The following is a 57,671-nucleotide window of genomic DNA, read 5'->3' on the forward strand; positions in this document are numbered from 1 at the left end:
TACCAATTCTCTAAAATATGGCTACAGATGAGAGAATAAGATTTAATGAGATGAAGGATGAACAATGTCAGGGGTATATAAACTAGAAATTAAAGAAACTCAAGAAGAACTCAAAGAGTTACTGGCAATACAAAAAACTGCAACTGGTAAAGAACGAGTGCAGTTACTCTATCTACTCAAAACAGGGCATGGTCAAACAATTTCTCAAACCGCAGAAATGATTGGTCGCAACCGAGTCACACTACACAAATGGATTCGACAGTACAAAGCGGATGGAATTGAAGGACTATTAAAACAAAAATCTTCACCAGGAAGACCAAGAACCATTCCAACATGGGCAGAAAAAGCACTAGATAAAAGATTGCACGAAGTACAAGGGTTTAATGGTTATCAAGAAATTGTCGAATGGCTAGAACAAAACTTGGGAGTAAATACTTGCTACAAGACAGTTTACAAACTTGTGTATTACCGTTTGGAGTCATGTCCGAAAGTTCCTCGCCCCAAAAGCTCTAAACAATCACAAGCTAAAGTAGAGGCATTTAAAAAAACCTTGCAGACAACTTATTAATGCTCCATTGGTTTTGTTTAACAGTTAGTTTTATGCACAACTAAAACGATTCGTTTTTGCTGTGAGGAGGAAACTCGAATTGGATTGAAAACAATTACAGGTAGGAAAATCACTGCTGCGGGTATTAAACCAGTTGGTGTACATCAATGGCAGTTCAAAGCAACATATTTATATGGAATTATTGAACCACTCACTGGAGAAAGCTTTTTTTGGGAATTCTCACACCTTAATACTGACTGTTTTCAGATATTCCTCAATCTAGTTTCTCAACATTTTGCTGATTCAGTACTAATTATTCAACTCGATAATGGTGCTTTTCATAAAGCCAAACGTCTTCAAGTACCAGATAACATCATTTTATTATTTCAGCCTGCACATTCTCCAGAGTTAAATCCCATTGAGCAGGTTTGGCAATATATTAAGCGCCGACTTCGTTGGTTATTACCTGAGAAACTTGATGATTTACGTGCTGCTCTCTACGCTCTTATTAGAAAATTAACCAAACCAATTATTGCATCTATTGCCCGAAGGCAATATATTTTGGTGGCTTTATCTGTAGCTGGCTTTTAGAGAATTGGTATTAAAGCCTCGAAAGGCTTTCAGCGATTGGGTTCTCCCAAAGTGATAAAAGAGGGTTATATTCTGTAGCTGTGAGTGGAATTATCTGCTCGTTACAAGTTACTTTGCCAGGGATTTGGTCTAAACAAAGATTTCCCCAAGTTAACTTGGATAATGCAATTGTTCCACTACGGCGTAACAAAGACCGAATTTTTGCCAACAATGCTTCTGAATCGTAGGGCTTGATGACATAATCATCTGCTCCAGCATCTAATCCTTCTATAATATTTGCATTGCAATTTTTGGCAGTTAGTAGCAAAATTGGTTTGCTGTAGCCTTGCGATCGCAGTTGCCGACACAAGGTAATACCATCCAGTTTCGGAATGATCCAGTCCAGTAAAATTAAATCATATTCAGCCGACATCACTAGGTCTAACCCAGTTTCGCCATCGTTGGCTAAGTCAATACTATAATGATTTGCTCTCAGTAACTCTGCCAGTGCCGTACTGAGTACTATGTCATCTTCTACCAACAAAATTTTCATGAGCGATACCCTGGAAGATGCTTATGACAACTTCACTACATCTCGCATTATCTTCCGCCCAATTATGATCGTGTCTTACCTACATACATCATTACATGCTAAACAGTAAATCAAGGGTTTTAGTTAGTGTCTAAAAATTTTTGTAGTATTCATGTAATGCTGCTGCTCTCGGTTTCTGTGCGGATGCTACTAATACCCCAAGCTCTACTGGTGTAATACCATTTCACGAAAAATCTGATACAGATTTAACCATTGAAAACTTTGCTGCATCTAAGTTTTTTAATTGCGAATTGCGAATTGCGAATTGGTATAAGTCACCAAGCTGGGAAATCGCCTGCCGTAGGATGCCCGTTCGCGTAGCGTCTCCTTTAGGAGAAGGGCTGTAGGGAGAAGACTGCACTGTCTCCAGAGAGCAGAGGGCAGAAGGTTTGTTCAAAAGAGGATTCTGACCCCTACTGAGGTAAAATCTCCTCTGCCTCCTACTTTCTTCAATTAATCTCCCTTGCTAGCGAATTTCAGCGACAGTAATAATTTTTTCATCACGGTTAAGTTGGAGGATGCTTTCACCCTTACCATCTCTACCTAAGATAGGCACTGTTTCCACAGGTATTCTCACTACTCGCTCTTTATTAGTAACTAGTGCCACCTCAGCAGAGGCGATCGCCTTAACCATACCAGCTAGATTGTCAGTTTTGTTACCAAATTTAAATGCTTGCGTGCCTAAATCGCCCCGATTAGCTGCTCTTAACTGACTTGCAGCCATCCGCTTGGCATATCCCTCTTGAGTAACTAGCAGTAGTTGGTCATCTTTACCTACAGTGACACAGCCAACCATCAGCTGATTTCTCAACAGCCTAAATGCTTGTAAACCCATTGCTGTGCGACCCATGACAGGTAGTTGTTCATCATTGACTGCAAACCGCAACACTCGCCCACTGGAACTAGCTAAAACTAAATGTTCCCCCGAAATAGTGAATTGAGTATAAGACAATTCATCATCATCTTTGAGCTTCAAAATTGTAATTCCGCGACGAGTTAGATTAGTCAATTCTCCTAAAGACAGGCGTTTAATTCGCCCGTGCTTTGTTAGTAGAATCAGCTGTTTAGTGTCTAAATTTTCTGGTAGCAACAGACGGCTTACCACAGCTTCTTGAGCGCTTTGAGCAGTGTTAGTAAGTGTAGTAATTAATGGTGTTCCCCTTGAAGAACGTCCAGTAGTTAAAGGAATTTCTCCTACCTTCACTGGGTAGACTTTGCCACTACTGGTTAATACCAGTAATTCTTTTTCTGTATCAGTCAACTCGGTTTGGATGATGAAGTCATGATCATGCAGACCGTTTTCGGCTTTCGACTTTCTTCCTGATGGTTGAGTGTGGCGTACATAACCCCGTTGGGTAAATTCTAAAATTGCTTCTTCTGCTGACTGTTCTAATTGTGAATTGAGAATTTGGGATTTGGGATTGTCCTGATCTGAATCTGCTCCTTTTTTCCTTGTCCCCTTGCTCTCTTGTATTCTTGTCTCACTAATATTAGGTAAGAGCTTGGTTCGTCGGGGATTGCCGTACTTGCGTTTGAGCGATCGCAAGTCTTTTTTCATTGACTTCAATAATTCTCGGCGATCGCTAAGTAATCTTTGCAATAAAGTAATTTGCTCGCTGAGTTGGTCAAATTCTTGCTGCAAATTCTGCTGTTCTAAACTGGTAAGGCGGCGCAACGGCATAGACAAAATTGCATCACCCTGCACCTCACTCAAATCTAGTTGACTACAAAGGTTCATTTTTGCTGTGCTACCATCGGCAGCTTGGCGCAAAATTTCAATGACTGCATCTAGATTAGACAAAGCTTTGAGTAACCCTGCTACTACATGCAACCTGCTCTCCGCCTTACCCAACTCGTAACCGTAGCGACGATTTAGCGTCTCTTCGCGGAAGTTTAAAAACTCCTGCAACATCTGCCGCAAGCTCAACTGGCGGGGTTGTCCATCTACTATTGCTAAAAGAATTGCGCCAAAAGTCGTTTGTAAAGCGGTTTGGTGATACAAATGCTGGAGAACTTCTTGGGGGTTGGTATCACGTTTGAGTTCAATTACTACCCGCATTCCTTCGCGATCGCTCTCGTCGCGAAGATCAGAAATTCCATGCAGGCGGCTTTGATTAACTAAATCTGCTACTTTCTCGATCCAGCCTGCTTTATTCACTTGATAAGGCAGTTCCGTGATGATAATTGCTGTCCGCCGTTTGCTGCCTCTAACAGGTGCAATTTCTTCCAGCGTTGCGACTCCTCGCAATACAATTCCACCTTTACCAGTGCTGTATGCTTCTTGAATTCCTGTATCACCTACTATTTCTCCACCAGTGGGAAAGTCTGGGCCAGGAATTAATTTTAATAATTTTTCGTCTGGCAAATCCGGTTGGTCGATTAAAGCAATTAAACCATCGACCACTTCTTCTAAGTTGTGCGGAGGAATATTCGTTGCCATACCCACAGCAATACCAGCACAGCCATTCAACAATAAAAACGGCAACTGAGCAGGTAACACTGTTGGTTCTTGCTGGGAATTATCGAAGTTACCAACAAATTCCACAGTTTCTTCACCAATTTCTGCCAGCATTCCCTCGTGGCTAATAGGTGACAGCCGCGTTTCTGTGTAACGCATCGCCGCTGGTGGATCATTATCAACGCTGCCAAAGTTACCATGTCCTGCCAGTAAGGGATAACGACTAGAAAAGTCCTGTACTAACCTCACTAAGGCATCGTAAACTGCTTGATCCCCGTGGGGGTGGTATTTACCCAGCACATCTCCCACTACACGAGCGCATTTACGATAGGGTCTATCGGGTGTCAGTCCCAGTTCGTGCATGGCATACAAAATCCGCCGATGCACAGGTTTTAAACCATCACGCACGTCTGGTAACGCCCGCCCAACAATCACACTCATGGCATATTCCAAGTAAGACCGTTGCATCTCGGTATGCAGGGCTGTTGTGATGACCTGTCCCGTTGAGAGAAGGTTTAACTGTTTGGCCATGAGTTTTTTCCCTGAATTTTAACTACACAAAAGTCGCTATAACTGAACACTGCAGCAAACACAGCATAACGGATGAAATGGGATTACTAACACAATCTTGATAGTCAAAAGATAAACAGCAGTAGTATCATCCTTGATGACGGGGATGCACTTTGATTACTAAAAAGGAGCTAGACAAATGTTTTGCTCAGGTTGTAATCTTCCTCACCTCTATAAATAAAATTCTCATGAAAACCGTTCTAATTGTTGAAGACGATCTAATTAATGCTCGTGTTTTTTCTAAAATATTGACCAAGCGAGGCGGTTTAGATGTGAAGCACACTGAAAATGTAGAAGAAGTAATAAACATTGCCCAATCAGGAGAAGCAGATCTGATTTTAATGGATGTTTCTCTTTCAAGAAGTGTTTATCAAGGTAAATCTGTTGATGGAATTAAAATCACACAAATGTTGAAATCTGACCCAAAAACAGCAAACTTGCCTGTTATTTTGGTGACAGCACACGCAATGGAAGGCGATCGCGAGAACTTTCTGAAGCAAAGCGGTGCTGATGGTTACATCTCTAAGCCGGTTGTAGACCATCAACAGTTTGTTGATCAAATCTTGGCACTTCTCCCATAGACAACCACTAAAAGCTGACGACATTTTTTCAGAAAGATTCGCCCAAAAGTTTTAGGCGAATCTTTCTCTTTGTATAGTATATATGTACTATGAGAAGGTGGTATTCGGCAAGTAATTTAATTGAAATAGGGGAATGGGGTATGGGGCATAGGGCATGGGTAAGAAGGACAAAGGGTAATTGGTAAGGAAGGGATTTCTTCATCCTTTACCTTTAACCTTTTCCTCTCTGCGCCCCGCACCCTGCCCCTCTGCCTCTTTCCCATGCCCTATTTTCTATTGAGTAGGTTGTTGTCTTTCGCTTTGTTGTAGGGCAGCTTGGATACTGGGTAATTCTAAGAATTTTTTCGTATCAGACAGTAAGCGTTCACCCCAAAGATTTTGCTTGAGGAAGTCCAAATCACCATAGCGTCCATCGATGCGGAGTGCAGATTCTCCCATCTTCAGAGCTTGTTGCCGTAAGCGTAGCTCGCCGGAGGCATCGCCTTTGTTATAAAGGGCTACTGCCAGTGCTAACAATGGTTCTGCGGCTTGCTTATCAATACTAACAGCACTTTGCCATTGCTTAATTGCTGCTTCAGTGTCGCCCTGCTCATATTTGATTAAACCAATATTGTTAATCGCTGGCCAGAATTTTTTATCTTGAGATACGGCTTTATTGTACTGAGCGATCGCATCGGGCAATCGATTCAGCATATAGTAAGCATTACCCAAATCAAACAACCCATCTGGGTCATTAGGTTTTAGCTGCAAACCCGCTTGGTAATTGCTAATAGCTGCTTGATATTTTTCTTGTTGAAAATTAGCTGAACCCAAAGCAAATAAAACGTCGGGATTTTTAGGATTGAGTGATTGTGCCTTTTTCAAGGCTGCGATCGCCGCATCAAAATCTTTGGTTTGCAACTGCAAACCACCCAACAAAAACCATACCTTATCATTTTGAGGAGCTAGTTGACTAGCCAGTCTTGCCCTTGGCAAAGCCAACTCAAACTGTTGAAATTGACCTAGTTGAGCCGCTTCTTGTGCTAAACTCAACCCCTGCTTCTCCAACTTTGCTGGATCTAGTTGCAGTGTATGTGGTACGAGTGCCTGCGCGTGAGCTGCCTTGGGCATACTCCACAAACTACAGGCAACTAGAAAAGAAATTAAACGAATATGTTTAGGCACACTACCGCCTCTTAACCACAACTCAAAGAATCTTTCAGCTAGCTTAAACGATCTCCACTCTGCAAGGACAGCAAAGTTGACAGTCGTTAACGCTGGCTGCATCAATCACCTTAACCTACTTCCCTTATTGATATCACCATTGGCAAGAAATAAAATTTATCATTTGAAACTGTGACAATCCGCTGACATCCGGGCTAAAAACAGCAAATACAACTATATTTTGATGCGGTATTTCAACTAATTATTTACCTGAAATATCCCAAATAATTACCCTATTGTCTGGGGAAGTAGTAATAATTAGTTTTCCATCTGAACTCTTGTAGGGTTATATGTATCTTGATTCGCTTTAAATTTTGATAATTACTGACTTGTACTGAGCTTTGTCGAAGTAGCGATCGCCGAACTTCCTTGAGCCTCAACCGTTCTGTGAAAGCGTTCCCGAACCTCTAAGCTTAAGTAATAAGCTAAGGGATCACAATTGTGATTGTGACTCATAAACCAGATATTGCTGCCCAAACTATAAAGAATTATTCGAGTTCAAGATGGTTTGATTGTTGGCTGATAAAGGCGTAATTGCATATTCATCTTTCTTAAGTTCAAAGTAATTACTTTTACTTTTGAAATATTGACTCATGACTAAAGTCACCCAATCAGGTGAAGCATACGGAAATGCTAAAGGCTAATATAAAGGGGCATTGAGCAAGTATTGAGCTAACTTTTGTTGATTTATTGATAAATATTTAGGCTACCAGCAGCTTTTCACATTCCCGCACTTGCCATCCCACTAAACGCTACTAAGCATTAGCACAGCAATCACCGTAGGCTAGTATTTATGATTACAAATATAGAAATTCCCGGTATTGGCAAACTTAAGCATCCGCGACGTTGGTTGATTGGGCTGATAGCGGCGGGTTCTTTGGTTGTTGGCACAGCAACAACTTATACCCTGGTCAATAGGGGAGCAAGCCAACAAGATATTACTGAATTAACCGTGCCTGTAGAAGCAAAAAATGTCACTCTGCGGATTTCTGCCAGTGGTAAGGTAGTGCCAGTTCAAAGTGTGAATATCAGTCCCAAAAATCCTGGTGTGCTAGCACAGTTATATGTGGAACAAGGCGATCGCGTCCAGCAAGGACAAATTATTGCCAAAATGGATGTAGGTGAAACTCAAGCCCAAATCCAGCAATACAAAGCTAACTTAGCCCAAGCTCAAGCCCAATTAGATGAAGCTCGTGCAGGAAATCGTCCCCAAGAAATTGCTCAAGCAAGAGCGCGTTTGGCCCAAGCTCAAGCCCAGTTAGCCCAAGCCCAAGCCGGGAATCGTTCTCAGGAAATTGCCCAAGCAAGAGCACAAGTAGAATCAGCAAAAGCCCAAGTTAACCTAACACAAGTACGGGTAAACCGATATCGGGAATTAACAAGGCAAGGAGCAACTTCTCAAGATCAGTTAGATCAGTATCTTAGTGAAGATAGTAGAGCTAAAGCTAGTTTAGAAGAAGCGCAAAAACGACTATCACTGTTAGAAAGTGGAACTCGGAGTGAAGAAATAGCTGCAAGAGAAGCAGCTGTGACTGAAGCACAAGCAGCACTGGTTTTGTTAGAAAATGGTAGTCGTCCCGAAGAAATTGCCCAACGCCAAGCAGCAGTTAAATCTGCCCAAGCCCAATTAGTAGCAGCTCAAGTGAGGCTGGAAGATACTATTATCCGCGCTCCCTTCAGCGGAATCGTGACGCAGAAATATGCCAATATCGGTTCATTTGTGACACCTACAACTTCGGCTTCTACTAGCGCATCGGCAACTTCTAGTTCAATTGTTGCTGTAGCACGCGGTTTAGAAGTTCTGGCTCAAGTTCCAGAAGCTGATATAGGCAGAATTAAACAGGGACAGCAGGTAGAAATTGTTGCTGATGCTTATCCCGATCAAGTTTTTAAAGGTCATGTCCGCCTGATAGCACCAGAAGCAGTAGTAGAACAAGGCGTGACATCCTTCCAAGTACGGGTTGCTCTGGATACTGGTACAGATCAATTGCGTTCTGGCTTAAATGTGGATTTGACTTTTTTAGGCGATCGCGTCAGTGATGCTTTGGTGTTACCTACTGTGGCAATTGTTACCGAGAAAGGACAAACTGGAGTACTCGTCCCCGATGAAAAAAATCAACCCCAGTTCCGCGAAGTTACCATTGGGGCACAAATCCAAGACCAAACCCAGATTTTAGGGGGAATTAATTCAGGCGATCGCGTGTTTATCAACCCACCTAAAGATTACAAATTCCAAAAGGCTAAAGAAGAGAATAATTTATAATTCATAATTCGTAATTCGTAATTTTTAAGACATGAATATTGTAGAAAGCGTGCAAATGGCGGGGAAAACTCTGCTGTCGAATAAGTTGCGTAGCGCCCTCACCATGTTGGGTATTGTCATTGGTAACGCCTCGGTGATTGCCATGATTGGTATTGGCGAAGGTGGGCAAAAGTTCGTTAACAAACAGCTGGAGTCACTAGGGCCAAATGTACTGTTTATATTGCCAGGTAATCAAGAAACTCAGCGTATCTCCTTTGAAGTACCAAAAACTCTGGTGTTGCAAGATGCCGAAGCGATCGCTTCTCAAGTACCAACAGTTGTAGGAGTTGCGCCAGAATTAAACAGAAGACAGGTAGTTACATACCGCAACAGAAACACAGATGTCAATATCATTGGTACAACTCCCAGTTTTCTATCAGTGCGGGATTTTGAAACTGATAAAGGCAGGTTTTTCTCTGAGGTAGACATCAAGCGAAGTAACCAAGTCGTTGTGTTAGGTGGAGACTTAGCAGAAAAACTATTCGGTAGTACTAATGCTATAGGTCAGCAATTGCGAGTTGGAAATACCAGTTTTCAAGTGATTGGCACATTAACATCCAAAGGTTCCAGCGTCGGAGCAGACTATGATGATGCTGCCTTGATACCAATTACGACTTCAGCAAACCGACTTGTAGGAAAAAATTCTCCTTATGGTATTGCCTTAGATTACCTTGTCGCTGCGGCTCGTGATTCAGAGAGCGTAGATGCAGCAGAGTTTCAAATTGCTAATTTGTTGCGTCTAAGGCACAAAATTAATGGTGAAGATGACTTTACTGTTCGTTCCCAAAAGGATGCTTTGCAAACAGTTGGTCAAATTACAAGTGCATTGACAATTATGCTAGCAGCGATCGCCGGGATATCGTTGTTTGTGGGTGGTATTGGGATCATGAATATCATGTTGGTTTCCGTCACTGAACGTACCCAAGAAATTGGACTTAGAAAAGCGATCGGAGCAACTGAACAAGATATTTTATTACAGTTCATCATTGAAGCTGTGATTGTTTCTGCTGTTGGTGGCTTAGTTGGAACAGCGGTTGGTGTTAGTGGCATCCTATTAGTGGGAGCCTTGACTCCTTTAGAAGCGAGTCTTTCTCCTGTAGCGATCGCAATGGCAGTTGGTGTTTCTGGCGGTATCGGTTTATTCTTTGGTGTTGTCCCTGCACGTCGCGCTGCTAAACTTGATCCCATTGTGGCTTTGAGAAGTGCTTAGTGATGGAATAGCGAAACTTAATCTTCCTGATTAGATTGAGGTAAAGAGATATTTCCTAAGTAATTCACTAAATCACTTTGATTATTGAAATCTAACAGCGCCTCAGCTAACTCTTCTAGTTGAGTTATAGATAAAGTGCGAATCTGCTGTTCTATCTCCGGCTCAATTGCACCAAACCGACGTGTTAACTGACGCATAATCAGTTGTAGCGCCTCCTGCTTCTTTCCTCGTTCTTCTCCTTGTTGCAATCCCTTTTGGAGGATGTCTTGGTAAATCACAGATTCTTGCATAATCTCCTCTCTAAATAGCTGTTTAATTAAACTTTTATCAAACCGTAAACCAGCCAAAACTTGTACACAAGCTGATATATTCTGTCTTTCGCCCGTTTCCTCAATCATATCGACACTAGCAGCGACTTGCTCTAATAAGTCTGCGGGTGAGTCGGTTCTCGCCAATGTCGCCAGTGGTAAGAGTGCAGGGTTAGCTAACAGTGGTGTGGGATCTTCTTCCCATAAACGAATCACTCGATATCTATGTGTGGTGTTGGTGTCTATATACTGTGTATTCAATACAATTTCTGAGGAGGTAGCTTGCAAGAAAATCAACACCTGCTCAATGTCACACCAGTATTCTCGCTTTAATCTGGTGTAGTAATCCAGCATTCTAAAGTCAAGGGGAGGTGTTGATTTGGGTGTAGTTTGAAACTCCAAATGCAGAATTTGGCTGGAGATTTGCAGGAATGTCACCGAATCAGCGCGAATTGGTTCGAGGTTCAGTTCTGTTTTCAGTACTTGGATATCTGAGGTGTCATTTGAGAGTAACCAGCTGGCAAACTCGGCTGGGTAGTTTTCGGCAAGGTATTTGCAGGTGTTGTCGTAGGCCAAGAGGGATGTGTAATTAGTAGTGTATTATACTACTTTACTAATGAAGCGATGCTTACGACACGCGTAGATGCAGCAAGTTTATTTTGTCGTGACCAACATTACAACATTAAAGACAAACATTACAAGATTGGTCATTAACATTACGACATTAAGGACAAACATTACAACGTTGGTCATTAACATTACGACATTAAAGACAAACATTACAAGATTGGTCACTAACATTGCGCTAATCGCCAACAAGCCATAATAAAAAAGGTGTTACATGATACTTGCACCTGACTATGAATGAACAGCGCCTACAAGTTTATTACCAGCTAATCGAAAGTCTGCTAAATTGCCCTAATGGAGAAGAACCAAAAATTTTAGTAGCTAATACAGAATTGCTTGATGCTGGTTTTTTGCAAGTGTTGGCAGCAGTAGCAGATAATTTTGCACAGCAGGGTAATGAAAATACTGCAAACTGGTTGAGAAACCTAGCGACACAACTCACCTCGGAAGCTACCCCCATCACCCCAGAAGATATAGAGATTTACGGGCAATTTTTACAAGAGGTACTGTTAAAAACATTAGAAAGCAACGGCGATGCTCAAGTAATTTACCAATTGCTGGCAACAAATACCGATAAACTCAATGATATTTTTGCAGAATTATTGCACCGTTGGGCAACAAATACCCTAGCAGCAGCGGAACCAGATGCAGCAGCAGACATCGCCGCAGTGATTTTTGATCTGAGTAATCTGATTCAGCAGTTCACCTTAGGTAGCAAAGCCAGCAACATGAAAATTGCCATCGCTGGCTACGAAATTGCTCTAACTGTTTATACCCGCAGCGGCTTTCCTGTTGATTGGGCAATGACACAAAATAATCTGGGGAATGCTTACAGTCACAGAATACTAAAAGAGCAAGCTGAGAATATTGAAATGGCGATCGCTGCTTATACCGCTGCACTGGAAGTATACACCCGCAGCGCCTTTCCCCAAGATCATGCGAAAACTTTATTCAATCTTGATTTTGTCTACCAAGATACAAAACAATTTGACTTAGCTTACACGACCTTTGCCTCTGCTATTGCAACAGTTGAAGCTTTGCGAGGAGACATTATTTCTGGCGAAGAAGCCAAACGCAAACAAGCAGAAGAATGGAATCAGCTTTATAGACGCATGGTCGAAGTCTGCCTAGCCTTGGGCAGAGACACCGAAGCGATAGAATATATTGAACGCAGCAAAACCCGCAATTTAGTAGAACTTATTCTCAATTTTAGTTAAATAAATAACAACAGGAGTCGCAATAGCCTGTGGAATTTGACCTGTAGCCGTTAAACTACTGACAGCAACAGTTAATAATCCAGTCATTAAATCATCAATAAATGTTTCATCACAAATAATATCACGAAATTTTTGCGCTAATTCCTCTAAAAGAGAGTGTGATTTATTAATAGAAATATTATATTTAGGAGCAAGTAAATTTACAGCTTTAGTTGAATTTCCACCAGATACTTCTATGATTTTAATGGCATAGAGAGCGTCATCTAACCCTGCAAATTTGTCACGATATTCGGCAATTTATTCTGAAGTAAGGATAATAGAATCAGTAATCATATTTTTTTAAATGATATTCACCGTGTTCCAAAATTACCATAATGTAGGTATGAGTGCAATCTTAGTAATTTACTTATTAGATTGGTTCATTATCAAGCATACTCTAAAATAGGTTACTAATTATTTCCCAATTGTTATAATGATGTGTATATTTCATTAAACGGAGAAACTATAGCAAATAAAAGATATGACAACAGAACAGTTACAAAACTTGAGCCGTAATACAGTAGATGAAATTTTAGATGAATACTTCGGTGATCCTGATGAGGGAAACAAAATTAAAGAGTCGTTCAAGCAGAGTTTATTAGAAATACGGCAAAAACGGCTAGAAGGAAGACCTACTATTCTAGTATCGGAGGTGTATAAAAAGTACGGAATACAGCATTAAATGAGTTATTCTGTGAGTTTTGAACCAGAATCTATAACTGCTACCGATAATCTGGCTCAGGTGGTGCGACTACGGATTATTAATAAGATTAAATGATTGAGTCTCAATTTTGAAATTATAAAACTCTTGTAAAGGCGCGATTAATAACTAAATCCTTATGGCAAACACTCTTTCAATTACCGATTCTCCAGTTCCCAATCCTGTACCGAAATCAGCAATTATTCGTTTAGAGAATATCTTTAAAATTTATGGCAGTGGCGAAACTGAAGTCAAAGCCCTTAATGATGTCAACTTAACTGTGCAAGAAGGTGAATATTGTTCAATTATGGGGCCTTCTGGTTCTGGTAAATCCACAGCCATGAATATCATTGGTTGTTTAGATCGCCCCACCTCTGGACATTATTATTTAGATAACCTTGATGTTGCACAGATGGATGATAAAGAGTTAGCACATATCCGTAATAAGAAATTAGGGTTTGTATTTCAACAATTCCACCTCTTACCCCAATTGACAGCATTAGAAAATGTCATATTGCCAATGGTATATGCCAGTATAGACTCTAGCGAAAGACGCGATCGCGCTGCTGAAGCTTTGACACGAGTAGGTTTAGCCAATCGCCTCAACAATAAACCAACGCAACTATCTGGTGGACAACAACAAAGAGTAGCGATCGCGCGTGCCATTGTCAACCGTCCGGTTGTTCTCTTAGCCGATGAACCTACTGGCGCACTCGATTCGCACACCACCCAAGAAGTATTGGATATCTTTGGCGAACTGAATAACAGCGGAATCACTGTTGTCATGGTTACTCATGAACCAGAAGTAGCTCGTCAAACCCAGCGTATTGTGTGGTTTCGTGATGGTGAAGTGTTGCACTCCGACCTCACACCAGCCGACTTGGGTCATTTAGCAATGTCTTGAATAAAAACTCCTGTGATAGAGTTTTGTCAGTGGTTAGTAGTCAGTAGTCAGTAGCAAAGCGAAAAGTGAGTGCATCCGGGTTTCCCGGCGCTCAACTTTTCAAGAAAGCGATAAGTCAAGCCAATTGCTGAGAAAATGCTCTCCCCAGAGAACTTTTCTTTTAAGATCTTTTTAAGACTACTCATACCAATTCGCAATTCGCAATGACGCTCCTTCGTCGCTCTAAGCGTTCGCGTTAGCGTCTCGTAGAGAAGCTATGCCGCAGGCTTTACGAGACGCTCCGCAAACGACAAACTCAGTGCATCGCTGACACCTGACCACTGACCACTAACAACTAACAACCGACAATTAACAACTGACCCGCGTAGCGTAAATAAATTAGCAGTAAGCTGTTTGAGTGCGTTTTTTCAAAATTTATTATGGCTACTGTTAACGACAACTACCTGAAGCTAAAAGCAGGTTATCTGTTTCCAGAAATTGCGCGACGGGTTAACGCCTTCGCCCAAGCAAATCCTGATGCTAAAATCATCCGGCTGGGTATTGGTGATGTCACAGAACCTTTACCGGAAGCTTGCCGTACAGCGATGATTCAAGCTGTGGAAGAAATGGGCGATCGCACTACTTTTAGAGGCTATGGCCCAGAACAAGGTTATGCTTGGTTAAGAGAGAAAATTGCCGCCCAAGATTTTCAAGCACGAGGCGCTGAGATAGATGCCTCAGAAATTTTTATATCTGATGGTTCTAAATGTGACACGGGCAATATTCTAGAAATTTTCGGTCATAACAACACTATCGCCGTAACTGACCCAGTTTATCCCGTATATGTAGATACAAACGTTATGGCGGGTAACACTGGGGTTGCCAATGATCAGGGCGAATTTGAAGGTTTAGTATATCTGCCAATTTCTGCGGAGAATAATTTTACCGCTGAAATTCCCTCACAGAAAGTCGATTTAATTTATCTCTGCTTTCCCAATAATCCCACTGGTGCGACTGCTACTAAGGAATACCTTAAGGCATGGGTAGATTATGCTAAAGCCAATAACTCGATTATTTTCTTTGATGCAGCTTATGAAGCCTACATCACAGACCCAGCACTTCCCCATTCTATCTATGAAATTGCAGGTGCAAGAGAATGTGCGATCGAGTTTCGTTCTTTCTCTAAAAATGCAGGCTTTACCGGCACTCGTTGTGCGTTAACCGTCGTACCAAAATCTTTGACAGCCAAAGCCGCAGATAATTCTGATGTAGAACTATGGAAACTTTGGAATCGTCGCCAATCTACTAAGTTCAATGGTGTATCCTACATTGTACAACGGGGAGCCGAAGCAGTTTACTCACCAGAAGGACAAACACAAATTAAAGCATTAGTTGGTTTTTATCTGGACAACGCCAAAATAATTCGAGAAAAACTGTCAGCAGCCGGATTAGCTGTTTACGGTGGCGTAAATGCGCCTTACGTTTGGGTGAAAACTCCTAATGGTCTCTCTAGTTGGGAATTCTTTGATAAATTGCTGCAAACTGTGAATGTGGTGGGAACACCAGGCTCTGGATTTGGTGCTGCTGGCGAAGGCTATTTCCGGATTTCGGCATTTAATAGCCGGGAAAATGTGGAAGAAGCAATGCAGCGGATTACAAAAATGTAGGCTAAAAATTAGCTTTCATTTGGTAGGGTGCGTTATGGAAGTTAGTCCTAACGTACCAAAAATCTTTTAGTCTTATTTGCCTTTATTTTGATTAAGCTCGGTTCATTTAGAACCGAGCTTATCCTATCTATTGGTAATCATCGCGCTTGGACATTGGACAAGCGCGGCTTTCCTGGGAATTAAGAAGTGCTACTCCAAATCACGAGCGAACAAATTTTACCCGCGAGTTAAATTGAGCAGTTCTTTAGGAGAAGCAAGCAAATCAATCGCCACGAAGTAAATTTGACCCTGGGGATCGAGTAAAAATCGCCAAGCAATATTCATCCCCACATTACCCCCAAACCAAGGAGTTTCGACCGTACCAGTAATTTTGTGCTGTGTATAACCATCTTCTATAGTTTCCGAGATGCCTTTTGTTGGCTTCATTACCAATCCTTGTCCTTCATCCCGCAAGTATGCACTGATAGCTGGCCGACCAACAATCGGTTTCTGGAAGGGCGGTTGCAACGCACCGTTGCTAGCAAATAAAGCAACAGCAGCTTCAACATTATCTGCATTCATTGCTTCAATGTATTTTATTACTGTCGGCTCTGTTACCCCTTCAATAGTGAATTGGGGACTTTGAGATGTGCGTGGAAATGTGAAATTGATCACTTCTGCCTCTTTTTTGGAAGCCGAAGCCGGATCAAACCCCATATCCACTACAGTATTACGTAGTACAGTAATTTGCTGACCTGGATCGAGTTTTTGGACTGCTTCTAGTACTGCTTTAACTTGAGATGACATTTGATAGCCAGCCGGCATGGGAGCAACAATACCTTCTTTCATCCACTCTCCCAATTGCCACCAAAAACCTAGCTTAGCGTTGACACCAAAATATGCATAAGAACGGCTGATAGGAGTATCAGCGTTAGTAGCCAGATCCCTCATTAATTGAGTTTGTTCTTCATGAGACATCTGCTTAATTTGGTTGAATATACCTTCCATTAGTTGGAGATTGGCTTTTCCTGGAGCAGCCGGAGTAATTGTGCGACCAAGCTCGGTGTAGGCATACCAGAGAAATGCTAGTTGATCATCAATATTAAGTTGATCAAACATTGCTGTGGTGGCTGGAACAGCATCAGCAACCTGAGTATTAGAGAAAATGCTGCGAGCAGACTCGATAGTATAACTCATGGTTGTAACCTCAGATTTACCTGATAATTGTTTACTTTTGGCTCTATTTTGGAACTCGATGAATAAATCTAGGAGATTTTTAAAATATCCACACAAGTAATCCTAGATATCTAAATCCAAAATCTTAAACACTCTGGTATCGTAACTTATAAAGATTAACAAAAGACTAAGATTTATCTGATGGATATCATTAAAAAAAATCATATCAATTATGTTTTAAATTAAATTTATTCTTTAATTGAAGTAAATTTTTTGCCTCTATTTTGACTAAAAGAAACACATATTAATAAATAACATCTATCTAAATGAATAAATAAACAAATAAACAAAAATAAATGTACTAGCGTTGCATGAATGGGGCATGATTCAGGCAAATATAGGTACTTCTCTATACTCCAAATAATGTAGTGGCAATTAGATTGAGTATTTAAGCGTATTAACTAGTTTGGAATAACAGAGCGTTGTTTGATGTAAGTAGAACAGCTGGAAAAACCAAACTAAGTAGAACGGCGTGAAAAATTCAATGTTTGTAGTGAGTTGCGCGGTCTTCTCCCAAAGGGAGAGGCTAGCGCCAAGGGGGTTTCCACGCCACTTGCTTTATGCCGGCGGCACTTCCTTCAAGTCGGCATAGCCGCCCAACGGAGTGCCTTGGGAACCCGTCTACCGCAGTGGCTCCCTATGACCGACTAACGAACCCGTAGGGTAAGGACTTTAGTCCTAAGAAAAGGGCTAAAGCCTTTACTACGAGATAAATTTAACTAACTTTATATTAGTTAACATAGTTTGATTTATTTTCACCGACTTACTTATGTTAGTAAAGGTAAAGTGAACTAAAACCCTTTTCCTTCCTGCCTCCTGCCTGAATATGATGATAAATATTCACACCGACCTACTTAGGTGTGCTAAATAATGAGTAATTGCTACAGCGGAACTATAGTGTTAAACTCCAACGAAACTCCAAATTGTCAGTTATTTAATTCACCTTTCTAAGCCAAAATCCCTTTTTATAATGATTAGTTTTGCATCATAAAAATTTCTCCGTGGGCGGTGGTGTGGCAACTTTACTACCACGGAGGAATGGCTGCTGGTAGATGTTTTTTCAATTTACCTATAAACAACATCAATTAGACAGCTAGGGGTTTCAATTCAGTGATACTACAAAACAAAAATCCTAAAGCTTAACTGGCTGCTTCTTTTCTGGAGTCTGGTAAGTGCTGCTATTGTTAATACTTTTTGCTTCTACAAAAGCTTCTCGGCCTGTAATTAATCTAGAGCGACGATTACGAGTGATATAATTCCACGCCCACTGAAATACTACTAGTAATTTAGTGTCAAACTCGATTAAGAAGTATATGTGAACTAATAGCCAAAATGCCCAAGCCAGGAAACCTGTGAGTTTGATTAAACTTAAATCTACAACAGCTAAATTTTGCCCAATCATCGCCAAACTACCCACATCGTTGTAATGAAATTGTGGCAAAGTCTTACCTTGAAGCCGTCGTTGAATTAGTTTACCTACATACTCTCCTTGTTGTTTAGCTACGGGTGCAACACCAGGTAAAGGTTTAGCATCTTGATGGGAGAAGTTAGCTAAATCTCCAATTACGAAAATGTTGTCATAACCCTCGATAGACAAGTCAGGTTCTACAATTACACGGCCAGAGTAATCGCGCTCTACACCTGTAGTTTCTGCTAAGACTTTCCCCATTGGGGAACCTTGAACACCTGCTGCCCACAATATAGTTTTTGAGGCAATTTCTGTAAATTCATTGTCTTGCTTGAAAGTAACAATATCACCTTCAATATTTGTCACCCTGGTGTGAGTGTGGAGTTCTACACCCAACGTTTGCAAAGATACTGCTGCTGATGCCGATAACTCTGGCGCCATGTGTGGGAGGATGCGAGGGCCCCCTTGTAATAGTAAAATTTTTGTTTCTGAAGTATCGATGCTGCGGAAATCTTCTTTGAGAGTTTTGTATGCCAACTCGGCGATCGCACCTGCTAATTCTACACCAGTCGGGCCACCCCCTACAATCACAAAACTCAACCAAGCACGGCGTTTTTCAGGATCAGTTTCTTTTTCTGCGGCTTCAAATGCGCCAAATATCCGGCGACGCATTTCTATCGCATCTTCCACAGTTTTTAAGCCAGGAGCAACTTTTTCCCAGTTATCCTTACCAAAATAGGAATGGTTCGCACCTGTGGCAACAATTAATGTATCATAAGGTACTACTTCATCACCCAAAATAACTTGTTGTGTTTTCGGATCAATATCATTTACTTCTCCCAACAACACCTTTGTATTCTTGCTTTTGCTGAATACAGATCGCAATGGCGCGGAAATATCAGAAGGTGATAGCGTACCTGTGGCAACTTGATATAAAAGCGGCTGAAATAGGTGAAAGTTACGTTTATCAATGAGAGTAACATTTACACTCGCTTTCGCAAGAGCCTTTGCCGCATACAGTCCACCAAAACCACCACCAATGATAACAACCTGATGTGGTGTATTATTCTCAAGTGAGACTGCCATAAGAAATATTCCCTTGTGTTAAGAAGTTGTAACTATTCTTAACAAAGATGTAACAGCATTACGATAGAGGTTGCTGCTTATTTAGAACAATTGAAGAAAGAATGAAAGTAACCAAAGTTAGTAATGAGTCATTATTCAGAGGAAACAGTGTATCTTAATGATGATTTACGCAAAGTATCTCTAAAACTTTTATTCTTCCCTAACTTGTGCGTAAATCCTATTAATTTCTCCTTACTGTTTGGACTAGGAAAAATAGAATACCTAAGCCAAGAAGAATTGCCAGTACTGTCACAATCGTTCCTAAGCTAGTATTTATACTTTGTGTAGGTGCATTATTAACATCTTGTACAAGTTGTGAGTTTGCTGTTGTCCCAGATGCTACAGTGACTTCAAACTTGAATTTAAACGGTTTGAAACTAGCTCCATTGGCTGGGCTACCACTTAGCTGTAGTTGATAAGCCCCTGGCTTGGGGAAGATAATATCTGCACCAGGAATGCCTTGATAACGTTCGGCTGTCACAGGTGTTAAAGATGGCTCTAGTAGTGCTGGCTCTTTGGGGCTATGAGGTTCGGCATAAACAGCTAACTGACAGTTGCATTGTTTCAGAGGAATTACTTTTCCGCCTTTGCGAGTCAGGGCAAACCAAGCTTGTGTGGATTCCCCAGCACGCGGATTATCATTTGGTTCAATATGGAGAGTAGCACCGACATCTGATGATATTTCCACCTTATGGGCAGAAGCGGGGTGAACATTCGTTATGCTGATGACTAAGCAACTCAAAAAAAATAAATACTTGATGCTTCCTGACATCTGCCTAAAAACATTGTTGGTTAGGTAATGCCTCTGTTTGAAACTTGTTGAATGTTCACTCATGGAACTAGAAAACAGGAATAATTTACCGCGATTTGGTTGGGGGGACATAAAACTTTTCTACGCTTAACTTTGACCAAAAAAAACGCGAACGCACTAGCAACACACCGAGAGTAACAATTCCCAGCAGCACTGTTGCTAATTTATTCCCCCAAGTTGATTGCCAAGAACCCAGATAATGGGAACCAATCAACACCGCATGAATTGCACTCAAGAGCAAAGCTGGCACACTCAACAAATGAATCTGTCGCCAACGCTTGCCCAAGGATTTCTGCAATGATTCCCAACTTGTAAAAGCAGCGGGGGTCATTAATATCAATGCTACAGCACCCGCAGCCATGCCCCACTGAAACTCTAATGGCAAGAACAAGAAAGCGGCAAAATTCCATTGCAGTGAGTGTTCAATCATGTGGGTGGTGTGAACTATGGAAAGCACAAAAGCTCCCACTCCCAAAGCACGGCGGTAACGTAGAGGCGAAGCCCACAAACTGCTAATAGGACGAGCAATTAGCGCTAATATCAAACAGATCAATGCAGCATGTCCGGTGTAATCTACCATTGTGTCACCAGTCCGCAGCAAGGTGATCGCGCCAATGATGAGTGTAACCCAACCACCTAATCGAAATAACTGACTACGCCTGTCTTTACTTACCAAGGATGTGGAGACACCCACACCTAGCATTGTGGGTAAGGTTCCCAAGCCAAAAGCCAGCATGGTTGCTGTACCCATCCATAAATTGCCTGTCTCGGCGGCTTTGATTTGAGCAGCATACAAAAAACCACAAGGCATCAAACCCCAAGTCATCCCCAAAAGTATTGGTGTCCACCATTTGGTTTTTAAAGAAAGTTTAATCATGCCTGCACTCAGGCGATCGTGTAAACTTTTTTGTAATAGAGGATGTAATACAGGAATCCGAGGCAACCAGTTGGGTTTTACTTGCTCTAACCCAAACCAAATCAGCATCACACCAGTAACAATAGCCATGACGCGGCGGAAGTCACTACCAACACCTGCTAATTGTCCACCTTCTACCAAAACTGAACCCAGGGCTCCAATACCAGCACCAACCAAGGCATAGCTTAACATCCGCCCTAGGTTTAGCAGGGTGTGAAATTTTAATTGCTGTTGCCAAGAGATGAAATCGTCTAAGGAAGCTTTTTGTGGAGTCTTCTGCTGATGAGACAAAGAAAACGCCACTGTTAAAGGGCCACACATCCCAAAGCAATGCCCAAAACTACCCAGGAACCCTAGTATTGTGATCAGCAACAAATCTAGCATAAGTAAATTTCTGAGTCAGGGATTATACCAATTCGTAATTCGTAATTCATAATTCGTAATTATGAAAGTCTTACAGTATGTAAGCTTCTAGATTTGAATCTGTTACCTAATTTTAGAGAATTGGTATTAGGGGTTTGGAGCCAAAAGTTTTAGATAAACAACTCAGCACTCTTCTAGTGCGGAACTGTAAGTTAAATTGCGATCGCTGTCAAAAGACAAACCGTCAAACTTCAATGTTTACGTTACCCTAAGTTTTGGAGGCCAAGGATAAATTTGCATGAAAAAGTGGATTTGGCTAGTGCTGTTTGTACTGGTGGTAGTTGCCGTGGTGGGTAGCAGGGGTACTGTCAAGAGTGCATTTTTTGAACAGCGTCCCTCGCCAGAAATTGTAGAAAGTATTCCAGTGAGGAAGCCTCAACCACAGCCACAAGCAGTAAAAAGTACACCACAAGTGTCTGCTGACCAGCTATTAGCTCACATCCAAAAATTAAACTTTCAGCGCTACACAACAACGGAGCGATCGCTTACTCGCACTTATATCACAACTGAACTCCAAAAATTAGGCTGGAAACCCCAGTTAGAAAAATTTACCAATGGTGTTAATGTCTTTGCCGAACGACAGGGAACTGACAAAGCAGCCGGAGCAATTCTCGTAGCTGCACATTACGATACTGTAGCTTTTTCTCCAGGTGCAGATGATAATGCCAGTGGTGTAGCCGTAGTGCTAGAAGTTGCCCGACTTCTTGGTTCTCTATCAACACCAAGGACTTTGCAGTTAGCTTTTTTTGACCAAGAAGAAACAGGACTTTTAGGTAGTAAGGCTTTTGTTACCCAGACAGCACGTTTGCAAAATTTGCGTGGGGTGATAGTTATGGATATGGTGGGTTATGCTTGCTACACTGCGGGATGTCAGCAGTATCCCCCAGGATTACCCATTACTCCACCTAGCGATAAGGGCGACTTTTTGGCAGTAGTTGGAGATATAGAACATTTACCTTTACTGAATGCTTTTCAGAACTCACAGACTCTACCACCAGTTTTAAAATTGCCTATTCCTCTCAAAGGTTTGCTGACACCCGACACCCTACGCAGTGACCATGCCCCTTTTTGGTATCAAGGCGTGGGTGCAGTGCTGGTAACAGATACAGCTAATCTGCGTACTCCCCATTATCATCAACCTAGTGATGTGCCTGCAACTATCGAGCGATCGTTTTTCACAGGAGCAGCGCAGATTGTAGTAAATGCTACTACTAATTTGTTAGAAAGTAACGTTATCTTAAAAACTCAACCATCAAACTAACTAAACTGGTTCTGGCAATTTCATTTGATGCTTAGCTTATCAGGTAGAGGGCGGGGATACTGATGCAAAATATCAACGGGAGTTACAGAATCCAAGTATTAATAGCGAGTATTGATGCAATTTGATAAACCCTGTTAGTGCAGCAACAACAATTAGACGATTTGCACTATTAAAAACAGAATGTCAACAAATGTAAAGTTTGTGTTGGCTTGCGTAAAACTGAAAAACTGGACTGATTGATATTTGAAGGTTCAATGAGCAACATTGGTTTCAACTAAGAACTCTAGCAAAACAATTCATTGCAATATTTTTAGGAGATAGAAAGTAATGATTATCGTCATGAAAGCAGGTACACCATCAGTAGAAATTGAGCGCGTCACTGAAGAAGTTTGCCGCTATGAAATCATACCAGAAATATGTCAAGGTCAGCATAAAGCCGTAATTGGTTTAGTGGGCGAAACCGCAGAAATCGACACTAGACAAGTTCAAAATATTAGTCCTTTCATTGAGCAAGTTATACGAGTGAAAAAGCCTTTTAAACGTGCTTCTTTAGAATTTCGCTATGGAGAACATAGCGAAGTAGCCGTACCAACACCCAACGGAGTCATCACTTTCGGACAGAACCATCCTTTAGTAGTAGTTGCTGGGCCATGTTCTGTAGAAAACGAAGAAATGATTGTAGAAACAGCCCATGTAGTCAAAGCAGCCGGCGCACAATTTCTTCGCGGCGGAGCATACAAACCCCGGACTTCACCTTACGCTTTTCAAGGTCATGGTGAGAGTGCTTTAGACTTGTTAGCAAAAGCTAAAGAAGCTACCGGTTTAGGGATTATTACAGAAGTCATGGATGCTGCTGACTTAGACAAGATTGTTGAAGTCGCAGATGTGGTTCAAATTGGTGCGCGCAACATGCAGAATTTCTCCTTGCTGAAGAAAGTAGGCGCTATTGGTAAGGCAGTGCTATTGAAGCGGGGATTGTCAGCCACAATTGAAGATTGGTTGATGTCAGCGGAGTATATCTTAGCAGCAGGCAATCCGAATGTGATTTTGTGTGAGCGAGGAATTCGCACCTTTGACAAACAATATACACGTAATACTTTAGATATCTCTGCAATCCCAGTCTTGCGATCGCTGACTCATCTACCAATTATGATTGATCCTAGTCACGCTACTGGTAAATCGGAATTTGTCCAACCTATGGTCATGGCTTCTATTGCAGCTGGTGCAGATTCTTTAATGATTGAAGTTCACCCCAACCCAGCAAAGGCACTCTCAGATGGCCCTCAATCTCTAACATTAGAAGGATTTGAGGAACTAATGCAAGAAATGGCTCCTTTAGGCAAATTCTTTGGTCGTTGGTCTAAGAAAAATAGCACAACAATTCCTATGTTTGCTTCCCAAACTTACGCTACGGTTAGATTTTAAACAGATGGTATTACTACTGTAAATTGAATTTTTTGTAGCTGCGTAAAACTCTAATTTATCTCCGCGAAGTAGATAAAAATTCTAATTAGGGTCAGCTGATTAATTAAGTATTTAGATGTATAAATAGCATCTATCGTAGCTTAAAGTAGGGTGTAAGTTTTTGACCGCCTACACCCTTTGTCCAAATCCTTAACATGCCCAAGTCTGAAGTAACTGGCTATCCATTTAATTGAAAAATTTATTTCGGAGGAACTTATATGGAGTGGAAAGTTCGAGCAATTAGGGGTGCTACAACTGTAACAGAAAATTCTGTGGCAGCAATTAGAGAGGCTGTAACTGAGATGCTAGATGAACTGGAAGCCTACAATGATTTAGATCTTCGTGAAATTGTCAGTGTAACTTTTTCTGTGACTCAAGATCTAGATGCAATTTTCCCAGCTGCGATCGCTCGCCAACGTCCTCATTGGAGTAATGTACCTTTATTAGATGTGCAGCAAATGTATGTGAAGGGTAGCCTAAAACGTTGTATTCGGCTATTGATTCACTTTAATACCAAAGATCCTCTAGTCAAGATTTATCATCCCTATCTGCGTCAAGCCAGACATTTAAGACCTGATTTAAGTTTATCTTCTACAACTATGCCATTAAAAACAATGGTGCAGGCAAAATGAGCAAAGATTAAATTTATGATTAGGTGCATATCTCACTCTGCATAAAAATAAAACAGTAAAGTTTCGCAAATACTTTATAGCGGTTTTCAATTGCATAAAATACAGACCATTCGTAGGGGCACAGCATTGCTGTGCCCTATTTTGTATTACTAAAGTTGCAGTTGTTTTTCGCGGTCTGAGTTTTGAGTAATCAATAAAAAAGAGTGGGAGGAGGCATACCAATCGCCTCTAATCTCCCACTCTGGCATTTGCCGCTGTAGAGTTCAGGAATATATGTGAACGTTGCCCGTTATTTAGGGGGCTAATGTGTACGTCAACGACAACGTCCATACACATTTATGATTCCCGTTGCGACAAATGTCAAGCCTAATTATTAATGTTTATTTGTTCACAAAAATAGTTTTATTCCATATAAAAATTTTCAGAAAATCGCTAATCAAGTAGTTTGCTATTTTTGGTAGCCCCTGATAACAATAAACCTTGAAGTCGCTTATCTCTCTATAATTTAACTTAGGTAATTTCCACCTAGTTGCCAATTTGGCAGTTTTTTAAATTTTCTCGTAGCTCATTCATAACCTTTTAAAAGCTACTTATTTACAAGATAAATTAATAAGGGTACGGCATGACCGTACCCTTATCAACCGGCTGTTATATAAAAACTTTTCCGTTACCCTGATATTAAGAACTACGTAAAATTGCAGACAAGGAATTCTGTTTCCGAATATCCATTAAGTCCGCTAAAGATTCTTTGCTTTTTTTATCCAGTGGGTGTTTATGTTCTGCTGGCAAAACAGTCACTAAAGGCTTTGTTTTAGCTGGCATTGAAACAATAGGCTTTAGTGGTTGCATAGGCACAAAAACTGGCGGAGTACTGAGAGTCTTTGGTTCCCAGTTGCGGTGAGGTTTGGGTGTCAAAGGCGTAGGATAGCGGTTGATACGTTTCCGGCTGTTTTGCCGTGGCTGTATTGGACGGTTAAGTAGTCGCAAAAGAATAAAACAACCACTACCACAGCTGAGAGCGATCGCAACTACCATCCATAAAGGTGTAGGATTGCTATTCTCAGAGGGTGTTTTGATTGGTCTTTCAACTACAGCAGGGATTTCTTCTGGTTCTACTTGTTCTGCACCTCCAACATGGCCAAGGCTGTACAAAGCCAAGGCAGCACTTCCTAGAAACATTGTTAATAACCCAGTTAACAATAGCCAAGGATGATGTGTAACCAGGTATATAAAAATGTTCGAGCTGTTTGTTAGTCCCGACTTACTGTTTTTCCATTTTGGCGTTAGCCCTGTTACTTGGATTAGCTCATGCTGTACGCTCTGACTATTTTCCATGATTACTTTCAGATTTGTACCCCTCTATCTAGTCCCTGATTGTACTGGAGGAGGCAGCTATGAGGTATCCGTAGTCAAATTTCGGATTCAAGTAGCTTTTTTGTGACACTTATGCTACTAAATCCGATTTTTTTGGCAGAAACAGTGGTTTTAGCTAATTTGTCGTACATCATTGAGTTGAGCTATTGCTTCACTTCAGCAGCAGGATGCCTTTCCATAGCTAATTGAATTAAGCGATCTACTAATTCGCAAAAGGAGATTCCACTATAAGCCCAGAGTTGGGGATACATACTGGTAGCCGTAAAGCCAGGTAGAGTGTTGATTTCATTAATCAATACTTCTCCTGTAGCTTCCACGTAGAAAAAGTCTACTCTTGCTAACCCCGCAGCGTCAACAGCTGCAAAGGCTTGCAGCGCCATATCCTGAATTTGAAGGCTGACAGCATCCGTTAGCTGGGCAGGGATCAGTAAATCTGCTTTACCTTGGGTATATTTAGTTTCGTAATCATAAAAATCACTATTAAAAGAAATCTCACCAACGACAGAGGCTTGGGTTTGATCGTTACCTAAAACGGCACACTCTACTTCTCTAGCGACTACTCCCGCTTCTACAATTAATCTTCTGTCATAACCAGCAGCATTATCTAAAGCATTTTCTAATTCTTGTCTTGAACGCACTTTGGCAATACCTACAGATGAACCTAGATTAGCCGGTTTGACAAAACAGGGATAGCCTAATGTCGCCTCAATTTCATCACACAATTTAGGAAACACACAAGGATTTGACCATACTTGTGCTCTGGTTAAAGCCATATATTTCACCTGTGGCAATCCTGCTTGGGCAAAAGCCATTTTCATGGCAATCTTATCCATACCCATTGCCGAACCTAAGACCCCAGAACCAACAAAAGGAACTTGCATTAAGGTGAGTACACCCTGAATTGTCCCGTCTTCACCATTGGGCCCGTGCAGAACAGGAAACCAAACATCGACTTCCGTCACTTGGGGTGGTGATTGCCAACGCTTCAATAAAGCTTGGGTTTTAGAGTTAGAAATTAGTTGATTTTGTGCTTCAGATGCAGAATCTGAAGATTCCAAGTAGGGAATACCAGACTCTAAAACTTTTTGGGGTATTTCTCCTGCTAACCAACATCCATCTTTTTGAATGTAAAAAGGCAAGATTTCATACTTACTAGCATTTTGCTGGGCACTTAAAGCAAGCGCGATCGCTCTTGCTGAGCTAATCGAAACCTCATGTTCTCCAGAACGACCACCAAACAGCAACCCTACCCGCAGCTTAGACATCTTCAGTACCTTTACACTCCTAAAGCAGATAGCGTATCACAACCTGCTGAAGTTGCTATATTTTTACCTGAACTCAAGGATATAGCAGTTCTCGGTTGGGTACAGTACAGTTTTGATCTCTCTCGTTGTAAGAGAGAGACTTTGAATCTTACTCCTCTTCCCTTGTAGGGAAGGGATTGGGGGTTAGGTCTGTATTCGACTCAACTGCAAATCGCCATATTAGGTAAAATAAAAGACATAGGAAGAAAGTAGTAGACCATCAAAAATCCTGTAAAGATGCCTGGATGTTACAAAAGCAATACAAGCAGAATATAAAACCCGGCTGGTCTTTGGATGAGCGAGATCCAAAGTTTATTCAATCTCTAATGCCTTTAATGGGCTTTTTTTATCACTACTATTTTCGAGTTAAAACTAGTGGTTGGCATCATGTCCCACCTCAGGAAAAAGTTTTATTTGTTGGCTCCCATAATGGAGGACTAGCAGCTCCTGATATGGTGATGATGATGTATGACTGGTTCCAAAGATTTGGTGTTGAGCGACCCGTCTACGGTCTGATGCATCCCAAAGCCTGGCTAGTTAGTCCGCAATTAGCGCAAGTGGCTGCCAAGGCTGGAGCCATCATGGCTCATCCTAAAATGGCTTACGCCGCTTTACGCTCTGGAGCTAGCGTTTTGGTCTATCCAGGTGGCGCGGAAGATGTTTTCCGACCACATTATTTACGGAACAAAATTTATTTTGCCGGACGACAAGGATTTATCAAGCTAGCACTACGGGAAAATGTGCCGATTATACCTGTGATTTCTCATGGTGCCCACGATACACTGTTTGTACTAGCTGACTTCTACAAGATTGTGAAGCAATTACATGAGTGGGGAATGCCTTGGTTATTTGGGATTGATCCAGAAGTTTTTCCTGTTTATCTAGGATTACCTTGGGGATTAGCACTGGGGCCGTTACCTAACATACCATTGCCCGTACCTATGCAGACACGGGTTTGTCCACCAATTGTATTTGAACGTTATGGTCGCGAAGCAGCTTGCGATCGCCACTATGTTGCAGAATGTTATGAACTCGTTGTTAGCCTGATGCAGCAAGAGTTAGATTGCCTCTCTAGCCAAGTTGTGAGACATAGTTAACAAATTGACGTGCCACGCCATTAGGCGTGGCACAGCTACTAAAGACTTAATACATCTTCAGTTTCAAAATTAATTGCTAGGGCAGGTGCGATATTTAAGGTGATAAACCAAACCTCGGTGTGCAAGATCGAAAGAGTCAACAGTAGCCATCCCTTGACCTCTTGCAGCCATCGCAGCATTGACTCGCATGTTCAAACTGTCGCCACAGCGTGACCAGACATCAGCTACGGTCGCTAAACTATCTCGGACATTATAGTTAGTTTCACCATCGAATTGCCGAGAAAAAATAGGCCCGCGCTGACCAGCGAAAAAGTACTCTGCCCTTAAATTTCCAATAGTTTGAGGAGCGACATAGCCCCGATAATCGGCATCATAGAGGGAAATTTGGAAGCCTTGGGGTACTTTAATTGGAATGGTCAAATTACAGCTTTTGCGGCTTTCTCTAGGGTTGTTTGCCAGGGCTATAAACTTATCAAAGAGAATGCTTAACTCTTGACCATCGGGGCTAACATTCACACTAGCAGTTCCGCCAGGGCAACCACTACCGCCGTAACCTGCACCTATAATTTCCACTTTTGGTTCCGCAAAGGCGGGACTAACGAAAGCAGTCATTAGTGCAGCCGCAGCAAAAAAAGCTTGCAAAAGTGTAATAGATGTAGTTCTAAAAAATTTATTATTCATATTCACCTTCCTTCCTTAGAAGACAGTGTTTAGTTTCTAAGATAAATATTTGAAAATTTGCATTTTTTATTGAAGATTTTCCAGTATCGAAGAGGAAAACTCAATTTATGAGGATAATTTTGGTAAATAATGATTAAACAATTTTGAGATCAAATACAAGAGTCTCAAATCGTACAACAAATTAAGAGAATTTTTTTTAATGCATCCTCTTTGATGTCAATCTGCTTCTTCATTAATCTCCACTTTAAGAAGCAAAATATCACGAAACAAGTAAATATTTGTAACAGCATTAAGCGGAACTTTTAATCCTAATGCTGTACATTAAGTTTCCTTTTTTTCATATTTATATTCTAAAGCTTGGTTTAGCATAAATGGGATTTTTAGCAAATAAACTTAGCATTTTTAGTTTTATCGCTCCTTTTATCATGTTTGACTGCAAACAACTCCTTCATCCTTCATCTTTCTACTTTCTTACCCATGAGTGATATTTGCTTGATCACACCCTAAACGTAAATGTTCAGAGGCATGATCAATCTATAATGGTGCTAATACCAATTCACAAAAATCTTGATACATATAGATTTCTCGTAGAGAACATTGTTCCCTACCAACGTATTTGTATCATCATTAAAGTTAAATGATGTAAAAGTGCAGCATAATACGCCACTACTAGACTTACCCAGCTAAAATAATGCCAAAGTCTGTATTATTGGCACAGTAGTTGCTACCCTGCGGGAATGCTAAGAGCGAACCAGTCGGCAAAGCCGATTTTATAACTCAATTAAGATTGCTATATGCTAATTCTCCTCACTTTTTCTCATAATCATCTAGAGTTATTTACTAGTAGAGAGGTCGATGCAGTCTTAAAAAAGATTGATGGTTCTCATAATATATGGTTACGCTGTCTTAACTTTCGCGATCGCACTGGAACGGCCAGAATTATCAAGCACTTTGGACTCAATCCATCTCGTGTTAATATGATTTTTAATCATTCTCCTATAGGAATTGATGAAGACATAGAAGATTGTTTATTTGATAATTATGAAATTTTGACACCTCAAATCAAAAATCGAGAGTTTGAAGTTGCCCGTGGCAGTATTGTAATAGGAAAAAATTTTATCATCACTTTTGAAATTAATGAATTGAGAATATTTAGTATATTAAGCAACAATTTACAAAAGCGAACTCTAGATATTCAAAAGTGGGGAGTTGACTACATTTTATATCTTATTTTTAAAGAAATTTTGAATAGTTACCATACTGTATTTGACTATATTTCTAGACAACTTGATGATTTAGAAGATGAAGTATTAGGAAATTCTGGTGATGAATCAACTTACCAAAAAATTGCCACGATGAGGCAATCTACTCGTGTGGGACGACGTAATTTTCAAAGCATCAAAGCACTGCTGGTTATTATAGATTACGAAGATTTTCAATGGATATCCCAGCCAGTCAAGGCACTATTCAATCAAGAATTAGTTCATCACGTCGATAATCTCTGGCAAGAATATCTGGCTGTAAGAGCCTGGATGTCAGAATTAATGGAAATTCAACGTGATAATATTGCTAGCAAAACTAGTGAATTAATTAATCGTCTAACTATCCTATCGACTGTATTTTTACCAATCACTTTCATTACTGGTCTCTATGGTATGAACTTTAAATATATGCCGGAATTAGATCAGCCTTGGGCTTATCCTATTACTATCGCTGTGATAGCCTTAATTGTGATTGGTAGTATTATGTATGCTAAGCAACAACGTTGGTTGTAGGAGCTAGACTATATTTTAAATTTTAGGTGCCGCACTCCATAATTTATTAATAATGAACAAAAAAAATGAGGAAATGACTACATTCAATTCCCCACATCTTGTAGATTGTCAAAATATTCATTGTAACTAGCAAATTTTTAACCTTGGAAACTATGCTTAAGTCAGCAAACTAGGAGAAGTTAGCACAAACACATCCCTGATTCCTTGACCTTCAGTTTGCGGTTTTATGGGAGTAGTAAAGTGGAAAAATTCATGGTCGTTGACTAATAAAAGTTCTCCCGGATGGAGAATTTTACTAAATACGGGCTTTTCTTTCTTCGCGGTGTATAAATGTGTTTCTCCACCTTGAATATTTTCTCTAGTTACAGAGAATATACCGATAAAATCAGTACCATCTCTATGGATACCTTCAGGTGCTGGATTACCCAAATTATCGGGTGAACAGGTAGTTCTGATTTGATGAACTCCGATTTCGGCTTCTGGGTGAAGCTTACAAGAATCAATAAATGCTAGAACAAGATTTTTAAAGATATCAAGTTCTACGAGTGCATCATCTAATTCTGCAAACTCTCTTTTAATGTCTCCTAACAATGGATTGTAGTCTTTACTTTGGAAGAGGTAGCCATGAGGCAGTTTAGTCAAATTATCCCCAGAAACAGTAAACCGAGATAATCGTCTAGAGCGATAGTTCCCTTTGATATAAGGATCAACAGGTAAATTGTTAAAAAATTGCTTAAAACCTTCTGTATTGATCGAATTTACTTTTCTTAGGGTAAACAGAAAAGCATATTCTAATTCCGTTGATTCCCATACTTTTTGCATAGGATTTACCTCGTTAAAAGTTTAAATTCTCCCACGTTTTTATAGGAGGCTTATACTACTAAGTATATGCTACCTTTTATTAAATTGTCGTCAAAATGACTACAAAAGTTGACAAGTTATGATATGAAAACTTTTTATTTATTACATCAGTGAGCTTATTTGGCTCGTTTTTGTTGAGTTAGTGCGTTAGCGTAGCTTATCGTAGGTATCGCCTATAGCTTCAATGAAAGTCTTTATTAAAAGGTTTTACATGGCATAGGCTAGCGTTATGACAAGGTAAACTATTAAAATTGACTGATAAATAAGATTATTGTGAAACGTATAGTAGAATTTCCTCTAGAAAACGGCGAATCCATACTTATAGAAGTTGATGAACCGGCACCAATTGATGATCGCATTGGTTTGCGAGATCAAGTTGTGGAAAAAGCTACGCAGACATTCGAGTCAGCTTTATCAACCGTCAAGCCTGTAGCTAATGCAATCATTGCTAAAATGAGCAGCCTCCACCAACCAGCAGATGAAGTGGAAGTCAAGTTTGGCATTAAAATCAGCGCTCAATTAGGTGCTGTTGTGGCTTCTGGAAATGGTGAAGTCAATTATGAAATTACTCTAAAGTGGAAACGGGAGTCAGCAGATGAGCGTACCGCTTGAGCTATCTGTTGTTAGGATTTATGCCAATAGTGGCAGAGTCATAGGTGCTGGCTTTTTAGTTTCTCAAAAGTACATTCTTACCTGCGCCCATGTGATTGCTGATGCTTTGGGGCTTTCTAGAACAACTACCCAAATGCCAGATGCAGAAATCACTTTGGATTTTCCTTTAGTGGCGGCTAAACAACTGCTCAAAGCTCAGGTTGTTTTCTGGCTACCTGTGAATGCTGAGATGGAAGTAGAAGATATTGCAGGATTGGAATTAAAACATTCTTTCCTAAATAAAGCTCCACTCGCACCATTAATTACATCTGATGATTGGGCGGGACATCCTTTGCGAGTATTGGGTTTTCCAGCGGGACAACCAGATGGTGTTTGGGCTACTGGCGTTTTACGCGGACGCACAGCCAAAGGTTGGGTGCAACTGGAAGATGTAAAACAACCAGGTTATAGATTAGAGCCTGGTTTCAGTGGTGCGCCGATATGGGATAGCGAGCTTCAGGGGATAGCAGGAATAGCAGTAGCAGTAGACATCAACCGACCAGAAGCCAAGGTTGGGTTTATGATTCCTACACAGGTGTTGGTGAGTGCATGGTCTGTGCTGCATGAGCAGGTGATCGCCTCTTGTCCCTATCGTGGTTTATTTCCTTTCCGAGAAGAAGATACAAAATTTTTCTTTGGGCGAGATATTGTCACTCACCAACTGGTAGATACAGTTCACACACAATCATTAGTAGCGGTAATTGGGGCTTCTGGTAGTGGTAAATCTAGCGTAGTGTTTGCGGGTTTGATTCCTAATTTACGCCAGCAAGGAAATTGGCTAATTGAGTCATTTCGCCCAAAAACGCATCCTGTAGATGAACTCGCAGCAGTAATTGTGCGTTTGCGTGAACCAGAGAAGGGAAAGACGCAACAAGATATTGATGCAGGAGACTTAGCTCGTGGGTTGCGATCGCAACAAGTTGCAGCACATACTGTTTTATCTCGAATTTTGTCAGAGAACGAAAATAAACGCCTGTTACTGGTGGTTGATCAATTTGAAGAACTTTACGCTTCTTGCTCAGATGTTAAAGAGCGTCAATTATTTTTAAATCAATTACTAGAAGCCGCTGAACTGTTACAGGATTTTACCCTTTTGCTGACTTTGCGGGCTGATTTTTTGGGGTATGCGCTTTCTGATCGTCGCTTTGCTGATGCTTTGCAAAATGCTGATTTAAAACTTGCTCCGATGAACCCTAAAGAATTGCAGCAAGCGATCGCTCAACCTACAAATAAGCAAGGGGTAAGATTAGAAGAAGGTCTTGCCGAGCGCATTCTCCAAGCTGTAGCAGATTCACCAGGAAATTTGCCATTACTAGAATTTACTTTGACGCAACTGTGGGCAGAACAGCAAAACCGCCAGATGACTCATGCTGCTTATGAAGCCATCGGTGGTGTAGAAAAGTCGTTAGCAAATCATGCAGAAGCTGAATTTGCCAAGCTCAAACCAGAATCACAACAACAAGCACAGCAAATATTTGTTCAATTGGTGCGTCCTGGGGAAGGAACAGAAGACACCCGTCGAATAGCTACCAGAAATGAGGTAGGAGACGGTAACTGGGATTTGGTTAAGCGTCTAGCTGATGCACGGCTAGTAGTGACTGGACTTGATGAAACTGTTGGTAAAGAAACAGTAGAGATTGTCCATGAAACCTTAATTCGAGAATGGGGACGACTGCACGGATGGATGGAAAGCGATCGCTCTTTTCGCACTTGGCAAGAATTACTGCGATCAAGAATGCGTCAGTGGGAAAATACTGGCAAAGATGAAGGGCCATTGCTGCGGGGTGTCCCCCTAGGACAAGCTGAAAATTGGCTTAAGCAACGCCGAGATGAATTGAGCCAAGCAGAGCAAGATTTTATTCAGCAAAGTTTAGCATTGCGCGATCGCGATCGTAAGCAAAAAGAACGCCGCCGCAAACTAACTTTACTTGGGCTGACCAGCGGTTTAGTGATAGTCTCAATCCTGGCTATGGGTGCATTTTGGCTACGATGGATAGATGAAGTTGAAGCCTCTGGAGTCACTGCTTTAAGAAATTTTGAGTCTGGCACTGGAGAAATTGAGGCCTTAGTGTCAGCAATGGAAGCCGGACAAGAGGTCAAAAAGATGGCTTTTTGGAATAGTCAATGTTTGCAAGACTGTCCAGCCACGAGTCCGCTGCTAGCTTTGCAAAAAATTCTAGACAATATTCATCAAACAAATCAAATTAATACTTACCAAAGAGGTATAAACAGTATTCGTTTTATTAAAAAAGAGCAACAAGACGAAGAGTTAATTGTTGCTGGCGGAGAAGACGGCACGGTTACATGGCGGGATTTCCAAACAAAGCCATTGAAAACATTGAAAAATTCCAAATTGCACAATAATAGTATTAAAAGTGTTGATTTTAGCCAAGATCAAAAAATATTGGCTACAGGTGCAAGTAATGGTTGGGTAAAGCTTTGGGATGTTTCACAGATGTGGGATTTCTTATTAGCCGATCAAAATTGGTCGCCACCTTCCATAACATCTATACGTCACCAATGTGACATCAAAGAATACGATTTAGCACAAAAAGATGCTAAATGTAGTGTCAACAATGTCCGTTTTCTTCCGAGTCAACAACTGTTGGCAACAACTGGAGATGATGGCTATGTCAGACTGTGGACTTTTAAAGGAAAACTTTTTCAAACAATACCTGCTCACAAAGGTAGTATCAAAAGCCTTAATCCTAATCCTTATAATAATCAACAATTAGCCACGGCTGGAGAGGATGGTTTAGCAAAGCTTTGGGATATCAATAAGACAGAAGCAATCGCAACATTTAAGGGTCATCAATGCAATGTCAAGGATACTAACAAATGTAGTGTTAACAGTGTTTGGTTTCATCCAAAACAAAAGCAACTTGCCACAGCCGGAGATGATGGCTACGTCAGGCTGTGGGATTTTTCAGGAAAAGAACTGACAGAAAAAAAAATTGAGGCTGATCCTGAAGGCGTTGAGGCAGTTCGCATTAGCAATGATGATCTAATTGCTACAGCAGGTAAGGATGGTAAAGTCAGACTGTGGAATAACTTCAATAGAACACTACAAGCAGAATTAAAGGGTCATCAAGGCAGTGTTGTCAGCATCCGGTTTAATAAACAAGGAGATACTCTTGCCACCGCTGGAAAAGATGATGGTACGGTAAGATTTTGGGCAGTTCCAGAAAAATCATTAATCAAACCCAAAAATCCCTTAATTCAACTCAAGGGGCATGAAAAAGCTGTTGGTAGTGTGCGCTTTAGCCCAGATGGCAAGTTACTAATTACAGCTTCAGATGATGACATCATTAGGCTTTGGGATCTTAAAGGGAAATTGATAAGACAATTTAAAGCCAATCAAGGCGGTGTCAATAGTGTGCGTTTTAGCCCAAAAGAAACAAAAAACCTGATTGTTACAGGTGGGAAAGATGGCACAATCAAGCTCTGGACGCGCACCGGAGAATCTTTAAAGCCTTTGAAACCTTTCGAGGGGCATTCTCAAGCAGTACGGAGTATCAATTTTGACAGCAAAGGAGATAGACTTGTGACTGCGGGAGATGATGGCATGGCTAAACTGTGGGATCTTGAAGGAACCAAGTTGCAAGAGTTTCCGCATACAAGTAAAATCGAGACTACCAGGTTTAGTCCAGATGGCAAACTGCTAGCTACAGTTGGAGAAAATGGGACGGCGTTACTGTGGAATATTATTAGTGGCAAGCTGTCTAAACAATTAACAGGTCATAAGGGCTACGTTAATACTGTCGGTTTTAGCCCTACAGAAAACAAATTGGCTACTGCTGGAGATGATGCTACGGTTAGGTTATGGGATTATGCAGGAAATCAGTTAAAAGAATTTCAGACTTATGAAGGCAGAGTCACACAAATAACTTTCAGTCGGGATGGCAAGCTGCTAACTACATCTTCAGCAACCTATACAACTAGGCTGTGGAATTTATCGGGGCAACAGGTAGCAGAATTTACGGGTCATCAAGGCAGTGTGAGAAGCGCAGATTTTAGCCCGGATAGCAAACTACTAGCTACAGCCAATGAGGATAAGACGTCGATTGTATGGCGTGTCAGAGGATTAGATGAACTTTTGAAAGAAGGATGCGATCGCCTCAAAGATTACCTTATAACTAATCCCGATGCCGAAGAACAGAAAAAACTCAATGTGTGTCGTTGAAGTACTTGTCTAATCAACTTTCAATATCTAACAGATATATAATTTTGGTGGTACAAAAGTTTGTGTAGCTTTTAAGTAATATTTACTACTTAAAAACCTATCACTTAACTAGTCTAATATTGTCTATCTTTTGTGTAATATTCTGATGACAAAGGTTAAGAGCGTTGATATATCAGGAAATTTAGCATTTTTATTAGAAGTTGGTACAGAAGAACTACCTGCAAGTTTTCTCAGTGATGCCATAGCGCAATGGCAAAAGCACATTCCTCAAAGTCTAGAAGCCAACAGCCTGACAAGTGCATCTGTAGAAGTTTACGGTACTCCTAGGCGTTTAGCGGTACTCATCAAAGGTCTACCATCCCAGCAACCAGACCGCGAAGAAGAAATTCAAGGGCCTCCCGCCCAAGCCGCCTTTAAAGATGGTCAACCGACACCAGCAGCAATAGGCTTTGCCAGAAGGCAAGGAGTGGAACTGGAAGCTTTAGAAGTTCGCTCCACACACAGAGGCGATTTTGTCTTTGTGCAAAAAAGAATTTACGGCCGTCCTGTCGCAGAAATTTTGACAGAACTCGTTCCACAGTGGATTTCGAGTTTAGAAGGTAAGCGGTTGATGCGCTGGGGCGATGGGGATATGAGATTTTCTCGTCCCATTCGCTGGCTGGTAGCTTTATTAGATGAAACAGTTTTGCCGATTGAATTGATTAATGGTTCGGAAACAATAAACAGCGATCGCATTTCTCAAGGACATCGGGTTTTGCATCCCAAACCAGTAACCATTGCCCAAGCTACCGATTATATTACTACGCTAAGTTCTGCCTATGTTGCAGTTGATGCACAAGAACGAGCAAATTTGATTAAAAAACAAGTGCAAGCAGCAGCACAAAATTTAGGCGGACATACAGTACTTTATCCTGATTTGTTAGAGGAAGTTACTAATCTTGTAGAATATCCTTCAGCTGTTGTGGGCAAATTTGAACCAGAGTTTTTACAGTTACCAACTGAGGTAGTTACTGAAGTTATGGTGACTCACCAACGTTATTTTCCTGTATTTCAAAAAGGTAATTCCCAAGAAGAATTGTTGCCAAATTTCATCACTGTTTCTAATGGTGATCCAACAAAATCAGACATTATTGCCGTTGGCAATGAAAGAGTTATCCGTGCCAGATTAGCAGATGGCCAATTTTTCTATCAAGCTGATTTAGACAAGCCTTTAGAGAACTTTTTACCACAATTAGAAAAAGTCACTTTCCAAGAAGATTTGGGATCTCTGCGGCTCAAGGTAGATAGAATAGTCAAGATTACTAAGCAAATTAATACCCAATTACAGCTAGAGGAAAATCAAAGCCAAAAAAATCAACGGGCGGCTTTATTATGTAAAGCTGATTTAGTTACTCAAATGGTCTATGAATTTCCTGAATTACAAGGAATAATGGGCCAAAAATATGCTCTCGCCAGTGGTGAAGATGCCGAAGTCGCAAACGCAATTTTTCAGCATTATCTTCCAACGGGAGCAGGCGATAAATTACCTGAAACCCTAACTGGTCAAGTTGTCGGTTTAGCAGATAGATTAGACACATTAGTTAGTATTTTTGGACTAGGTTTAATACCTACAGGTTCTTCTGATCCTTTTGCTTTGCGGCGGGCGGCAAATGCTGTAATTAACATTACGTGGGCGGCTAATTTGCCAATTAATTTAGAAAATTTATTGCAGCAAATAACAGCAGACTTTGCAGCAGTTTACAACAAAAATCAGGCGCAATTAACTACAGCATTGCAAGAATTTTTCCTGCAACGTATTCGTACCCTACTGCAAGAAGAAAAACAAATTGATTATGACCTCGTGAATGCAGTTTTAGGAGAAAATGACCCAGAATATACAGAACGCGCCTTACAGGATTTATTAGATGTCCGCGATCGCGCCTTATATCTGCAACAAATTCGCAACGATGGTACTTTAGATAAAATCTACGAAACTGTGAATCGTTCCACACGCCTAGCAGCTCAAGGTGATTTGGATACCAAACAGCTAGAACCGACAACTGTAGTTAATCAAGAACTATTCCAAAAACCTTCTGAATCAGCTTTCTACCATGCCATAGTCGATTTAGTACCTCAAACTCAAGCAGCCCAAGAGTCACGCAACTATCAACTATTAGTAACAGGGTTAGAAAAAATTGCTCCTACTGTGAGTAGCTTTTTTGACGGCCCGGATAGCGTTTTAGTGATGGATTCCAATCCAGAGATTAAGCGCAATCGGTTACATCTACTGGGATTACTCAGAAATCATGCCCGTATACTGGCTGATTTTGGGGCGATCGTCAAAAATCTGTAGCCTAAAGCAACAAAAACTGGTGTAATTTTTGCCAATAAACGCTAGTATAAGGATTGCTTAACCAGGGTACTCTGCTACATACAGTCTATGCCAAGAGCTTCTGTAATTGGATTGGGAAAGTCCGGTGTTGCTGCGGCGAGATTGTTGAAACGAGAAGGTTGGGAGGTGGAGCTAAACGATAGTAACACCTCCGCAAGCCTTCTCGAACAACAACAAGAACTTGCTGCTGAACACATAACTGTAAAGCTGGGGTATTCCCTAGATTTGAGTGGTGTTGATTTACCCAATTTAATTGTTGTTAGTCCTGGTGTGCCTTGGGATATTCCTCTGTTAGTCAAGGCGCGAGAGTTAGGCATTGAAACCATTGGAGAAATGGAACTTGCTTGGCGACACTTGCAATCTTTACCTTGGGTAGGAATTACAGGCACAAATGGCAAAACTACCACCACTGCATTAATTGCTGCCATATTTCAAACAGCAGGATTAGATGCCCCCGCTTGCGGTAACATTGGCTATGCCGCTTGTGAAGTTGCTTTAGCCGAAAAACTCCCTGATTGGGTGATTGGGGAAATAAGTAGCTATCAAATAGAATCTTCTGTATCCCTCGCTCCCCAGATTGGCGTTTGGACAACTTTCACCCCAGATCACCTCGCTCGCCACAAGACTTTAAAAAACTACTACGATATCAAAGCCAAGCTGTTACGTCAGGCAGATTTGCAAGTGTTTAATGGCGATGATGCCTATTTGAGAAAGGTAGGTATCAGTCATTGGCCTGATGCTTATTGGACAAGTGTGAAAGGCAAAGATTTTTTAATTGGTGAACAAGGCTTTTATATTGAAGATGGCTGGGTTGTCGAAAAGTTGAGTTCAACCTCTGCACCTGAAAAAATTGTGGAAACGTCTGCCTTGCGAATGGTGGGAGAACATAACCTGCAAAATCTGCTGATGTCGGTAGCCGCAGCAAGATTGGCAGGAATTGATCGTAATGCTATTAATACAGCAATTCGTGAATTTCCTGGTGTTGCCCATCGTTTAGAGCATATCTGCACTTGGGAAGGCGTTGACTTTATTAATGATAGCAAAGCTACTAATTATGATGCTGCCGAAGTGGGGTTAGCATCTGTAAAAAGTCCGGCGATTTTAATTGCTGGTGGAGAAGCAAAACCCGGTGATGATGCTGCTTGGTTAGCCAAAATTCAAGCCAAAGCTGCTGCTGTATTACTAATTGGTAGCGCTGCACCAGCATTTGCCCAACGCCTACAAGAGGTTGGTTATGCTGATTATGAAATCGTGGAAACGATGGAGAAAGCAGTCCCTAGAGCAGCAGAATTAGCCAAGCAGCATCAAGCAACTGTGGTGTTGCTGTCTCCTGCTTGTGCAAGTTTCGATCAGTATCCAAATTTTGAGGTTAGGGGTGATGATTTTCGCAAGTTGTGCCTTGCTTGGATAAGTAGGTAATTAGAACCTTGCATGACTTATAGCCATGCGATTCCTGCTTCCATGATCTTTGCCTGAATTACTTTGTCCTACTTGTTCACATCCATTAATCGCGAAGTTTGTAACCGATCCATCCACTTTTCTAAATAAACTAAATTAGCATTTTGCTCAGATGGATCTTGGGTATCCAGAGAATAAGGCATCAGTCCTAAAATCGTTGCCGTTGTCACGCAAAACATGGATTTTTGGAAGCTGATGCAAATTTGTACCCGCAAATCATCTTCACCCCGCAGACTGCGACGATAAACTTCGTGCAAATACTCTGGAAGATAATGACGCATATCTTGCATCAATAAAGTGGGAGGAATACCCGCACCCCCAATAGGTAAAGGATCTGCATACAAAGCGCCATACTGAAATCGTGACTGATCTGGGGAAATTTGATACGCTTGGGCGTTGTATGAAACTGTGCCATGAAAAGGAGTTCCCCGAAAAAATACCGCTTCTACATAAGGTATGGCTGTATCTGCTAAAAATGTCAAACCAACTGATTTAGGAATGATGTCATAAGCTTTATTTTGAATTTTAACGGTATAAGTAATTGGCCTTAATGCATCTGCGACTAAACCCGCTTTTATATGTTCTACAACTTCGGGAATTGATGTAATTTTGCCTTTGTCGTAGAGGTCTGATAAGCTGAGAAAAATATCAGCCATAACTCGCCAAAATTGACCCAAACCAGTGTAATAAGCTGAGACGCGTAACTGTTCAGTTAAAAAGTCTGGAAAAAGTTGATTAATTCCTAAAATTAAAGGGTTATATTTAAATTTTACTGCGATAACTGCTTGCGCTCTTTCTTGAAATTCTTGGGTATCTAAATAGTTATCTAACCCTCCACCACCGTGCCACATCATGGCTTTCATACAATATTCGGCATATTCAAAATTAATCCGATCATGCCACCAGTGACGAAGTAATTTTTGGAAGGAAAATTCTCCATTAAAATATTTAAAAAATGGAAAGAAAACGAAAAATTGATGCTCAGCAATGTAAATAAGATTTTTAGAGTATGCATCTAAAACTACACCATAGCTTTTAAGAATACCAACTACTTCTAATACATTTTCTGGGCTATCAGGGAGTAATGCTCCTCCTTTTTGTAGTCGTTCAATATACTCAGCTAAGGGTTGCTTCTTAGGCTTTTTTCTAGTATTTAACATTATCGTTTCTCCAATAAATTCTAGGGATTGGGGATTATAATCATTCGTAATTTGTAATTCTGTAACTTGATTTTGTGAAATTGGGGTTAGGTGTAGCGCTAAAGTTTTTCCCTAATCCCCAATCTCCATTTTTTAACTTTTGCCTTTTGCCTTATCTAAGTCCACTGTTGCTACTACATTTTGGATAGTAACCATCGTTGTGACTGTTGGTTCGCTCAAGCGGGCTAACCAATTGGGTTGAACACCAAAAACCACAATCAGCACAGCTAATATCATAGCGGGTATGCGATCGCTCCAATAGACGCGGGGCAAATTGGTAACTTGTGCAGACAAACGCCCAAAAAAGGCACGATTCATCAAAATTAAAAAGTAAACTGCTGTTAAACCTGTGCCCAGCATAGATAGTATTGTTTGCAGCGGAAAAACTGCGAAACTCCCTCTAAAAATGATGAATTCGGAAATAAACCCTAGCATTCCCGGTATACCAGCACTAGCCATGACTCCCATCACCATTAAGCTACCAATGACAGGCAAACCTCGTTCTGGATTCAGTAGTCCTTGGATAACATCTAAATCGCGGCTGCCGGCTTTTTTATACACAACGCCTACCAGCAAAAATAGAAGTGCGGAAATCAAGCCGTGGCTAATCATTTGCATAACAGCACCCAATACGCTTAAGGGTGTAGCCGCTGCTACTGCTAACAGCACATAGCCCATGTGTCCGATAGAACTATAGGCTACCATTTTTTTCATATCGGTTTGGGCGATCGCGCAGGATGCACCGTACAAGACACTCACCACAGCCCAAGTTGCTAACCATGGAGCTAAATAACTCCAAGCTTCTGGCAATAAGTTCATACCAAACCGCAGTAAGCCATAAGTTCCCAACTTCAAAAGTACCCCAGCTAATAATACGGAAATGGGTGTAGAAGCTTCAACGTGGGCATCTGGCAACCAAGTGTGGAAGGGAACCAGGGGAATCTTAATCCCAAAACCAATCAAAATCCCTGTAAGCAGTAAAAGTTGTGTCGCTAAAGGTAAAGTTGCACAATTCAGGCTTGCTAATGCAAAGTTAGAACCGCCACTCAGCCAAACCATGCCGAGGAAACTTGCTAAAATCAAAATCCCAGAAACTGCCGTATACATCAAGAATTTGGTAGCAGCATAACCCCGCTTTTCACCACCCCAAATGGCTATTAACAAATACAGGGGAATCAGTTCTAATTCGTAAAATAGGAAAAATAACAATAAATCCTGTGCTAGGAACGCTCCAGTGACTCCAGCACTTAACAGTAGTATTAAAGAGTAATAAAATTTAGGACGTTGAAGAGACTCATCACTAGTATAGATAGCAATACAAGTCAACAGTCCATTTAAAACTAGCAATGGTAAGGATAAACCATCTATCCCCAAATTATAGTTCAGGCCTAAAACATCAATCCAAGGCACAGACTCAGCAAACTGTTGATTAATGTCTCCTGGATTGAACTGAATGGTTAAGAAAACAGTCCATAAGAACGCAATACTAGCAAAGACTAGACCGATTGTACGGGCAAGTTTGCCACTGATGTCAGCAGGCCAGAAACCAATTAAAGCTGCGCCCAACAACGGCAGCAAAATCAAAGCACTAAGCATAGACAGAACTAGGTAAGAAGATTAGGGATGTAGGAAGTGGGAAGAATTTTAACTCCTGCTTTTTAACTCAGCAATTTTAAAAAGGCAATTTATCTAGTAGGCCTAATGACCAGCTAATGAAAAACCCCAATACACTAACTACCGCTAAGATAGTTAACATGTAAGCTTGGGATTGACCAGAAATACTGTATTTTAGACTTTGACCACCAAAAATTGTCGCAAATCCTACTAAGTTCACTAAACCATCAACTAGGTAGCGATCGCTCCAAGCAGAAATTTTAGATAGCAGTGCTACTGCACTCACTATTGTCAGCCGATAAACTCGGTCGATGTAAAAATCATACCCTAGCAAGTCCTGTATAAATCTCCATGCGAGGATTCTGGATCTTGACCATGCTTTATGCAGATACATTGTAGATCCTATCCCTACCCCCAAAATAGTAGAACAGAGCAGTACTGACACTACAAACCAATCAATACTTTCCCAGTCGGGTAATAAGTACCATTGCTGTAACATCAGGGGTAAGAGGAGAGTCACTATAGTTAGTGAAACCATTGGCAATGCCATCTGCCAGCCAACTTCTGGAGAACGGCGGGTCTTTTGTTGCGGTTTCCCCCAGAAGATTAACCTAAATACTCTGGTCAAATTTAATGCTGTTAAGCCATTGACTACGATTAAAACTCCGATTACCCAAGGGTTAATATTTACAAAACCATCAGCCCAAGCTAGCATTGCCCAAAAGCTTCCTAAAGGTAGCAGTGTTACCATTCCTGCTGAACCCACAATAAAAGCAGTAGTGGTTGCTGGCATCCTTGACCACAAACCGCCCATTTCTGTCAAGTCTTGGGTACTAGTAGTGTATATCACTGATCCAGAACTCATGAATAACAGTGCTTTGGCGATCGCATGAGTTAATAGCAACATCAAGGCTACACCCCCTTGCTGTAACCCTACGGCTAAAAAGATTAATCCCATGTATGCACTGGTGGAATGAGACAGCGATCGCTTAATATCAATTTGCGCGATAGATACTAATGTTGCGCCAACCGCCGTCACTGTACCCATAATGACCAAAGCATTCAAGGCAACCGGAGATAGCACTAAGATGGGTTGCAGCTTATAAAGCAAATACGCACCACCAGCTACCACAAGTGAATTCCGCATTACTGAAGCGGGGTTAGGGCCTTCCATAGCCTCATCTAACCACAGGTGTAGGGGAAATTGGGCACATTTACCAGCTGGCCCGGCAATCAATGCTAACCCCAATAATGTTGATGTCACAGGGTTCAAGTTAGCCGTTTGCGCCCATTCATATAAATCAGAAAAGTTCAAACTGCCGGCTAAATTAGAAAGTGTTACTACACCCATAAGTAGCAACAAGTCTCCTACTCGCTTAGTCAGAAAAGCATCGCGTGCTGCCGTCACCACTAGCGGCTGAGCGTACCAAAAACCCACTAGTAAGTAAGTTGAAAGGGTCAAAACTTCCAAAAGGCAATAGCTAAGAAACAAGGAGTCACTAATCGCTAAACCACTTAACGCCGCTTCAAAAAATCCAATCAGCGCAAAAAAACGTGCCAACGACCAGTCTTTTTCCATGTAGCCTAAAGCATAAACCTGGGCTAACAGGCTTAATCCTGTAATTAAAACTGTTGCCCCAATGCTGACTGGCGAGAGTTCCAAGGCAAAGGATATATCAAAATCCGCAGATGTGAACCAAGTAATCAGTAAATTTCCTGGTTCTCTATTCCAAATTTCTTTAAATACAAATAGGCTATGGACAAAAGCCAAAAGGGTTGTCAACAAGTTTAAATATGCCGCAGGTTTTGGCCCTGTACGCTGAATTATTCCCAGTCCCCAAGGCAGCGTTAAAATCGCGCCTCCCAAGCTATATAAAGGCACTAACCAACTTGTTGCAAATAGAAACTCATTCATCTAAATTTACCTTGACGACTCAGCCTTAATTTTTTTAATAGTTTTGAAACAACTATTTACTAAAAAAATAAACTTCTTTAAAGGCTCTACTTTTTTAACTTTTTTAAGTGAGATTTTGATTAAGTCTTTTCAATTTAGTTTATCTTAGTTGAGGTACAATTAAATATAACTTTACATCTTTTAAAGCATTTACTCTTATTACTTGTGTTCTCTTTGTAAATTTGACTTTACTATTTGTAGCAAATAAATTTATACGATATATTAAAAAAAATTATGTATTTTTCACACATTCCTTGTTTTTATTGCAAAATCGGCAAAAGATAGAGAGAGTAAGATATACAGCCTCTAAGATCCTATCGACACAAAGCAGTAGACCTAGTTACGAATGTTATTTTGTAAATGTAATAAAAAAATTATAAAGCATAAGCACCTGCTCTAGGAATTCAGTGAACTTCGATTGAGTAGATCGTCCTATAAACTTTTGTTAAGTTTTTTAAAACTTTTTTATTATAAACTATTATACTGATTTATATTGCCAGGAACGCCAAGCTTTCCTATGCTTAATTTGGAAGTGATTTTGTAGCTCAAGATGAGCTTCCCCGTCAAAATTTTCAAACAACAGTACTGATCGGATTAAATTTTTTAGGAGTTCTGCGATGCCAATTGCAGTTGGGATGATTGAGACTAAGGGCTTTCCGGCAGTAGTAGAAGCTGCCGATGCGATGGTGAAAGCCGCGCGTGTAACTTTGGTAGGATATGAAAAAATTGGTAGTGCAAGGGTGACAGTGATTGTTCGGGGAGATGTGTCTGAGGTGCAAGCCTCAGTTGCAGCTGGAATTGAAGCAGCCAGAAGAGTAAATGGTGGTGAAGTGGTATCCACTCACATCATTGCCCGTCCCCACGAAAACTTAGAATACGTCTTACCGATTCGGTATACGGAAGCTGTGGAACAGTTCCGCACTTAAAACTCGATTAAACACAAAGTAATTTACGGGGTCGCCTTCTTGTAGCTCCAATTTCGTCCAGATTTAGAAACTTTATTAAGGGTTAGAACTAATGTCAATCGCAGTGGGAATGGTAGAAACGTTAGGCTTCCCAGCAGTTGTGGAAGCTGCTGACGCAATGGTGAAAGCTGCTCGCGTCACCCTAGTAGGCTATGAAAAAATCGGTAGCGGTCGGGTAACAGTCATTGTTCGGGGCGACGTTTCAGAAGTGCAAGCTTCTGTAGCAGCAGGAGTTGAATCAGTCAAGCGAGTCAATGGTGGACAAGTACTGTCTACTCACATTATTGCTCGTCCTCATGAGAACTTGGAATATGTTCTGCCAATTCGTTATACAGAAGACGTTGAGCAGTTCCGTGAAAATGTTAACGCGATTCGTCCTTTTGGTAGAAGACCATAATCTGTAATGCAAATTGCCAAAGTTCGTGGCACAGTAGTAGGCACTCAAAAAGATCCAAGTATGAGGGGTGTCAAACTACTGTTGGTGCAGTTAGTAGATGAAGAAGGAAATTCACTGCCAAAATACGAAGTAGCTGCGGATAGTGTGGGTGCAGGAGTAGATGAGTGGGTACTGGTAACTTGTGGCAGTGCAGCTCGTCAAATTCCTGGTAATGAACAGCGTCCGTTAGATGCAGTGATTGTGGCGATAATTGATACTATTCATGTAGAAGATCGCCTAATTTACGGCAAAAAAGATCAGTATCGATAGTCAGTGGTCAGTAGTCAGTAGTCAGTAGCAAAACAACTAACAACTGACCCTTAAGGGTGACGCTCCTGCGTCGCTACCGCTTGTGCTAAGGCAGTTGCTTCTCACTCGGGGAGACGCTACGCGAACAAGTCGGGGAACATGCCCAGCGCACTGCCTCACAACTAACAACTGACAACTAACAATAGAGGAGGAATTTTGCTATGGCAGTCCGCAGCACGGCGGCACCCCCAACCCCGTGGTCAAGGAATTTAGCTGAGCCAAAAATCCATGAAAGCACCTTTGTACATCCGTTTTCCAACATTATTGGAGATGTATATGTAGGTGCAAATGTCATCATTGCTCCAGGGACTTCGATTAGAGCTGATGAAGGCACGCCTTTTTATATTGGGGAAAACACCAATATTCAAGATGGTGTTGTAATTCATGGATTGGAACAGGGTCGAGTAATTGGCGACGACCAAAACAAATACTCGGTATGGATTGGCGAAAATGCTTCCATTACCCACATGGCGCTGATTCATGGGCCAGCTTATGTTGGGGAAAATTCCTTCATTGGCTTTCGTTCTACAGTATTTAATGCCAGGGTGGGTGCAGGTTGCATCGTGATGATGCACGCTTTAATTCAAGATGTAGAAATTCCCCCAGGTAAGTATGTACCTTCGGGTTCAATAATTACCAACCAGCAACAAGCCGATCGCTTGCCAGATGTGCAAGATCAAGATGAAGAATTTGCTCATCATGTCGTAGGGATTAATCAGGCACTACGAACTGGTTATCGCTGTGCTGCGGATAGCAAGTGTATTGCACCCATTCGGGATGAGAATGCTAAATCTTATACAGGTAATGGTATTACTGTTTTAGAGCTAGAAAGGAGTAGTAAAGTGTCGAGCAACAGTTTGGGTGCAGAAACAATAGAGCAGGTGCGCTATTTATTAAATCAAGGGTACAAGATTGGTACGGAACATGTGGATCAAAGACGGTTCCGTACCGGCTCTTGGACTAGTTGTCAGCCAATTGAACCTAGATCAATGGGAGAAGCGATCGCAGCTTTAGAAAGCTGTCTAAGAGATCATAGCGGCGAGTACGTCCGTCTATTTGGTATTGATAATGGTAGACGGCGCGTGTTAGAAACCATTATTCAGCGACCAGATGGTGTAGTTAGTACTGCTGCTAGCTTTAAAGCTCCTGCTAGTAGTAATGGTAATAGCAGCTATCACAGCAATGGTAATGGTAATGGTAATGGCCATAGTTCTGCTAGCGGTGCCCTTAGTACTGAAACCGTAGATCAAATCCGCCAGCTTTTAGCAGGTGGTTACAAAATAGGCACAGAACATGTAGATGAGCGCCGCTTCCGTACTGGTTCTTGGCAAAGTTGTGAGCCAATTAACTCTAGTTCGGCAAATGAAGTGATTGCTGCCTTAGAAGACTGTATAACTAATCATCAAGGCGAGTATGTACGCTTGATTGGTATTGATACCAAAGCTAAACGGCGCGTATTAGAAAGCATTATCCAACGACCCAATGGTCAAGCAGCTCCATCTAGCAGCCAGAAGAAATCATTTAGTAGTACAAGCTCTGCTAATGCAACAGCAACGGCTACAGCTACCAATACACGCTTAAGTTCTGAAGTAGTAGACCAACTCCGTGGCTTATTAGCTGGCGGGTATAAGATTAGTGCCGAACACGTAGATGGGCGACGGTTCCGTACAGGTTCCTGGTCTAGCTGTGGTCAAATTGAAGCTAGATCTGACAGAGAAGCGATCGCTGCCTTGGAATCATACTTGGCCGAATATCAAGGAGAATATGTGCGCCTAATTGGTATTGACCCCAAAGCCAAGCGCCGGGTATTAGAAACAATTATCCAGCGTCCTTAAAATCAGGGAATTAAAGAGGAAGCACTGCGGTGAGCAGTCCGGTCTTCTCTCAAGTGGAAAAAGTGGCGTTAGGAAGTAAGCAATTTTGTTTTCATTACTCACCACTTACCACTCCCCACTCAATATTTTTTCCGGCTTCCGAGGTTAAAATTTCCATGTCTGTGCCGCCACTGCGCCTCAGCAACAATTTTGATTCTTATATTAGTGGCGAGGTGATTATTCATCCGAGTGCAGTACTGGCACCTGGAGTGATACTCCAAGCGGCTGTTAACAGCAAGATAGTCATCGGCCCAGGGGTATGTATTGGTATGGGTTCAATTCTCCAAGTTGATACAGGAACCTTAGAGGTAGAAGCAGGAGCGAACTTGGGAGCCGGTTTTTTGATGGTTGGCAAAGGTAAAATTGGCACAAATGCTTGTATTGGTTCAGCAACAACAGTTCTTAACTATTCGGTTGCACCGGGAGTAGTAATTCCACCTGGTTCACTTTTAGGAGACACCAGTAGGAAGATAGATGACCAAACACAACTAGAACCGTCCCCAGATAATGCTGTTTCTAACAATGTCGAGAAGCAGAAGCAACAGGACAATAGTGCAGAAGAAAATGAGGATAAGGTAGTTTCCTCAACTAACCTCTCAGCATCGGCTTTTCTAGAATTTAAACAACGATTTTTTCATTCTGCTAACTCATCGCCCAATTCGCAAAGCCAGTCTCCTCCTGTAGAGTCAAGTGCTAATAGTAGCGGTGCTACAGAAGAAGCGTCCACAAACCCCAGTTTGCAAAACTCCGAATCCAACGAACCTCCTACAGAATCACCCAACAATTTCGGCAATCAAATTTATGGACAAGGAAGTATAAACAGGCTATTGACCACATTATTTCCCCATAGGCAATCCTTAAATAATCAAATCTCTGACGATCAGTCTGAGTAAGTGTTAATTGTAAGTTGTCGGTTTCGTGAGTATCTTGGGAAAATTCACATGGAAACATATAATCAACGTCCTCTTAACACAGTTCAGTCATCGCGTCGTCAAGACGACTTCAAAGACACTGCTTTGGGTTTAGTATCTACTGCCAGTTTTCCTGCGATCGTTGGTACGGCGGATATGATGTTGAAATCAGCTGGGGTTCACCTCGTAGGATATGAAAAAATTGGCAGTGGTCATTGTACTGCAATTGTCCGTGGTGGAATTGCTGATGTCCGCTTGGCTGTTGAATCTGGTGTGCAAACTGCTGAACAGTTTGGGCAATTGATTTCTAGCTTAGTAATTCCTAGACCTTATCCGAACCTCGACATAGTGCTGCCAATTACTAACCGTCTCAGCAAATTTATGGAGGAGGGTAGTTACAGCCGCCTGAGCAATTTAGCCATTGGTTTAGTGGAAACACGGGGATTTCCGGCAATGGTAGGCGCTTGTGATGCCATGCTCAAAGCCGCTGATGTGCAGCTAGCAGCTTATGAAAAAATTGGTGCTGGTTTATGTACAGCCATTATTCGTGGTTCCGTGGCTAATGTTGCGGTAGCAGTAGAAGCTGGTATGTATGAAGCAGAACGAATCGGGGAATTGAACTCAGTAATGGTGATTCCTCGACCATTAGATGAATTGGAACTAACCCTGCCTATAGCAAGTTGTTGGATAGAAGAACGCCAACCTTTAAATTTGCCAATCAACATCAAAGAACAAGTTGCCGAATTAGAAGTATTAGAGTTACCAGATAAGGGACAAATTGCTGAACGAGAAGTATTAGAGTTACCAGATTTAGCTCAGCTACCTGCAAAAATTGCTGAAGAATTATGGAACGATGAATGATGAATGAGGAATCATGAATGATCAATTGTAGGCAATTTTCATTATGGTTCAATATTCAGCATTCATCTATTGACTGGAAGGCATCTTACGCTTTGCTTGTTGTTTTGATCATAACTTCTTGCTTCCATAAATAAAAGAACTTTCTTTTAATAGCGATGATAGATTTCTATCTATACTTAAACTCATAACTTTGTATGAGCAATACAACATTATTAGCAAGTATTTAGTGATACTAGTTTTATATCGATGAATCGCTATTAAGAGGAGAATTAACCTTGAACCAGGCTACGCTACACCAGCTAAAGGTGTTCGAGGCGGCAGCACGACACAGTAGTTTCACTCGTGCTGCTGAGGAATTATTTTTGACCCAGCCTACTGTTTCTATGCAGATTAAGCAACTTACAAAATCGGTAGGTTTGCCATTATTTGAGCAAGTAGGAAAGCGCTTGTATCTGACAGAAGCAGGTCGGGAATTATTTGCTACTTGTCGGCAAATTTTTGAGACTATGGCCCAGTTTGAAATGAAAGTAGCAGATCTAAAAGGGTTAAAACAAGGACAATTACGCTTGGCAGCAATTACAACAGCAAAGTATTTTATACCACGTTTGTTAGGGCCATTTTGTCAACTTTACCCAGGCATTGAGATTTCGCTACAAGTAACAAACCATGAGCGTATTTTAGAACGAATGCTCGGTAATCTGGATGACTTGTATATTATGAGTCAAGTTCCAGAACATTTAGATGTAAGTTATCAGCCATTTTTAGACAATCCTTTAGTAGTGATTGCACCTGCTTATCATCCTCTAGCTCATGAGAAAAATATCCCCATCGAACGTTTGGCTCAGGAACCTTTTATTATGCGAGAACCGGGTTCAGGAACACGTCGCACCGTCCAAAAGCTCTTAGATGAAGAGGGGATAAAGGTGAAAGTGAAGTTAGAATTAGGAAGCAATGAAGCGATTAAGCAAGCGATCGCCGGCGGCTTAGGAATTTCTATTTTATCGCGTCATACTTTATTAACAGATGCTTCAGAGTTCACCATTCTAGATGTACAACAGTTTCCCATTAAGCGAATGTGGTACGTAGTTCACCCAGCTGGCAAACAGTTGTCTATTGTTGCTCGTACCTATTACGATTATTTAATTGATGCAGCACAGCAATTCGTGGAAAAAACCACCAATGCTTCTCTGAAGTTAAAGACGGCTGAGTCAGTCCAAGAATGAAATTTGTTTATGAATGGCAATGATTACTGGTGTAGATGAATCGACACAAACTGCTGGTTTTGTTAGTGTTTTGTGTTAAATAGTTGTAAAGCTGGTAATATTTGTGCAGATTTGTTACCAACATGATGCCTAGCCTTGCTTAGATAAAGCATCTGTCAACTGATGTTTTTGATTAAATAGTGCTAAAAATGCCAGCATTACAACTCCTATTGTGGCGATCGCAGTTCCTGATGCTTGAGCAAAAATAATTACAATTTGGTAGCGAATAGCATCTACAGGACTAGCACCAGCCAAAATTTGACCAGTCATCATTCCTGGTAGACTAACCAACCCCATCACCATCATTGAGTTAATAGTCGGAATCATCCCAATTCTTAATGCTTCTCTAATCGGTTGATGTGCAGCTTCCCAACGAGTTGCTCCTAAAGTCAATAATGCTTCTATTTGTTCTCGGCGATTAGTCAAATCCTCCATAAAACGCTCTAACGCCAGAGAAGTACCCGTCAGAGCATTACCCAAAATCATCCCCAACAAAGGAATCAGATACTGGGGGTCATACCAAGGATGTACTTGAATAATCCCCCTGACAGTGAAGCCTGTAACTATAAATGAACCACACAATAGAGAGAAAAAATTATTCCAGTAAATACTGCCAAATCGTCGGCGAGTCCGGTTGACACTTGATATACCCGCCATAATAGTCATAGCTAGAGCCACAAGTATAATTAATACTGGATTACGAAGAGTAAACACCCATTGCAATAAGTATCCTACAAGCAGCAATTGCACTACCATGCGTACTGAAGCGATCAAAAGGCTTTGACCTAGCCCTAACTTTAAAGCAAAAGAAAGGCCTATATTAATGAGAATAAATAAAGCTGCTAAAGCGAGTTGGGCGTAACTAATAGAAATATAACTAGCTGTCATTATTCGTAAATTTTCAAGTTAATTTGACGATTTGTAATGCGCTGCAATTGTGCAGAATCGTGACTTGTCCAAAGATATGCTCGTTGGGGTTCTTCTTGTTGCCAAGCTGCAACCAAAGTTTCTAAACAATTGGCTGTGGCGGTATCTAATGAGGCGGTAGGTTCATCGAGTAGCAACACTAAAGGTGATAGTTGTAAAGCACGCAAAAAAGCCACAATCTGAGCTTCACCACCGGAAATTACGCTCACAGAACGTTGTAAAAAATCAGCAGGTTTATGTAAAAGTTGTAAATAATTGAGAATTACCTTACGAGTGTAAACTTGCTGGCGATGAATTGCTAAACGGTAAATTTGCTGGAGATTATCTTCTACAGTTCCTTCCCAAAGTGCAGGGCGCTGGTGGAGATAGATAACTTGAGAGCGATAGTGTGGTGTATAGCAAGAATCGATAGGTTTTCCTTGAAAAAAGATGTATCCTGCTTGTATCGGATCAAGACTAGCGATCGCTCTGAGTAACTGACTTTTACCAGAACCAGAAGCACCAACTACAGCCACGCGTTCTCCCGGTAGAAGTTCAAAATTTAAATTTTGCCACAACCATTGATTTTGGATTTTTCTACCTAAGCCTTGTACTGATAAAATTGGGGCGTTAGTCAATGATTTAGAATTAGTAATAGAGTTTTTGCTAAGTCCGTCGCTCATTCAGATTTTTTTAGTAGTTTCTTGAAATATGAAAATTATGCTGGCAATTGATATTGCAAATATTTAGCCAAGTTTTCCAGTACCAAATTTTGGTCAGAATGTAGGAAAAAGTGGTCGCCGGGAAACGTATGTAAAGAAAAAGCGCCCTTTGTCTGATTTTGCCATGCTTGTAGTTCATTACAACTCACTTCTAAATCTTTTAATCCGCCAAAAGCAGTGATGGGACATTCTAGAAGTGATTCAGGAATATAAACGTAAGTTTCCAAAACTGCAAAATCAGCCCTGAGTATTGGCAGAAATAGTTGCATCAGTTCTGCATTTTCTAATACTGTTTTTGGTGTACCGTTGAGATGGCGCAGTTCCTCGATAAAAGCAGGTTCAGGAAGATTATGAATTGGTGGTTTTGAATTGGGAATCTGGGGGGCGCGACGACCAGATACAAATAAGTGAACTGGGCTAATACTATATTTGTTGCGGAGTAGACGGGCTAATTCAAAGCTGACTAAACCACCCATACTGTGGCCAAAAAAGGCGAATGGTTTGTCTAAATATGGTTGAATGTGAGATGCGATCGCATCTACAAGCGGCTGTATTTTATTAAAGGGCGGTAAATTAATTTGCCTACCTCGACCAGGAAGTTCGATTGCACAAACTTCTACATTTGTTGGTAGAGAGTCTGGCCAAGTGCGATAAATAAGAGAACTACCACCCGCATAAGGAAAGCAAAACAAACGCAAAGCTGTTTGAGGATTAGGTTTAGGGCAAATTATCCAAGAGTTAAAATTTGATATGGTTGTCTTCATCACAATATAAATTATGAGGGGATAATAAGTTCGTAATCAGAACTTTAGTCCTGTGTTTTTAAGCACTTAAGTGCTTACTACGAACCTATTAAAATTAATGGGACAGTCCGCTACTGATCAAATACTTTGCGTTCTTCTAAGTGAACTGTAATTTCTTGTCGAGTTCGCCAAACCGGACGCAACTGCTTGCGAGCAAATAGTTGCAGCTGATCTCCAACATGGGGTGAATTAGGTTGAGTAGCATTACCGTAACTGGTGAGAGCCATTGCTTTTACTGGCTGGGAAAACTCCACAGCAGCAACGTAAGAGTCACCACTAACTGCTTGAAAGCGTCCATCACCTGCTGGGGCAAAATCAACTACGCGGAAAATGCCTTTATCTTCATCGCCACCGTTAGCAGGTAAGTCTAAATTAACAGACTGCAATCGGAAAACATCACCCCAGGCTACATCTATGGTTCCATAAGCTTTTGTTAGTTTTTTTGCTGCATCTGCCAATTTTTTAACTGCATTTTCAGGATCAGCCAAACCATTTGGTGTTGTGCGTGGTGATTTTTCATTCCAAGGGTTTTTAAATAACGTATCTAAGTCTAGATCCTCAACCCAAGTACTAAATAGTACAGCACCTCGGCTATTTGCATCGGCTTTACGATCCCAAGATGCTAAAACTTCGGCGGCGCGATGTGTTAATTCATCTTTTTGCTGTTGAGCAACCAAAATCAAATCATCAAGAATCCTATCTGCCAGTTCCATCTGAGTAGAATGCTTATAAGCAATCATTTCCTCAAAGGAAATACTTTCATCTTCATCTAACATCCTGACGGAACGCTGCGCCCGAAAGTCCATCGGCCCCCGTGGTGCCATGTAGGCAGGATAATCATCTGCTTTGATAGCAGTTGGAAAAGTAGCTGTCCAAGGTGGATCATTGGCATTTTGCACCCAGCCACTGGGGGGATCAATGACTTTTGGTAAATCTTGGTAAGGGTGAATCTTAGTCCACAAAGTTTTAGATGTTTCGCCAGGAATCAGGTTTTGCCAGTATGCAAAATCTCCTTCTTTGCGTATAGGAACCATACCATTGAACAGGTGCATAACATGCCCCTCACGGTCAGCATAAATCACAGTAAACATGGGGAGTTGCAAGCGTTGCACTACCTTCTGAAATTGGGTAAGGTTTGTGGCGCGTGCCATATCCCACCATTGTTCTAATACATTTGGTCTATCTTCACCAACAACACGCAATGCTACGGCATTACCTTCTTTCTCGGTGATTATAGGGCCGTGAACAGAACTTTTAACTGAGAATATTTGCTCGCGTAACTTGCCATTTTTCTGCTTCACCTTTAATAAAGAGGTTGTTGTGTTAAATGGCTGAACTTTGCCATCAAAAAGATAGCCGCCTTTTTGCAATTTCAGTTTGTAGGCATCCCAACCATCATGAGTATTGACAGTATGAGTCCAACCTAAATTATCATTGAAGGCGATCGCTAACACCGGAATACCTACCAGCGTTGCCCCATAAGCATCAATCCCAGGAGCAGTTATTTGAGCTTCATACCACAAAAATAAATCTCCCCAAGGCAAGTGAGGATTGGCCAATAGCATGGCTTTCTTACTAGCAGATCGTTTTGGTGTGATCGCCCAACCATTAGAAGCAGCTGGAGACGCTGAATGGGGAATATCTGCAACACTCCCTTGATTAACTACAAAAGTAAAAAGCAGTACCCGCTGCAAGTGAGCAAGTACATCTTCTGGCGTTACAGGTAACACTACTTTTACTTCATCGTCAATTAGATCGGGATGCTCTTTGGCATAAGTATTAATTCCAGATGCAAAAGCTTGGAGATAAACACGAAAAGCAGAACTCTGCTTTTTATACCAAGTGCTGGCTCGTTTGGGTACACCCATTGTCAGTACCCATTTGTCTGAATCTAAATAATCCTCTCCCCAATACTCGGCAGCGCGTCCCCGTGCTTGACCGTAAAGGCGCAATAGCAAGTTAGCATGACTTTGCATCTGCGCCCAACCAAAAGCATGAAAAGTACCTTGGACGTTATTACCGTAAATATGGGGAATGCCATAAGTGTCCCAAAGGATTTCGGTATTTTTAGGTGCAGAACTAAAACTTTGGCTGCCCACAACCAAAGTCAAGATTATACTGAGTATAAAAGGTAAAAATCTTTGTGATGTTTTGTTCCAGCCCCAAGACTGACTTTTAGCAGCAAAAAACATTGTATGTGGTTGTAGTAAAAGATTAAAGACTGCTCTTGCTCAAATGCAATTTCGACTTGTGGCAAGAAGGAACACACATTGGTGTACCGACTAAGGGATCACGAACAATGCGGCATTCCAAATTAAAAACTTCCCGCACCATTTCTTCTGTCATCACTTCTGCTGGCTCACCTTGAGCAAAAATCCTACCTTCTCGTACCATCAACAGGTAATCAGCATATCTACAAGCTTGGTTCAAGTCATGCAGAACCATGACAATTGTCCGCCCCTTAGTGCAATTCAACTCGTAGAGCAAATCTAATAACTCTACTTGGTGTGCTAAATCCAAAAAAGTGGTAGGTTCATCCAACAGCAAAATCTCTGTATCCTGTGCCAGCGCCATTGCCACCCAAGCCCGTTGTCGCTGTCCACCAGAGAGGGTGTCTAAGACTCGGTCTGCCAGGTTGATCATTCCCGTAATTTCTAGCGCTTCTTCTACAATCTGCTCATCCTCTTTTGACCATTGTTGCAACCAACTTTGGTAAGGATAGCGACCAAAAGCCACTAAATCTTTGACGGTTAAACCCTCCGGTGCTACAGGGCCTTGAGTGAGGATTCCTAGTTCTTTTGCTACTTCTTGTGCTGATAGTTTGTTTAAAGATTTACTGTCCAAATAAACCTTACCTGTTCGTGGCTTGATTAATCTTGCCAAACCCCGTAGTAGTGTAGATTTACCGCAGCCGTTAGAGCCAACCAAAACAGTAATTTTTCCGCTTGGTATGGTTACATGCAGATCATTGATAATAGACACATTATCGTATCCCAAAGACAAGTTTTTGGCTGACAGTTGTTTTTTCATTGCATTCTTTTTTAGTCATTGCTTACGGTTGCAGATTAACAATCACCACGTCCCACGAAAGCTAAGAAGTAAAATATTATTGCTGTTGTCCCAGACCTTAAAAAAGTAAATTCAAATTAATCCTCTATGGTCAGTAGAGGCTAGTTAGTTCCTTATTGTGAAGGTGAAAAAACTGATATTTATAATAATCTTTAAGATCACATCAATTGTTAATCTGCGTTCATATATCTGCTGTATCTGGTAGAGAGAAACAAAAATCATCGTTTTTTTTGTAGTTTGTCAAGCCTTAATGAAATTATCCAAGCATTAAAGATTCAACACCTCTTTTATGACAAATTGTT

The 57,671-nt window shown here is 41.2% G+C and carries 46 protein-coding genes and 1 pseudogene; 26 read left to right on the forward strand and 21 right to left on the reverse strand.

Translation table 11 applies throughout. From position 1 onward, the window contains the following. Positions 1-64 precede the first annotated feature (64 nt). Positions 65-568, forward strand: coding sequence for a helix-turn-helix domain-containing protein (locus I8751_RS28955; RefSeq protein WP_214442523.1), 504 nt, complete (start codon positions 65-67; stop codon positions 566-568). A 48-nt stretch (positions 569-616) separates the two neighbouring features. Then, entirely contained in the window at positions 617-1,138 is a 522-nt protein-coding gene (locus I8751_RS28960) for an IS630 family transposase (protein ID WP_214442593.1), read from the forward strand. A 10-nt stretch (positions 1,139-1,148) separates the two neighbouring features. Here I8751_RS28960 and I8751_RS28965 read toward each other — a convergent pair whose 3' ends face one another. Beyond that, entirely contained in the window at positions 1,149-1,670 is a 522-nt protein-coding gene (locus I8751_RS28965; RefSeq protein WP_225894501.1) for a response regulator transcription factor, read from the reverse strand. Between the two features lie 505 nt (positions 1,671-2,175). Then, positions 2,176-4,698 (reverse strand): DNA gyrase subunit A, encoded by a 2,523-nt coding sequence (gene gyrA, locus I8751_RS28970; protein ID WP_214442524.1) that lies wholly within the window; start codon positions 4,696-4,698, stop codon positions 2,176-2,178. Between the two features lie 227 nt (positions 4,699-4,925). On the opposite strand from gyrA, the gene I8751_RS28975 reads away from it, so the two are divergent. After that, positions 4,926-5,318: a response regulator gene (locus I8751_RS28975; RefSeq protein ID WP_214442525.1), complete on the forward strand. Its 393-nt coding sequence runs from the start codon at positions 4,926-4,928 to the stop codon at positions 5,316-5,318. Positions 5,319-5,591: 273 nt separating this feature from the next. Here I8751_RS28975 and I8751_RS28980 read toward each other — a convergent pair whose 3' ends face one another. Both I8751_RS28980 and I8751_RS30155 read right to left on the reverse strand, forming a co-directional pair. After that, positions 5,592-6,482 (reverse strand): tetratricopeptide repeat protein, encoded by an 891-nt coding sequence (locus tag I8751_RS28980; protein WP_214442594.1) that lies wholly within the window; start codon positions 6,480-6,482, stop codon positions 5,592-5,594. A gap of 360 nt (positions 6,483-6,842) precedes the next feature. Next, positions 6,843-6,977 carry a hypothetical protein gene (locus I8751_RS30155; protein WP_263973538.1) on the reverse strand — a complete coding sequence of 45 codons (135 nt, stop codon included), beginning with the start codon at positions 6,975-6,977 and terminating at the stop codon, positions 6,843-6,845. Between I8751_RS30155 and I8751_RS30305 the strand changes: the two are divergent. From I8751_RS30305 to I8751_RS28990, 3 genes and pseudogenes are all read left to right on the forward strand, one after another. Next, a pseudogene (locus I8751_RS30305) lies at positions 6,951-7,044 on the forward strand (macrolide ABC transporter ATP-binding protein); the annotation flags it as partial. The gene I8751_RS30155 and the pseudogene I8751_RS30305 overlap by 27 nt on opposite strands. A gap of 270 nt (positions 7,045-7,314) precedes the next feature. Continuing rightward, entirely contained in the window at positions 7,315-8,784 is a 1,470-nt protein-coding gene (locus I8751_RS28985) for an efflux RND transporter periplasmic adaptor subunit (protein WP_214442526.1), read from the forward strand. 31 nt (positions 8,785-8,815) lie between these two features. Further along, positions 8,816-10,033 (forward strand): ABC transporter permease, encoded by a 1,218-nt coding sequence (locus tag I8751_RS28990; RefSeq protein ID WP_214442527.1) that lies wholly within the window; start codon positions 8,816-8,818, stop codon positions 10,031-10,033. A gap of 17 nt (positions 10,034-10,050) precedes the next feature. On the opposite strand, the gene I8751_RS28995 is transcribed toward I8751_RS28990, so the two are convergent. Further along, on the reverse strand, positions 10,051-10,917 hold the full coding sequence (locus I8751_RS28995; protein ID WP_214442528.1) for a DUF4351 domain-containing protein: 867 nt from the start codon (positions 10,915-10,917) through the stop codon (positions 10,051-10,053). A gap of 284 nt (positions 10,918-11,201) precedes the next feature. Between I8751_RS28995 and I8751_RS29000 the strand changes: the two genes are divergently transcribed. The 4 genes from I8751_RS29000 (at position 11,202) to I8751_RS29015 (ending at position 15,474) form a co-directional block, all read left to right on the forward strand. After that, the gene (locus I8751_RS29000; RefSeq protein WP_214442529.1) at positions 11,202-12,185 is read left to right on the forward strand and encodes a tetratricopeptide repeat protein; all 984 of its coding nucleotides are present in this window, start codon (positions 11,202-11,204) and stop codon (positions 12,183-12,185) included. A 520-nt stretch (positions 12,186-12,705) separates the two neighbouring features. Next, positions 12,706-12,906: a hypothetical protein gene (locus tag I8751_RS29005; RefSeq protein ID WP_214442530.1), complete on the forward strand. Its 201-nt coding sequence runs from the start codon at positions 12,706-12,708 to the stop codon at positions 12,904-12,906. A 157-nt stretch (positions 12,907-13,063) separates the two neighbouring features. After that, positions 13,064-13,828: an ABC transporter ATP-binding protein gene (locus I8751_RS29010; RefSeq protein ID WP_225894502.1), complete on the forward strand. Its 765-nt coding sequence runs from the start codon at positions 13,064-13,066 to the stop codon at positions 13,826-13,828. Positions 13,829-14,247: 419 nt separating this feature from the next. After that, positions 14,248-15,474, forward strand: coding sequence for an LL-diaminopimelate aminotransferase (locus tag I8751_RS29015; RefSeq protein ID WP_214442531.1), 1,227 nt, complete (start codon positions 14,248-14,250; stop codon positions 15,472-15,474). A gap of 216 nt (positions 15,475-15,690) precedes the next feature. Here I8751_RS29015 and I8751_RS29020 read toward each other — a convergent pair whose 3' ends face one another. From I8751_RS29020 to I8751_RS29035, 4 genes are all read right to left on the reverse strand, one after another. After that, a complete protein-coding gene (locus I8751_RS29020) occupies positions 15,691-16,650 on the reverse strand; it encodes an orange carotenoid protein N-terminal domain-containing protein (RefSeq protein WP_214442532.1) in 960 nt (319 codons plus the stop codon). Positions 16,651-17,821: 1,171 nt separating this feature from the next. Continuing rightward, a complete protein-coding gene (locus I8751_RS29025) occupies positions 17,822-19,183 on the reverse strand; it encodes an NAD(P)/FAD-dependent oxidoreductase (RefSeq protein WP_214442533.1) in 1,362 nt (453 codons plus the stop codon). Positions 19,184-19,403: 220 nt separating this feature from the next. Beyond that, the gene (locus I8751_RS29030; protein WP_214442596.1) at positions 19,404-19,994 is read right to left on the reverse strand and encodes a hypothetical protein; all 591 of its coding nucleotides are present in this window, start codon (positions 19,992-19,994) and stop codon (positions 19,404-19,406) included. Between the two features lie 85 nt (positions 19,995-20,079). Next, on the reverse strand, positions 20,080-21,333 hold the full coding sequence (locus I8751_RS29035) for an urease accessory protein UreH domain-containing protein (protein ID WP_214442534.1): 1,254 nt from the start codon (positions 21,331-21,333) through the stop codon (positions 20,080-20,082). Positions 21,334-21,610: 277 nt separating this feature from the next. Here I8751_RS29035 and I8751_RS29040 point away from each other — a divergent pair, with 277 nt between their 5' ends. The 3 genes from I8751_RS29040 (at position 21,611) to aroH (ending at position 24,729) form a co-directional block, all read left to right on the forward strand. After that, positions 21,611-22,633 (forward strand): M20/M25/M40 family metallo-hydrolase, encoded by a 1,023-nt coding sequence (locus I8751_RS29040; RefSeq protein ID WP_214442535.1) that lies wholly within the window; start codon positions 21,611-21,613, stop codon positions 22,631-22,633. A gap of 327 nt (positions 22,634-22,960) precedes the next feature. Further along, positions 22,961-24,058, forward strand: coding sequence for a 3-deoxy-7-phosphoheptulonate synthase (gene aroF, locus I8751_RS29045; protein ID WP_214442536.1), 1,098 nt, complete (start codon positions 22,961-22,963; stop codon positions 24,056-24,058). A 257-nt stretch (positions 24,059-24,315) separates the two neighbouring features. Then, positions 24,316-24,729: a chorismate mutase gene (aroH, locus tag I8751_RS29050; protein ID WP_214442537.1), complete on the forward strand. Its 414-nt coding sequence runs from the start codon at positions 24,316-24,318 to the stop codon at positions 24,727-24,729. A gap of 678 nt (positions 24,730-25,407) precedes the next feature. On the opposite strand, the gene I8751_RS29055 is transcribed toward aroH, so the two are convergent. Together I8751_RS29055 and I8751_RS29060 are read right to left on the reverse strand one after the other, a co-directional pair. Further along, entirely contained in the window at positions 25,408-25,908 is a 501-nt protein-coding gene (locus I8751_RS29055; protein WP_225894503.1) for a hypothetical protein, read from the reverse strand. 338 nt (positions 25,909-26,246) lie between these two features. Further along, positions 26,247-27,368, reverse strand: coding sequence for a D-alanine--D-alanine ligase family protein (locus I8751_RS29060; RefSeq protein WP_214442539.1), 1,122 nt, complete (start codon positions 27,366-27,368; stop codon positions 26,247-26,249). Between the two features lie 284 nt (positions 27,369-27,652). Here I8751_RS29060 and I8751_RS29065 point away from each other — a divergent pair, with 284 nt between their 5' ends. After that, positions 27,653-28,504 (forward strand): lysophospholipid acyltransferase family protein, encoded by an 852-nt coding sequence (locus tag I8751_RS29065; RefSeq protein WP_214442540.1) that lies wholly within the window; start codon positions 27,653-27,655, stop codon positions 28,502-28,504. A 69-nt stretch (positions 28,505-28,573) separates the two neighbouring features. On the opposite strand, the gene I8751_RS29070 is transcribed toward I8751_RS29065, so the two are convergent. Continuing rightward, positions 28,574-29,185, reverse strand: coding sequence for a DUF4360 domain-containing protein (locus tag I8751_RS29070; RefSeq protein ID WP_214442541.1), 612 nt, complete (start codon positions 29,183-29,185; stop codon positions 28,574-28,576). A gap of 794 nt (positions 29,186-29,979) precedes the next feature. Between I8751_RS29070 and I8751_RS29075 the strand changes: the two genes are divergently transcribed. Beyond that, positions 29,980-30,960, forward strand: a complete 981-nt coding sequence (locus tag I8751_RS29075; RefSeq protein WP_214442542.1) for a magnesium transporter CorA family protein — start codon at positions 29,980-29,982, stop codon at positions 30,958-30,960. Positions 30,961-31,116: 156 nt separating this feature from the next. On the opposite strand, the gene I8751_RS29080 is transcribed toward I8751_RS29075, so the two are convergent. Beyond that, a complete protein-coding gene (locus tag I8751_RS29080; protein WP_214442543.1) occupies positions 31,117-31,782 on the reverse strand; it encodes a 2OG-Fe dioxygenase family protein in 666 nt (221 codons plus the stop codon). A 312-nt stretch (positions 31,783-32,094) separates the two neighbouring features. Here I8751_RS29080 and I8751_RS29085 point away from each other — a divergent pair, with 312 nt between their 5' ends. The 4 genes from I8751_RS29085 to murD all read left to right on the forward strand — a co-directional run bounded on the left by I8751_RS29085 (position 32,095) and on the right by murD (position 40,445). Further along, positions 32,095-32,433 (forward strand): CU044_2847 family protein, encoded by a 339-nt coding sequence (locus I8751_RS29085; RefSeq protein WP_214442544.1) that lies wholly within the window; start codon positions 32,095-32,097, stop codon positions 32,431-32,433. Beyond that, a complete protein-coding gene (locus I8751_RS29090) occupies positions 32,417-36,655 on the forward strand; it encodes an nSTAND1 domain-containing NTPase (RefSeq protein ID WP_214442545.1) in 4,239 nt (1,412 codons plus the stop codon). Before I8751_RS29085 ends, I8751_RS29090 begins: the two co-directional genes overlap by 17 nt. Positions 36,656-36,800: 145 nt before the next feature. Next, complete coding sequence (gene glyS, locus I8751_RS29095) at positions 36,801-38,987, forward strand: glycine--tRNA ligase subunit beta (RefSeq protein ID WP_214442546.1); 2,187 nt, start codon at positions 36,801-36,803, stop codon at positions 38,985-38,987. 87 nt (positions 38,988-39,074) lie between these two features. After that, entirely contained in the window at positions 39,075-40,445 is a 1,371-nt protein-coding gene (murD, locus tag I8751_RS29100; protein WP_214442547.1) for a UDP-N-acetylmuramoyl-L-alanine--D-glutamate ligase, read from the forward strand. Positions 40,446-40,513: 68 nt separating this feature from the next. Here murD and I8751_RS29105 read toward each other — a convergent pair whose 3' ends face one another. From I8751_RS29105 to I8751_RS29115, 3 genes are all read right to left on the reverse strand, one after another. Next, complete coding sequence (locus I8751_RS29105; RefSeq protein ID WP_214442548.1) at positions 40,514-41,644, reverse strand: CO2 hydration protein; 1,131 nt, start codon at positions 41,642-41,644, stop codon at positions 40,514-40,516. 132 nt (positions 41,645-41,776) lie between these two features. Further along, positions 41,777-43,279, reverse strand: coding sequence for an NADH-quinone oxidoreductase subunit M (locus tag I8751_RS29110; protein ID WP_214442549.1), 1,503 nt, complete (start codon positions 43,277-43,279; stop codon positions 41,777-41,779). Between the two features lie 76 nt (positions 43,280-43,355). Beyond that, positions 43,356-45,212 (reverse strand): NAD(P)H-quinone oxidoreductase subunit F, encoded by a 1,857-nt coding sequence (locus I8751_RS29115; RefSeq protein WP_214442550.1) that lies wholly within the window; start codon positions 45,210-45,212, stop codon positions 43,356-43,358. Positions 45,213-45,868: 656 nt separating this feature from the next. Here I8751_RS29115 and I8751_RS29120 point away from each other — a divergent pair. The 7 genes from I8751_RS29120 to I8751_RS29150 all read left to right on the forward strand — a co-directional run bounded on the left by I8751_RS29120 (position 45,869) and on the right by I8751_RS29150 (position 51,830). Next, a complete protein-coding gene (locus I8751_RS29120; RefSeq protein WP_010995042.1) occupies positions 45,869-46,177 on the forward strand; it encodes a carbon dioxide-concentrating mechanism protein CcmK in 309 nt (102 codons plus the stop codon). A 91-nt stretch (positions 46,178-46,268) separates the two neighbouring features. Further along, positions 46,269-46,613 (forward strand): carbon dioxide-concentrating mechanism protein CcmK, encoded by a 345-nt coding sequence (locus tag I8751_RS29125; RefSeq protein WP_010995041.1) that lies wholly within the window; start codon positions 46,269-46,271, stop codon positions 46,611-46,613. A 6-nt stretch (positions 46,614-46,619) separates the two neighbouring features. After that, complete coding sequence (locus I8751_RS29130) at positions 46,620-46,922, forward strand: EutN/CcmL family microcompartment protein (protein ID WP_214442551.1); 303 nt, start codon at positions 46,620-46,622, stop codon at positions 46,920-46,922. 200 nt (positions 46,923-47,122) lie between these two features. After that, entirely contained in the window at positions 47,123-48,796 is a 1,674-nt protein-coding gene (locus tag I8751_RS29135) for a ribulose bisphosphate carboxylase small subunit (protein WP_214442552.1), read from the forward strand. Between the two features lie 155 nt (positions 48,797-48,951). Continuing rightward, on the forward strand, positions 48,952-49,728 hold the full coding sequence (locus I8751_RS29140) for an LbetaH domain-containing protein (RefSeq protein ID WP_214442597.1): 777 nt from the start codon (positions 48,952-48,954) through the stop codon (positions 49,726-49,728). Between the two features lie 48 nt (positions 49,729-49,776). Then, positions 49,777-50,607, forward strand: a complete 831-nt coding sequence (locus I8751_RS29145; protein ID WP_214442553.1) for a BMC domain-containing protein — start codon at positions 49,777-49,779, stop codon at positions 50,605-50,607. Positions 50,608-50,882: 275 nt separating this feature from the next. Beyond that, positions 50,883-51,830, forward strand: coding sequence for a LysR family transcriptional regulator (locus I8751_RS29150; RefSeq protein ID WP_214442554.1), 948 nt, complete (start codon positions 50,883-50,885; stop codon positions 51,828-51,830). A gap of 129 nt (positions 51,831-51,959) precedes the next feature. On the opposite strand, the gene I8751_RS29155 is transcribed toward I8751_RS29150, so the two are convergent. The 5 genes from I8751_RS29155 to I8751_RS29175 all read right to left on the reverse strand — a co-directional run bounded on the left by I8751_RS29155 (position 51,960) and on the right by I8751_RS29175 (position 57,330). Then, positions 51,960-52,757, reverse strand: coding sequence for an ABC transporter permease (locus tag I8751_RS29155; RefSeq protein ID WP_214442555.1), 798 nt, complete (start codon positions 52,755-52,757; stop codon positions 51,960-51,962). Next, positions 52,757-53,458: an ABC transporter ATP-binding protein gene (locus I8751_RS29160; protein ID WP_214442556.1), complete on the reverse strand. Its 702-nt coding sequence runs from the start codon at positions 53,456-53,458 to the stop codon at positions 52,757-52,759. Before I8751_RS29160 ends, I8751_RS29155 begins: the two co-directional genes overlap by 1 nt. A gap of 35 nt (positions 53,459-53,493) precedes the next feature. Then, complete coding sequence (locus tag I8751_RS29165; protein WP_214442557.1) at positions 53,494-54,261, reverse strand: thioesterase II family protein; 768 nt, start codon at positions 54,259-54,261, stop codon at positions 53,494-53,496. 110 nt (positions 54,262-54,371) lie between these two features. Further along, positions 54,372-56,492, reverse strand: coding sequence for an acylase (locus tag I8751_RS29170; RefSeq protein ID WP_214442558.1), 2,121 nt, complete (start codon positions 56,490-56,492; stop codon positions 54,372-54,374). Between the two features lie 22 nt (positions 56,493-56,514). Beyond that, positions 56,515-57,330, reverse strand: coding sequence for an ABC transporter ATP-binding protein (locus I8751_RS29175; protein WP_214442559.1), 816 nt, complete (start codon positions 57,328-57,330; stop codon positions 56,515-56,517). Between the last annotated feature and the right edge of the window lie 341 nt (positions 57,331-57,671).

It is taken from the genome of Atlanticothrix silvestris CENA357, assembly GCF_016056295.1.
Lineage (GTDB): Bacteria > Cyanobacteriota > Cyanobacteriia > Cyanobacteriales > Nostocaceae > Atlanticothrix > Atlanticothrix silvestris.

What these genes read in the sequence shown, in the direction of transcription:
- I8751_RS29000 (WP_214442529.1), top strand. Translation starts at nt 11,202, where the DNA reads ATGAATGAACAGCGCCTACAAGTTTATTACCAGCTAATCGAAAGTCTG.
- I8751_RS29030 (WP_214442596.1), bottom strand. Translation starts at nt 19,994, where the DNA reads ATGTCAGGAAGCATCAAGTATTTATTTTTTTTGAGTTGCTTAGTCATC.
- I8751_RS28990 (WP_214442527.1), top strand. Translation starts at nt 8,816, where the DNA reads ATGAATATTGTAGAAAGCGTGCAAATGGCGGGGAAAACTCTGCTGTCG.
- I8751_RS29090 (WP_214442545.1), top strand. Translation starts at nt 32,417, where the DNA reads ATGAGCGTACCGCTTGAGCTATCTGTTGTTAGGATTTATGCCAATAGT.
- I8751_RS29020 (WP_214442532.1), bottom strand. Translation starts at nt 16,650, where the DNA reads ATGAGTTATACTATCGAGTCTGCTCGCAGCATTTTCTCTAATACTCAG.
- I8751_RS29025 (WP_214442533.1), bottom strand. Translation starts at nt 19,183, where the DNA reads ATGGCAGTCTCACTTGAGAATAATACACCACATCAGGTTGTTATCATT.
- I8751_RS28965 (WP_225894501.1), bottom strand. Translation starts at nt 1,670, where the DNA reads ATGAAAATTTTGTTGGTAGAAGATGACATAGTACTCAGTACGGCACTG.
- I8751_RS29060 (WP_214442539.1), bottom strand. Translation starts at nt 27,368, where the DNA reads ATGTCTAAGCTGCGGGTAGGGTTGCTGTTTGGTGGTCGTTCTGGAGAA.
- I8751_RS29160 (WP_214442556.1), bottom strand. Translation starts at nt 53,458, where the DNA reads ATGAGCGACGGACTTAGCAAAAACTCTATTACTAATTCTAAATCATTG.
- I8751_RS29135 (WP_214442552.1), top strand. Translation starts at nt 47,123, where the DNA reads ATGGCAGTCCGCAGCACGGCGGCACCCCCAACCCCGTGGTCAAGGAAT.
- I8751_RS29165 (WP_214442557.1), bottom strand. Translation starts at nt 54,261, where the DNA reads ATGAAGACAACCATATCAAATTTTAACTCTTGGATAATTTGCCCTAAA.
- aroH (WP_214442537.1), top strand. Translation starts at nt 24,316, where the DNA reads ATGGAGTGGAAAGTTCGAGCAATTAGGGGTGCTACAACTGTAACAGAA.
- I8751_RS29125 (WP_010995041.1), top strand. Translation starts at nt 46,269, where the DNA reads ATGTCAATCGCAGTGGGAATGGTAGAAACGTTAGGCTTCCCAGCAGTT.
- I8751_RS29130 (WP_214442551.1), top strand. Translation starts at nt 46,620, where the DNA reads ATGCAAATTGCCAAAGTTCGTGGCACAGTAGTAGGCACTCAAAAAGAT.
- I8751_RS29155 (WP_214442555.1), bottom strand. Translation starts at nt 52,757, where the DNA reads ATGACAGCTAGTTATATTTCTATTAGTTACGCCCAACTCGCTTTAGCA.
- murD (WP_214442547.1), top strand. Translation starts at nt 39,075, where the DNA reads ATGCCAAGAGCTTCTGTAATTGGATTGGGAAAGTCCGGTGTTGCTGCG.
- I8751_RS29015 (WP_214442531.1), top strand. Translation starts at nt 14,248, where the DNA reads ATGGCTACTGTTAACGACAACTACCTGAAGCTAAAAGCAGGTTATCTG.
- I8751_RS29005 (WP_214442530.1), top strand. Translation starts at nt 12,706, where the DNA reads ATGACAACAGAACAGTTACAAAACTTGAGCCGTAATACAGTAGATGAA.
- I8751_RS29065 (WP_214442540.1), top strand. Translation starts at nt 27,653, where the DNA reads ATGTTACAAAAGCAATACAAGCAGAATATAAAACCCGGCTGGTCTTTG.
- I8751_RS29035 (WP_214442534.1), bottom strand. Translation starts at nt 21,333, where the DNA reads ATGCTAGATTTGTTGCTGATCACAATACTAGGGTTCCTGGGTAGTTTT.
- I8751_RS28985 (WP_214442526.1), top strand. Translation starts at nt 7,315, where the DNA reads ATGATTACAAATATAGAAATTCCCGGTATTGGCAAACTTAAGCATCCG.
- I8751_RS29170 (WP_214442558.1), bottom strand. Translation starts at nt 56,492, where the DNA reads ATGTTTTTTGCTGCTAAAAGTCAGTCTTGGGGCTGGAACAAAACATCA.
- I8751_RS29010 (WP_225894502.1), top strand. Translation starts at nt 13,064, where the DNA reads ATGGCAAACACTCTTTCAATTACCGATTCTCCAGTTCCCAATCCTGTA.
- I8751_RS29175 (WP_214442559.1), bottom strand. Translation starts at nt 57,330, where the DNA reads ATGAAAAAACAACTGTCAGCCAAAAACTTGTCTTTGGGATACGATAAT.
- I8751_RS29120 (WP_010995042.1), top strand. Translation starts at nt 45,869, where the DNA reads ATGCCAATTGCAGTTGGGATGATTGAGACTAAGGGCTTTCCGGCAGTA.
- I8751_RS29040 (WP_214442535.1), top strand. Translation starts at nt 21,611, where the DNA reads ATGAAAAAGTGGATTTGGCTAGTGCTGTTTGTACTGGTGGTAGTTGCC.
- I8751_RS28975 (WP_214442525.1), top strand. Translation starts at nt 4,926, where the DNA reads ATGAAAACCGTTCTAATTGTTGAAGACGATCTAATTAATGCTCGTGTT.
- I8751_RS29070 (WP_214442541.1), bottom strand. Translation starts at nt 29,185, where the DNA reads ATGAATAATAAATTTTTTAGAACTACATCTATTACACTTTTGCAAGCT.
- I8751_RS29140 (WP_214442597.1), top strand. Translation starts at nt 48,952, where the DNA reads ATGTCTGTGCCGCCACTGCGCCTCAGCAACAATTTTGATTCTTATATT.
- I8751_RS28955 (WP_214442523.1), top strand. Translation starts at nt 65, where the DNA reads ATGTCAGGGGTATATAAACTAGAAATTAAAGAAACTCAAGAAGAACTC.
- I8751_RS29145 (WP_214442553.1), top strand. Translation starts at nt 49,777, where the DNA reads ATGGAAACATATAATCAACGTCCTCTTAACACAGTTCAGTCATCGCGT.
- I8751_RS30155 (WP_263973538.1), bottom strand. Translation starts at nt 6,977, where the DNA reads ATGAGTCACAATCACAATTGTGATCCCTTAGCTTATTACTTAAGCTTA.
- glyS (WP_214442546.1), top strand. Translation starts at nt 36,801, where the DNA reads ATGACAAAGGTTAAGAGCGTTGATATATCAGGAAATTTAGCATTTTTA.
- I8751_RS29115 (WP_214442550.1), bottom strand. Translation starts at nt 45,212, where the DNA reads ATGAATGAGTTTCTATTTGCAACAAGTTGGTTAGTGCCTTTATATAGC.
- gyrA (WP_214442524.1), bottom strand. Translation starts at nt 4,698, where the DNA reads ATGGCCAAACAGTTAAACCTTCTCTCAACGGGACAGGTCATCACAACA.
- I8751_RS29110 (WP_214442549.1), bottom strand. Translation starts at nt 43,279, where the DNA reads ATGCTTAGTGCTTTGATTTTGCTGCCGTTGTTGGGCGCAGCTTTAATT.
- I8751_RS29080 (WP_214442543.1), bottom strand. Translation starts at nt 31,782, where the DNA reads ATGCAAAAAGTATGGGAATCAACGGAATTAGAATATGCTTTTCTGTTT.
- I8751_RS29105 (WP_214442548.1), bottom strand. Translation starts at nt 41,644, where the DNA reads ATGTTAAATACTAGAAAAAAGCCTAAGAAGCAACCCTTAGCTGAGTAT.
- I8751_RS29055 (WP_225894503.1), bottom strand. Translation starts at nt 25,908, where the DNA reads ATGTTTCTAGGAAGTGCTGCCTTGGCTTTGTACAGCCTTGGCCATGTT.
- aroF (WP_214442536.1), top strand. Translation starts at nt 22,961, where the DNA reads ATGATTATCGTCATGAAAGCAGGTACACCATCAGTAGAAATTGAGCGC.
- I8751_RS29075 (WP_214442542.1), top strand. Translation starts at nt 29,980, where the DNA reads ATGCTAATTCTCCTCACTTTTTCTCATAATCATCTAGAGTTATTTACT.